Annotated in this window: 61 protein-coding genes, 1 tRNA gene and 1 riboswitch (2 of these 63 only partly in view); of the genes, 17 read left to right on the forward strand and 45 right to left on the reverse strand. The window is 72.2% G+C overall.

The features are described from left to right. The 3 genes from ACFYL6_RS03135 to eis all read left to right on the forward strand — a co-directional run. Nucleotides 1-922, forward strand: the 3' portion of a protein-coding gene (locus tag ACFYL6_RS03135; RefSeq protein WP_387166663.1) for a cytochrome ubiquinol oxidase subunit I. It extends 494 nt beyond the left edge of the window; the window shows 922 of its 1,416 coding nt (coding positions 495-1,416); the start codon falls outside the window, past its left edge; the stop codon is at nt 920-922. Between the two features lie 14 nt (nt 923-936). Next, the gene (gene cydB / locus ACFYL6_RS03140; protein ID WP_387166665.1) at nt 937-1,935 is read left to right on the forward strand and encodes a cytochrome d ubiquinol oxidase subunit II; all 999 of its coding nucleotides are present in this window, start codon (nt 937-939) and stop codon (nt 1,933-1,935) included. A gap of 165 nt (nt 1,936-2,100) precedes the next feature. Continuing rightward, on the forward strand, nt 2,101-3,291 hold the full coding sequence (gene eis, locus ACFYL6_RS03145) for an enhanced intracellular survival protein Eis (RefSeq protein ID WP_387166668.1): 1,191 nt from the start codon (nt 2,101-2,103) through the stop codon (nt 3,289-3,291). Here the strand turns inward: eis and ACFYL6_RS03150 are convergent. Continuing rightward, entirely contained in the window at nt 3,282-3,749 is a 468-nt protein-coding gene (locus ACFYL6_RS03150; protein ID WP_387166671.1) for a MarR family winged helix-turn-helix transcriptional regulator, read from the reverse strand. The two genes, eis and ACFYL6_RS03150, sit on opposite strands and share 10 nt — an antisense overlap. A 96-nt stretch (nt 3,750-3,845) precedes the next feature. Between ACFYL6_RS03150 and ACFYL6_RS03155 the strand changes: the two genes are divergently transcribed. Further along, on the forward strand, nt 3,846-4,298 hold the full coding sequence (locus ACFYL6_RS03155; protein ID WP_387166674.1) for a MarR family winged helix-turn-helix transcriptional regulator: 453 nt from the start codon (nt 3,846-3,848) through the stop codon (nt 4,296-4,298). Nucleotides 4,299-4,304: 6 nt separating this feature from the next. On the opposite strand, the gene ACFYL6_RS03160 is transcribed toward ACFYL6_RS03155, so the two are convergent. From ACFYL6_RS03160 to ACFYL6_RS03170, 3 genes are all read right to left on the reverse strand, one after another. Beyond that, complete coding sequence (locus ACFYL6_RS03160) at nt 4,305-4,988, reverse strand: hypothetical protein (RefSeq protein WP_196923105.1); 684 nt, start codon at nt 4,986-4,988, stop codon at nt 4,305-4,307. Between the two features lie 83 nt (nt 4,989-5,071). Further along, nucleotides 5,072-5,533 carry a peroxiredoxin gene (locus tag ACFYL6_RS03165; protein WP_387166677.1) on the reverse strand — a complete coding sequence of 154 codons (462 nt, stop codon included), beginning with the start codon at nt 5,531-5,533 and terminating at the stop codon, nt 5,072-5,074. A gap of 45 nt (nt 5,534-5,578) precedes the next feature. Then, nucleotides 5,579-6,412: a patatin-like phospholipase family protein gene (locus ACFYL6_RS03170; protein WP_387166680.1), complete on the reverse strand. Its 834-nt coding sequence runs from the start codon at nt 6,410-6,412 to the stop codon at nt 5,579-5,581. Nucleotides 6,413-6,499: 87 nt separating this feature from the next. On the opposite strand from ACFYL6_RS03170, the gene ACFYL6_RS03175 reads away from it, so the two are divergent. Beyond that, on the forward strand, nt 6,500-7,228 hold the full coding sequence (locus tag ACFYL6_RS03175) for an SDR family oxidoreductase (protein ID WP_387166683.1): 729 nt from the start codon (nt 6,500-6,502) through the stop codon (nt 7,226-7,228). 68 nt (nt 7,229-7,296) lie between these two features. On the opposite strand, the gene ACFYL6_RS03180 is transcribed toward ACFYL6_RS03175, so the two are convergent. The 3 genes from ACFYL6_RS03180 to ACFYL6_RS03190 all read right to left on the reverse strand — a co-directional run bounded on the left by ACFYL6_RS03180 (nt 7,297) and on the right by ACFYL6_RS03190 (nt 10,549). After that, nucleotides 7,297-7,422 (reverse strand): hypothetical protein, encoded by a 126-nt coding sequence (locus tag ACFYL6_RS03180; RefSeq protein WP_274527293.1) that lies wholly within the window; start codon nt 7,420-7,422, stop codon nt 7,297-7,299. Next, nucleotides 7,419-8,855, reverse strand: a complete 1,437-nt coding sequence (locus ACFYL6_RS03185) for an OFA family MFS transporter (RefSeq protein ID WP_387166686.1) — start codon at nt 8,853-8,855, stop codon at nt 7,419-7,421. The genes ACFYL6_RS03180 and ACFYL6_RS03185 overlap by 4 nt, the downstream gene beginning before the upstream one ends. 266 nt (nt 8,856-9,121) lie before the next feature. Next, complete coding sequence (locus tag ACFYL6_RS03190; protein ID WP_387166689.1) at nt 9,122-10,549, reverse strand: DHA2 family efflux MFS transporter permease subunit; 1,428 nt, start codon at nt 10,547-10,549, stop codon at nt 9,122-9,124. 104 nt (nt 10,550-10,653) lie between these two features. On the opposite strand from ACFYL6_RS03190, the gene ACFYL6_RS03195 reads away from it, so the two are divergent. Continuing rightward, complete coding sequence (locus tag ACFYL6_RS03195; RefSeq protein WP_387166854.1) at nt 10,654-11,331, forward strand: TetR/AcrR family transcriptional regulator; 678 nt, start codon at nt 10,654-10,656, stop codon at nt 11,329-11,331. Between the two features lie 31 nt (nt 11,332-11,362). On the opposite strand, the gene zwf is transcribed toward ACFYL6_RS03195, so the two are convergent. Beyond that, nucleotides 11,363-12,742 carry a glucose-6-phosphate dehydrogenase gene (gene zwf, locus ACFYL6_RS03200; protein ID WP_387166692.1) on the reverse strand — a complete coding sequence of 460 codons (1,380 nt, stop codon included), beginning with the start codon at nt 12,740-12,742 and terminating at the stop codon, nt 11,363-11,365. 213 nt (nt 12,743-12,955) lie between these two features. On the opposite strand from zwf, the gene ACFYL6_RS03205 reads away from it, so the two are divergent. After that, nucleotides 12,956-14,554 (forward strand): beta-N-acetylhexosaminidase, encoded by a 1,599-nt coding sequence (locus tag ACFYL6_RS03205; protein WP_387166695.1) that lies wholly within the window; start codon nt 12,956-12,958, stop codon nt 14,552-14,554. 61 nt (nt 14,555-14,615) lie between these two features. On the opposite strand, the gene ACFYL6_RS03210 is transcribed toward ACFYL6_RS03205, so the two are convergent. Further along, the gene (locus ACFYL6_RS03210) at nt 14,616-15,464 is read right to left on the reverse strand and encodes a PhzF family phenazine biosynthesis protein (protein ID WP_387166697.1); all 849 of its coding nucleotides are present in this window, start codon (nt 15,462-15,464) and stop codon (nt 14,616-14,618) included. A 230-nt stretch (nt 15,465-15,694) separates the two neighbouring features. Between ACFYL6_RS03210 and ACFYL6_RS03215 the strand changes: the two genes are divergently transcribed. Both ACFYL6_RS03215 and ACFYL6_RS03220 read left to right on the forward strand, forming a co-directional pair. Beyond that, the gene (locus ACFYL6_RS03215; protein ID WP_387166700.1) at nt 15,695-16,489 is read left to right on the forward strand and encodes an alpha/beta fold hydrolase; all 795 of its coding nucleotides are present in this window, start codon (nt 15,695-15,697) and stop codon (nt 16,487-16,489) included. A 145-nt stretch (nt 16,490-16,634) separates the two neighbouring features. After that, the gene (locus tag ACFYL6_RS03220) at nt 16,635-16,775 is read left to right on the forward strand and encodes a hypothetical protein (protein ID WP_387166703.1); all 141 of its coding nucleotides are present in this window, start codon (nt 16,635-16,637) and stop codon (nt 16,773-16,775) included. Nucleotides 16,776-16,907: 132 nt separating this feature from the next. On the opposite strand, the gene ACFYL6_RS03225 is transcribed toward ACFYL6_RS03220, so the two are convergent. Then, on the reverse strand, nt 16,908-17,669 hold the full coding sequence (locus ACFYL6_RS03225) for a hypothetical protein (RefSeq protein ID WP_387166705.1): 762 nt from the start codon (nt 17,667-17,669) through the stop codon (nt 16,908-16,910). Next, nucleotides 17,666-18,217, reverse strand: a complete 552-nt coding sequence (locus tag ACFYL6_RS03230) for an AAA family ATPase (RefSeq protein WP_387166708.1) — start codon at nt 18,215-18,217, stop codon at nt 17,666-17,668. Before ACFYL6_RS03230 ends, ACFYL6_RS03225 begins: the two co-directional genes overlap by 4 nt. A 59-nt stretch (nt 18,218-18,276) precedes the next feature. Between ACFYL6_RS03230 and ACFYL6_RS03235 the strand changes: the two genes are divergently transcribed. After that, nucleotides 18,277-19,272 carry a tyrosine-type recombinase/integrase gene (locus tag ACFYL6_RS03235; RefSeq protein ID WP_387166711.1) on the forward strand — a complete coding sequence of 332 codons (996 nt, stop codon included), beginning with the start codon at nt 18,277-18,279 and terminating at the stop codon, nt 19,270-19,272. Nucleotides 19,273-19,278: 6 nt separating this feature from the next. On the opposite strand, the gene ACFYL6_RS03240 is transcribed toward ACFYL6_RS03235, so the two are convergent. From ACFYL6_RS03240 to ACFYL6_RS03255, 4 genes are all read right to left on the reverse strand, one after another. Beyond that, on the reverse strand, nt 19,279-19,950 hold the full coding sequence (locus ACFYL6_RS03240) for a fasciclin domain-containing protein (protein WP_387166714.1): 672 nt from the start codon (nt 19,948-19,950) through the stop codon (nt 19,279-19,281). 81 nt (nt 19,951-20,031) lie between these two features. Further along, complete coding sequence (locus ACFYL6_RS03245; protein ID WP_387166717.1) at nt 20,032-22,134, reverse strand: M14 family zinc carboxypeptidase; 2,103 nt, start codon at nt 22,132-22,134, stop codon at nt 20,032-20,034. Nucleotides 22,135-22,255: 121 nt separating this feature from the next. Then, nucleotides 22,256-22,405 carry a hypothetical protein gene (locus ACFYL6_RS03250; RefSeq protein WP_387166720.1) on the reverse strand — a complete coding sequence of 50 codons (150 nt, stop codon included), beginning with the start codon at nt 22,403-22,405 and terminating at the stop codon, nt 22,256-22,258. Nucleotides 22,406-22,425: 20 nt separating this feature from the next. Continuing rightward, complete coding sequence (locus tag ACFYL6_RS03255; protein WP_387166723.1) at nt 22,426-23,205, reverse strand: endonuclease/exonuclease/phosphatase family protein; 780 nt, start codon at nt 23,203-23,205, stop codon at nt 22,426-22,428. A 183-nt stretch (nt 23,206-23,388) separates the two neighbouring features. Here ACFYL6_RS03255 and ACFYL6_RS03260 point away from each other — a divergent pair, with 183 nt between their 5' ends. Next, entirely contained in the window at nt 23,389-24,162 is a 774-nt protein-coding gene (locus ACFYL6_RS03260) for a sulfite exporter TauE/SafE family protein (protein ID WP_387166726.1), read from the forward strand. Here ACFYL6_RS03260 and def read toward each other — a convergent pair. Beyond that, nucleotides 24,159-24,668, reverse strand: a complete 510-nt coding sequence (gene def, locus ACFYL6_RS03265; RefSeq protein WP_387166729.1) for a peptide deformylase — start codon at nt 24,666-24,668, stop codon at nt 24,159-24,161. The genes ACFYL6_RS03260 and def overlap by 4 nt on opposite strands. Nucleotides 24,669-24,700: 32 nt before the next feature. Next, nucleotides 24,701-25,921, reverse strand: a complete 1,221-nt coding sequence (locus ACFYL6_RS03270) for a chorismate-binding protein (protein WP_387166732.1) — start codon at nt 25,919-25,921, stop codon at nt 24,701-24,703. A 123-nt stretch (nt 25,922-26,044) separates the two neighbouring features. Between ACFYL6_RS03270 and ACFYL6_RS03275 the strand changes: the two genes are divergently transcribed. After that, entirely contained in the window at nt 26,045-26,245 is a 201-nt protein-coding gene (locus tag ACFYL6_RS03275) for a DUF5999 family protein (protein WP_007460326.1), read from the forward strand. Between the two features lie 150 nt (nt 26,246-26,395). Here the strand turns inward: ACFYL6_RS03275 and gcvP are convergent, their stop codons facing one another. The 3 genes from gcvP to ACFYL6_RS03290 form a co-directional block, all read right to left on the reverse strand. Then, nucleotides 26,396-29,218, reverse strand: a complete 2,823-nt coding sequence (gene gcvP / locus ACFYL6_RS03280) for an aminomethyl-transferring glycine dehydrogenase (protein WP_387166735.1) — start codon at nt 29,216-29,218, stop codon at nt 26,396-26,398. Nucleotides 29,219-29,290: 72 nt separating this feature from the next. After that, nucleotides 29,291-29,389, reverse strand: a riboswitch (glycine riboswitch). Between the two features lie 115 nt (nt 29,390-29,504). Then, complete coding sequence (locus ACFYL6_RS03285; RefSeq protein WP_387166737.1) at nt 29,505-30,347, reverse strand: NAD-dependent protein deacetylase; 843 nt, start codon at nt 30,345-30,347, stop codon at nt 29,505-29,507. 86 nt (nt 30,348-30,433) lie between these two features. Beyond that, nucleotides 30,434-31,501, reverse strand: coding sequence for a MerR family transcriptional regulator (locus ACFYL6_RS03290; protein WP_387166857.1), 1,068 nt, complete (start codon nt 31,499-31,501; stop codon nt 30,434-30,436). A 100-nt stretch (nt 31,502-31,601) separates the two neighbouring features. On the opposite strand from ACFYL6_RS03290, the gene ACFYL6_RS03295 reads away from it, so the two are divergent. Then, a complete protein-coding gene (locus ACFYL6_RS03295; protein WP_387166740.1) occupies nt 31,602-32,258 on the forward strand; it encodes an NAD(P)H-binding protein in 657 nt (218 codons plus the stop codon). A gap of 25 nt (nt 32,259-32,283) precedes the next feature. On the opposite strand, the gene ACFYL6_RS03300 is transcribed toward ACFYL6_RS03295, so the two are convergent. The 16 genes from ACFYL6_RS03300 to ACFYL6_RS03375 all read right to left on the reverse strand — a co-directional run bounded on the left by ACFYL6_RS03300 (nt 32,284) and on the right by ACFYL6_RS03375 (nt 44,997). Continuing rightward, nucleotides 32,284-33,150, reverse strand: coding sequence for an SAM-dependent methyltransferase (locus ACFYL6_RS03300; RefSeq protein WP_387166743.1), 867 nt, complete (start codon nt 33,148-33,150; stop codon nt 32,284-32,286). A 204-nt stretch (nt 33,151-33,354) separates the two neighbouring features. Beyond that, nucleotides 33,355-34,050: a DivIVA domain-containing protein gene (locus tag ACFYL6_RS03305; RefSeq protein ID WP_091397983.1), complete on the reverse strand. Its 696-nt coding sequence runs from the start codon at nt 34,048-34,050 to the stop codon at nt 33,355-33,357. Nucleotides 34,051-34,158: 108 nt separating this feature from the next. Beyond that, nucleotides 34,159-35,340, reverse strand: coding sequence for a globin domain-containing protein (locus ACFYL6_RS03310; RefSeq protein ID WP_387166745.1), 1,182 nt, complete (start codon nt 35,338-35,340; stop codon nt 34,159-34,161). Between the two features lie 2 nt (nt 35,341-35,342). Then, nucleotides 35,343-35,741 carry a group 1 truncated hemoglobin gene (locus ACFYL6_RS03315; protein WP_387166747.1) on the reverse strand — a complete coding sequence of 133 codons (399 nt, stop codon included), beginning with the start codon at nt 35,739-35,741 and terminating at the stop codon, nt 35,343-35,345. Nucleotides 35,742-35,998: 257 nt separating this feature from the next. Next, the gene (locus ACFYL6_RS03320; protein ID WP_387166750.1) at nt 35,999-36,589 is read right to left on the reverse strand and encodes a MerR family transcriptional regulator; all 591 of its coding nucleotides are present in this window, start codon (nt 36,587-36,589) and stop codon (nt 35,999-36,001) included. Between the two features lie 159 nt (nt 36,590-36,748). Next, nucleotides 36,749-37,213 carry a bifunctional nuclease family protein gene (locus ACFYL6_RS03325; RefSeq protein ID WP_030327706.1) on the reverse strand — a complete coding sequence of 155 codons (465 nt, stop codon included), beginning with the start codon at nt 37,211-37,213 and terminating at the stop codon, nt 36,749-36,751. Nucleotides 37,214-37,377: 164 nt separating this feature from the next. Continuing rightward, nucleotides 37,378-38,079, reverse strand: coding sequence for a MerR family transcriptional regulator (locus ACFYL6_RS03330; RefSeq protein WP_387166754.1), 702 nt, complete (start codon nt 38,077-38,079; stop codon nt 37,378-37,380). 50 nt (nt 38,080-38,129) lie between these two features. After that, nucleotides 38,130-38,582: an FHA domain-containing protein gene (locus tag ACFYL6_RS03335; RefSeq protein WP_007071101.1), complete on the reverse strand. Its 453-nt coding sequence runs from the start codon at nt 38,580-38,582 to the stop codon at nt 38,130-38,132. A gap of 214 nt (nt 38,583-38,796) precedes the next feature. After that, nucleotides 38,797-39,177 carry a glycine cleavage system protein GcvH gene (gene gcvH, locus ACFYL6_RS03340; RefSeq protein ID WP_387166757.1) on the reverse strand — a complete coding sequence of 127 codons (381 nt, stop codon included), beginning with the start codon at nt 39,175-39,177 and terminating at the stop codon, nt 38,797-38,799. Between the two features lie 60 nt (nt 39,178-39,237). Continuing rightward, nucleotides 39,238-40,281: a DUF881 domain-containing protein gene (locus tag ACFYL6_RS03345; RefSeq protein ID WP_387166759.1), complete on the reverse strand. Its 1,044-nt coding sequence runs from the start codon at nt 40,279-40,281 to the stop codon at nt 39,238-39,240. An 11-nt stretch (nt 40,282-40,292) separates the two neighbouring features. Then, nucleotides 40,293-40,625 (reverse strand): small basic family protein, encoded by a 333-nt coding sequence (locus ACFYL6_RS03350; protein ID WP_030327710.1) that lies wholly within the window; start codon nt 40,623-40,625, stop codon nt 40,293-40,295. After that, the gene (locus ACFYL6_RS03355; protein ID WP_387166763.1) at nt 40,622-41,566 is read right to left on the reverse strand and encodes a DUF881 domain-containing protein; all 945 of its coding nucleotides are present in this window, start codon (nt 41,564-41,566) and stop codon (nt 40,622-40,624) included. The genes ACFYL6_RS03350 and ACFYL6_RS03355 overlap by 4 nt, the downstream gene beginning before the upstream one ends. Then, nucleotides 41,563-42,195 (reverse strand): CDP-alcohol phosphatidyltransferase family protein, encoded by a 633-nt coding sequence (locus tag ACFYL6_RS03360; RefSeq protein WP_387166765.1) that lies wholly within the window; start codon nt 42,193-42,195, stop codon nt 41,563-41,565. The genes ACFYL6_RS03355 and ACFYL6_RS03360 overlap by 4 nt, the downstream gene beginning before the upstream one ends. 293 nt (nt 42,196-42,488) lie before the next feature. After that, the gene (locus ACFYL6_RS03365; RefSeq protein WP_387166860.1) at nt 42,489-42,950 is read right to left on the reverse strand and encodes a MarR family winged helix-turn-helix transcriptional regulator; all 462 of its coding nucleotides are present in this window, start codon (nt 42,948-42,950) and stop codon (nt 42,489-42,491) included. A 56-nt stretch (nt 42,951-43,006) separates the two neighbouring features. After that, nucleotides 43,007-44,179, reverse strand: a complete 1,173-nt coding sequence (locus ACFYL6_RS03370; RefSeq protein WP_387166768.1) for a PP2C family protein-serine/threonine phosphatase — start codon at nt 44,177-44,179, stop codon at nt 43,007-43,009. A gap of 71 nt (nt 44,180-44,250) precedes the next feature. Continuing rightward, entirely contained in the window at nt 44,251-44,997 is a 747-nt protein-coding gene (locus tag ACFYL6_RS03375) for an SAM-dependent methyltransferase (RefSeq protein WP_387166771.1), read from the reverse strand. A 112-nt stretch (nt 44,998-45,109) separates the two neighbouring features. Here ACFYL6_RS03375 and ACFYL6_RS03380 point away from each other — a divergent pair, with 112 nt between their 5' ends. The 3 genes from ACFYL6_RS03380 (at nt 45,110) to ACFYL6_RS03390 (ending at nt 46,776) form a co-directional block, all read left to right on the forward strand. Then, nucleotides 45,110-45,991, forward strand: a complete 882-nt coding sequence (locus ACFYL6_RS03380) for a universal stress protein (protein ID WP_387166774.1) — start codon at nt 45,110-45,112, stop codon at nt 45,989-45,991. Nucleotides 45,992-46,090: 99 nt separating this feature from the next. Further along, on the forward strand, nt 46,091-46,303 hold the full coding sequence (locus ACFYL6_RS03385; protein ID WP_354888949.1) for a phosphatidylethanolamine-binding protein: 213 nt from the start codon (nt 46,091-46,093) through the stop codon (nt 46,301-46,303). After that, complete coding sequence (locus ACFYL6_RS03390; protein WP_387166777.1) at nt 46,300-46,776, forward strand: hypothetical protein; 477 nt, start codon at nt 46,300-46,302, stop codon at nt 46,774-46,776. The genes ACFYL6_RS03385 and ACFYL6_RS03390 overlap by 4 nt, the downstream gene beginning before the upstream one ends. Here ACFYL6_RS03390 and ACFYL6_RS03395 read toward each other — a convergent pair whose 3' ends face one another. Continuing rightward, a complete protein-coding gene (locus tag ACFYL6_RS03395) occupies nt 46,777-46,980 on the reverse strand; it encodes a hypothetical protein (RefSeq protein WP_091397934.1) in 204 nt (67 codons plus the stop codon). Between the two features lie 133 nt (nt 46,981-47,113). On the opposite strand from ACFYL6_RS03395, the gene ACFYL6_RS03400 reads away from it, so the two are divergent. Then, nucleotides 47,114-47,764 (forward strand): hypothetical protein, encoded by a 651-nt coding sequence (locus tag ACFYL6_RS03400; RefSeq protein ID WP_355007566.1) that lies wholly within the window; start codon nt 47,114-47,116, stop codon nt 47,762-47,764. A 5-nt stretch (nt 47,765-47,769) separates the two neighbouring features. Here ACFYL6_RS03400 and ACFYL6_RS03405 read toward each other — a convergent pair whose 3' ends face one another. The 8 genes from ACFYL6_RS03405 to ACFYL6_RS03440 all read right to left on the reverse strand — a co-directional run. Continuing rightward, complete coding sequence (locus ACFYL6_RS03405) at nt 47,770-47,955, reverse strand: hypothetical protein (RefSeq protein ID WP_036410487.1); 186 nt, start codon at nt 47,953-47,955, stop codon at nt 47,770-47,772. 73 nt (nt 47,956-48,028) lie between these two features. Continuing rightward, nucleotides 48,029-49,306, reverse strand: a complete 1,278-nt coding sequence (locus tag ACFYL6_RS03410) for a hemolysin family protein (protein WP_387166781.1) — start codon at nt 49,304-49,306, stop codon at nt 48,029-48,031. 79 nt (nt 49,307-49,385) lie between these two features. Further along, complete coding sequence (locus tag ACFYL6_RS03415) at nt 49,386-49,583, reverse strand: hypothetical protein (RefSeq protein ID WP_030327722.1); 198 nt, start codon at nt 49,581-49,583, stop codon at nt 49,386-49,388. 81 nt (nt 49,584-49,664) lie between these two features. After that, nucleotides 49,665-51,419, reverse strand: coding sequence for a selenocysteine-specific translation elongation factor (gene selB / locus ACFYL6_RS03420; RefSeq protein WP_387166784.1), 1,755 nt, complete (start codon nt 51,417-51,419; stop codon nt 49,665-49,667). A gap of 2 nt (nt 51,420-51,421) precedes the next feature. After that, nucleotides 51,422-52,726 carry an L-seryl-tRNA(Sec) selenium transferase gene (gene selA, locus ACFYL6_RS03425; RefSeq protein ID WP_387166787.1) on the reverse strand — a complete coding sequence of 435 codons (1,305 nt, stop codon included), beginning with the start codon at nt 52,724-52,726 and terminating at the stop codon, nt 51,422-51,424. A gap of 23 nt (nt 52,727-52,749) precedes the next feature. Beyond that, nucleotides 52,750-52,845: transfer RNA gene (locus tag ACFYL6_RS03430), tRNA-Sec, on the reverse strand. Nucleotides 52,846-52,858: 13 nt separating this feature from the next. Continuing rightward, entirely contained in the window at nt 52,859-54,085 is a 1,227-nt protein-coding gene (nrfD, locus tag ACFYL6_RS03435) for an NrfD/PsrC family molybdoenzyme membrane anchor subunit (protein WP_387166790.1), read from the reverse strand. Then, nucleotides 54,082-54,592, reverse strand: the 3' portion of a protein-coding gene (locus ACFYL6_RS03440; RefSeq protein WP_387166863.1) for a 4Fe-4S dicluster domain-containing protein. Its footprint extends 479 nt past the window's final position; the window shows 511 of its 990 coding nt (coding positions 480-990); its start codon lies beyond the right edge, outside the window; its stop codon occupies nt 54,082-54,084. The genes nrfD and ACFYL6_RS03440 overlap by 4 nt, the downstream gene beginning before the upstream one ends.

Genomic DNA, 54,592 nt, shown 5'->3' on the forward strand with positions numbered 1-54,592 from the left:
CGAGCTGACCGACTTCCCGGCCGTGCTGACCAACAAGGTCGCCCTGATCACCTTCCCGCACACCCTGGCCGGCTCGTTCCTGGTCGCCGGGTCGCTGATCGTCGCGGTCGGCCTGTGGCACGTCATCCGCAACCGCGACTCCGCCGACACCGGCGCGTACCGCTTCGCCACCAAGTTCGGCTCCTGGGTGGTCCTGGTCGCGTCCGCCGCCGTGCTGTTCACCGGCGACATCCAGGGCAAGATCATGACGGACGTGCAGCCGATGAAGATGGCCGCCGCCGAGGGCCTCTACACCACCGAGAGCCCCGCCTCGTTCTCCGTGCTCACCATCGGCAGCCTGGACGGCACCCGCGAGGTGTTCGCCCTCAAGATCCCGTACCTGCTGTCGTACCTGGGCACCGGCGACCCGAACGGCACCGTGCACGGCATCAACGACCTGCAGGCCCAGTACGCCACCCAGTACGGGGCGGGCAGCTACACCCCGATCATCCCGGTCACCTACTGGAGCTTCCGCTTCATGATCGCCTTCGGGATGGCGGCCGGCGCGATCGCCCTGCTGGTGCTCTGGACCCAGCGCAAGGGCCGCACCCCGAGCAGCAAGTGGCTGCTGCGCGCCGGGCTGGCCATGCCGGTGCTGCCGTTGCTGGCCAACTCGTTCGGCTGGATCTTCACCGAGATGGGCCGCCAGCCGTGGATCGTCTTCGGCGAGATGCTCACCCGCAACGGGGTGTCCCGCAGCGTCTCGCTCGCCGAGGTGCTCACCTCCTTCACCGCCTTCACGCTGATCTACGCCACCCTCGCGGTGATCGAGGTCAAGCTGCTGCTGCGGTACGCCAAGGCCGGCGTGCCCGACGTCAGCGAAGAGCCTCCCATCGACGACACCCAAGACGACGCCGAGCGCCCGCTCGCCTTCGCCTACTGACCCCGGAGCCCATCGTGGAACTGACCACCATCTGGTTTCTCCTCGTCGCCGTGCTGTTCACCGGGTACTTCATCCTGGAGGGCTTCGACTTCGGCGTCGGCATGCTGCTGCCCGTGCTCGGCCGCGACGACCGGGAACGCCGCGTCCTGATCAACACGATCGGCCCGGTCTGGGACGGCAACGAGGTGTGGCTGATCACCGCCGGTGGCGCCATGTTCGCCGCGTTCCCCGAGTGGTACGCCACCCTCTTCTCCGGCTTCTACCTGCCGCTGCTGCTGATCCTGCTGGCCCTGATCGCCCGGGGGGTCGCCTTCGAGTACCGCCACAAGCGCCCCGAGGCGTCCTGGAAACGCCGCTGGGACGCCGCCATCTTCGTCGGCTCGCTGCTGCCGGCGATCCTGTGGGGCGTCGCCTTCGCCAACATCCTGCGCGGCGTGCCACTGGACGCCGACCACGAGTACGTCGGCGGCCTGCTGGACCTGCTCAACCCGTACGCCCTGCTGGGCGGCGCGACCACCCTCGCGCTGTTCCTCACCCACGGCGCCGTGTTCCTCGCCCTGAAGACCACCGGCGACATCCGCGAACGCGCGGGCGCCCTCGCGGTGCGCCTGGGCGTCGGCGCCGCCGTGCTCGCGGTCGCGTTCCTGACCTGGACGCTGACCATCCGCTCCAGCGCGGCCGCCGTCGTGCTCGCCGTCGGCGCGGCCCTGGCCCTGCTCGGCGCTCTGGCCGCCGCCCGGGTACGCCGGGAGGGCTGGGCGTTCACCGGCACCGCCGTGGCGATCGGCCTGGCCGTGGCGACCCTGTTCGCGGCGCTGTTCCCGAACGTGCTGCCCTCCACCCTGGACGCGGCCGGCACGCTGACGGCCACCAACGCCGCGTCCACCCCGTACACCCTGAAGATCATGACCTGGGTGGCGGTGATCTTCACTCCGGTGGTGCTGGCCTACCAGGGGTGGACGTACTGGGTGTTCCGCAAGCGCATCGGCGTCGCCAACATCCCGCAGCACTGACCGCCGAGGTGCGGGGTCGGCGCCCCCGCCGATCTTGCAGTTTCGGTCGCCGTGATGCGTGGAATGCCCCCTATGCCGCGACAGAAACTGCAAGATCGGGGGCCGAGTTGATCATGCCGGGGTAAATCGGCTGTCGGTGGGGACACGTCTCGCTACGGTGTGCCGATGCCCGCCACCGTGCACGTACGCGAACTCACCGCCGACGACCTCGACGCCGCCTGGGAGCTGGGCCGGTTCGCGTTCGGCTCCGACCCGCAGCCCCCGGCCACGCCCGCGTCCGCGGCGGCGCCCGGCCGGACCCGCTACGGCGCGTTCGACGACGCCGGTCGGCTCGTCGGCAAGGCCGTCGACCTGCACCACGACCAGTGGTGGTCCGGGCGGGCGGTGCCGGCCGCCGACGTGGCCGGGGTGGCCGTGGCACCCGAGGCCCGTGGTCGGGGTGTGGCGCGCGCCCTGCTCACCGCGCTGCTGCGGGGCGCCCGCGATCGTGGGGCGGCGATCAGCGCGCTCTACCCGACAGTCGCCGCCCCCTACCGGGCCTGTGGGTGGGAGGCCGCCGGGGTGCTGCGCACCGTCGACCTCGCCACCGCCGCGCTGCCTCGGCACCGGCCCGCGTCGCACCTCACCGTCCGGGCCGGTACGCCCGCCGACCTGCCGGCCGTCGCCGACCTGTACGAGCGGGTCGCCCGCCACCGCAACGGCATGCTGACCCGCCGGGGTGAGCTGTTCGACACCGCCGACCGGGGCCTGCCCGGCGACGGGGTCACCCTCGTCGAGGCCGACGGTGAGCTCGTCGGCTACGCCACCTGGCAGCGGGGCCGGGGCTACGGCGCCGACTCGGTGCTCACCGTTGACGAGGCCTTGGCCGTCACCGCCGAGGCCGCCCGGGAGCTCGTCGGGGTGCTCGCCAGTTGGGCCAGCGTCGCGCCGACGCTGCGGCTGTGCCCGCTCAACGGCGACGCCGTCAGCACCGTCCTGCCGTTGGAGGCGGCGCGTGACCACGAGCGGGACCTGTGGATGCACCGACCGGTCGACGTCGCCCGCGCGGTGAGCGCGCGGGGGTGGCCCGCCCACGCCCGGGGCGCCGTCGACTTCCACCTGACCGACCCGCTCGCCGAGTGGAACAGCGGCACCTGGCGGTTGACCGTCGCCGATGGCGCCGCCGAGTTGACCCGCATCGACGGCGAGGCGGACCTGCGGTTGGACGTCCGCGGTTTCGCGCTGCTGTACGCAGGGGCGGCGCGGGCCCGGTCGGTCGCACAGGCCGGCCTGCTGCACCACAGCCCGGGTGCCGACCCGGCCGCTCTCGACCTGCTGGGCGTGGGCGGCCCGGCGCAGCTGCTCGACTACTTCTGACCGACCGGACCCCGCACGCGGGTCGCGGCCAGTTCGGCGTTCGCGCGCTGGGTGACCAGGGTGAGCGCCCGGGCCGCGGCGCTCGCCTCGTCGGTGGGGATGCCCGCGTAGAGGCGGGCGCTGATGTCCGCGACGGCGTCGGCGATGCGGGCCTGCACGGTGTGGCCGGCGTCGGTGAGCCGCAGCCGTGGCGCGTCGGCGTCGTGGTCGACCTGGGCGAGGTTCGCCTCGACGAGGGTGGCGAGCACCCGTTGCACCTCCGGTTCGTCGACCTTGAGCGTGCTGGTGATCCGCTGGGTGAGTGGCGCGGGTTCGACCGGGCCGTTGGCGAGGACGTTGAGGGCGACCACCTGCGTGAAATCGACGCCGAGGGGAGCGGTGGCCTGTTCCAGCAGAGCCCGGGTGGCGTAGTGGGCCTGGCCGATGACCTGGCCGTTGAGGGTGGGGACGGTGGACATGACGCCTCCTTCAATACGTTGGCTCAACCAACGTTGGTCGCACCAACGTAACACCCGATCGTGGGTCGCGCCAACGATTCCTGGTAGGCTGCGCCCATGGACCACGCGGCCCCGCAGTCACCCGCCGGGCTCAGCACCACAGCGAGCTGGCTGCTCAACCAGAGCGCCAGTCACGCCGCCCGTCTGCTCAGCGAGGGCTTCGCCGCGCACGACCTGCGCGGCTACCACTACCGGCTGCTCGCCACCCTGGCCGAGGACGGGCCAGCGAGCCAGGCCGACCTCGGCCGGCGCTGCGGCATCGACCGCAGCGACGTGGTGGCCGCCATCAACGACCTGGCCGGCCGAGGGCTCGTGGTACGTGCCCCCGACCCGGCCGATCGCCGCCGCAACGTCATCAGCGCCACCGACGCCGGCGCCGACGAGGCCCGCCGGATGGGCGCGACCCTCGAACGCGTCCAAGCCGACCTGCTCGCCCCGCTGTCCGCCAGCGAACGCGAGCAGCTGACGCGACTGCTCACCCGACTGGTGCAGCACCACAGCCGGCACTGACCCGCCTCAGCGGGCCTCGCGCAACTCCGCCAACCGGGCCTCGATCTCGGCCAACTCGGCGCGCAGCTTCTCGGCCTGCTGCTCCGCCTCGGCCCGCTCGGTGCCAAGGATCTGCTCCACCGCCTCCTGCACCCCCGGCACGTCGACCAGGGCCACCATCTTCAACGCCTCCGCAGGCTTCACCACGTACGGCTTCGCCAGGGCCTTGCTGCCCTGCTGCGCCGCGACGGTCCACTCACCGTCGGCGTACGCCAGGGTGACGGTGAGACCGGCGGGGCCCTTGGGCTTGACGGCCTTGACCGCCCGCCGCGCCGGCGGCTTCTCCGTCTGCTCCACCTTCGGCTCCTCCTGTCGCTGCGCGGGCACCCGCGGCGTGTCCAACACGAACTCCGGCGCGGCCACCGCGGGCGGCTCGGGCTCGGGCTCCGGCTTCGGCTCCACCACCCGACGAGTGACGCCCTTGGGCGCCACGGCCAGGTCGGCGGGGGAGAACGGCAGCTCGTCGCGGCCGAAGCGCACCACCACGAACTCGTCGGACACCTCGGGGTCGGTCAGCTCGATCACCTGACCGACCTGACCGGCGATCTGCCCCGCCGCCGCGGTGAACACCACCCGCGGCTTGCGCCCGGCCGCCAACGCCTCCCGGATGCTCTGCACCTCGCTAGTGGACAAACCCTGGCCGGCATCCATCACAACCCTCTTCCGTACACCTGTTTGATTGCTGTCTTGATACCAGCCGGCTGCGACACCCGCCGCACGGGGTTCACGCCCGCTCAGCCGCCCAGTGCCCGCAGCGCCCGGTCCGCGTGCTCGTTCATGCTGACCTCGCTGTGGATCACCTCGATGACACGCTGGTCAGTGCCGATCACGAAGGTCATCCGCTTCATGCTCAACGGCCCCAACGGCACCCGCCGCTTGACCCCGAACTGCTGCGCCACCGCGCCGTCGGTGTCCGACAGCAGCGGATAGTCGAAGCCGTGCAGTTTGGAAAACTCGGCCTGCTTCGCCACCGGGTCGCGGCTGATGCCCACCCGCGTCGCGCCCAGCGCCGTGAACTCCGCCGCGAGGTCGCGGAAGTGGCAACTCTCCGCCGTGCACCCCCGGGTCATCGCCGCCGGGTAGAAGAACAGCACCACCGGCCCGGCCGCCAGGAGCTCCGACAGCCGCCGCGGCGTGCCCGTCTCATCCGGCAGCTCGAAATCCTGCACCACGTCACCGACACCCACACCCGCCACCGCGCACCTCCGTCGTCTGATCGACCGCGCGGTGAGCGTAAGCGATCACGCCCAGAGCGCCGCCACCTCGTCGGCCACCACGTCGGCCTGGCTCCGCCCGGCCCGCGCCGCGCCCGCCCGCCGCGCCGGGTCCAGCACGTTACGGCCGATCGCCGTGCGCGCCGCCGCGTCCGGAGTCAGCACCACCACCCGCGACCCGGCCGCCCGCAACGCGTCCACCTGCGCCGCCAGCCGTCGCATCGGCCCGAACGCCGCCGACGTCGGCGCGAGCACCAGCACGCTGCGCGCGTCCGCCGCCAGGTCCGCGTTCACCGTCGAGCGCATCCCACCGTCGACGAAGCGGCGCGCGCCGATCGTCACCGGCGGCCACACCCCGGGCACCGCGCAACTCGCGCCCACCGCGTCCACCAGGGACACCCCGCTGTCGCGGTCGAACACCACGAACTCACCGGACGACGCGTCCACCGCCGTGACCAGCAGCCGCCGCCGCGGCCACTCCCGGTCGGGCAGCCGGGCCTCGATCACCGCACGTCGCGACGCCTCCGACGGGGTACGCGCCGCCACCGCCATCGCCCCGATCCGCGCCCGCGAGCGCACCGCGTCACGGGTCCGGCCACCGGCCCAGATCAGCCGCGCCAGTGTCGCGAAGCCCAACCGTGCCGCCAGCTCACTCGACGGCGGCGCCAACTGCTCGGCGTAGAAACGCTCGACGGGCAACCCGGAGCACACCTGCGCGCCGACCACCGAACCCGCCGACGTGCCCACCACCAGGTCCGCCTCGGTGACCGGCACGCCCCGCTCGACCAGCCCGGCCAGCAGCCCCAACTCCCAGGCCACCCCGGTCACCCCGCCACCGCCGAGCACCAACGCCCGCTGCATGTGACTCTCCTCTCGACGACCGCCCCGCGCCGGTCACGGTAGCGTCGGCACGAGGATCGCGCAGCCGTCAGACCGCCGGGAGGCACCGTGGCACCCGTCACCGTCATCACCGGCGGCGGCCGGGGCATCGGCGCGGCCACCGCCCGCCGGCTCGCCGCCGCCGGTCACCACGTCGCCCTGTGCTACCGCCGCGACGAGGCCGCCGCCACCGCCGTCCTGGCCGACCTGCGGGCCGCCGGCGCCCAGGCCATCGCGGTACGCGCCGACACCACCGACCCCGAGCAGGTGCACGCCCTGTTCGACGCTGCCGCTCAACTCGGCCCGCTCACCGGCCTGGTCAACAACGCCGGCGTCACCAGCCTGATCGGGCCCTTCACCGAGCTGCGCGTCGAGGACCTGCGCCGGGTCGTCGACGTCAACCTCGTCGGCTACGTCCTCTGCGCCCAGCAGGCCGCCCGGCGGCTCACCGACGGCGGGGCGATCGTCAACGTCTCGTCGGCCGCCGCGACCCTCGGCAGCCCGGGGGAGTACGTGCACTACGCCGCCGTAAAGGCCGCCACCGACACCCTCACCGTCGGCCTGGCCAAGGAACTCGCCCCGAAGGGCATCCGGGTCAACGCAGTGGCTCCCGGCATCGTGCGCACCGACATCCACGCCGACTCCGGGGTGCCCGACCGCGCCGAATCCGCCGTCGGTCGGATCCCGCTGGGCCGTGCCGGCGAACCCGACGAGATCGCCGCCGCCATCGCCTGGCTGCTCGGCCCGGACGCCTCGTACGCCACCGGGACCGTGCTGCGGGTCGCCGGCGGCCTCTGACCACGCGTCCACTCACGCGGTCGGAGACCGCCGGGCGTTTCACGCGGTCGGAGACCGCCGGATCCGGCTCAGTGGGTGAACAGCTTCGCCGCGGTCATCACGGTCTGCGCGACCCCGTAGCCGAGCAGCGCCGCCACCACCAACCAGGAGATCCACAACCGGGCCTGCTGCCCGGGTCGGCTGTCCTCGCTCATCGCGTACCACTCCTCTGCGCCGTCGTGTCCTCGTCCACGTCCCGATCCCGGTTCTCGTCCGCGTTCTGTTCCGCCGCTGGTTCGTGGTAGCGCTGCGGCACTGGCCGCACCAGCAGGTTCGCCACGAAGCCCACGGCCAGCACCCCCACCATCGTGAACAGCGCCGGCCGGTACGCCGCGGCCGTCAGTGAGCCCGGCTCGCCCTGCGCGTCGAGGAACCCGTTGACGATCAGCGGACCGGCGATCCCCGCCGCCGACCAGGCGGTCAGCAGCCGACCGTGGATCGCGCCGACCTGGAAGGTGCCGAACAGGTCCCGCAGGTACGCCGGCACGGTCGCGAACCCACCGCCGTAGAACGACAGGATCACGCAGGCCAACAGCACGAACAGGGCCGTCGAGGTCTGCCCGACCAGCGCCAGCAGCGCGTAGAGCACCATGCCGACACCCAGGTACACCAGGTAGATCGGTTTGCGGCCGATGACGTCAGAGGTGGACGACCACGCGAACCGGCCGGCCATGTTGAACAGCGACAGCAGACCCACGAACCCGCCGGCCGCCGCGACGGTCACCGCCGAGGTGCCGTTGTCGCGGAAGAAGTCCTGGATCATCGGGCTGGCCTGCTCCAGGATGCCGATGCCGGCGGTCACGTTGCAGAACAGCACCACCCACAGCAGCCAGAACGAGCGGGTCTTCACCGCGTTCGCCGCCGACACGTTCGCCGTGGTGACCAGCGGCTTCGCCGCCACGCTGGCCGGGTCGAAGCCGGCCGGCCGCCAGCCCTGCGCCGGCACCCGCACGTTCGCCACCCCGAACATCATGATCACGAAGTAGCCCAGGCCGAGCGTCACGAACAGCCACACCAGGGCGCTGCCCGACGCCGTCGACCCCGCGTTGGCCGGGTCGTAGCCGGCGTCGTAGAACGACAGCAGTTGCCGTGACAGGGGAGAGGCGACCATCGCCCCACCACCGAACCCCATGATCGCCAACCCGGTGGCCAGCCCCGGCCGGTCCGGGAACCACTTGATCAGGGTGGAGACGGGGGAGATGTAGCCGATGCCCAGCCCGATGCCGCCGAGCAGCCCGTAGCCCAGGTACAGCAGCCACAGCTGCTTCGTGGCGATGCCCAGCGAGCCCACCAGGAAACCCGCCGCCCAGAAACAGGCGGAGACGAACATGGCCTTACGCGGCCCGTTCGCCTCCACCCACGTCCCGGCGACCGCGGCGGACAACCCGAGCATCACGATCGCGATGCTGAAGATCACCCCGATCGCCGTCTGACTGGTGTCGAAGTGCGCGATCAGGGAGTTCTTGTAGACGCTTGTGGCGTAGACCTGACCGATGCAGAGGTGGATGGCCAACGCCGCCGGGGGGATGAGCCAGCGGCTGTAGCCGGGCGGCGCGACGGTGTGCCGACGATCGAGTGCGGAAAGCATGCGCTGCTTCCTCTCCGATGAGGACGAGAAACGTCGCAGACAACGTGCCCACACCAGTCGTGAACGGCAAACCTCACCGTCGCCGGACGGTCGCTCCGCTGAGCTGAGCGGTCAGTCAGCGCCCGCCCGGTGCGCGCGTGATCGACTCGGCTTCCTGAAACCCGGGGTGTCACGGCGGGCCGTACGCCCCGGCGTGCCGGGAAACCGGGTCGATCATGCCGCCGCCGCAGGCCGGCGCGTGGCGTCCCGGCCTCCGGCGCGCCGGCTCAGGCGGCGACCGCCGCCTCGGCGACCCGCTCGGCGTCGGGGCGCAGTTGCGGGGTGGCCAGCGAGATGACCAGGTTGACGATCGCGAAGACGGCGGCGATCAGCAGCCCACGGTGGAACCCGTCGACAAGCGCCTGCTGCTGACCGGCGCCGCGACTGAGCGCCTCGGTGACGTGGGTGACCGACAACGTGGTGACGATGGCCAACCCCAGGGCACCGCCGACCTGGTACACGGCGGTGACCACACCTGACGCGGCGCCGGCCTCATGGTGTTCGACGTCGGAGATCGCGGAGATCTGGGCGGGTACGCCCAGCGTGGTGATGCCCAGGCCGAACAGCAGCAGGCCGGGCAGCAGCTCGCCGGTGTAGGAGCCGGTGGCGCTCGCCCCGCTGAGCAGCAGCAGGCCGATCACGCTGAGCAGCGCGCCGACGATCTGCAGGGTGCGGGTGCCGAGTCGGTGCACCAGTTGGGTGGCGAGGGCGGCGCCGGCGATGGCCGTCGCGCCCATCGGCAGGAACTGCAGGCCGGCGGTCAGCGGCGAGGCGCCGCGTACCTGCTGCAGGTAGATCGCGGTGAGGAAGAACATCGACAGGAACGCGGCGCCGTTGAGCGCCAGCGCCCCACTGGAGACACTCAGCGCCCGGGAGCGGAACAGTCGCAGCGGCACCAGCGGCGCGGCCGAACGCGCCTCGACGCCGACGAAGACCGCCAGCAGCGCGACCCCGCCGATGAGGGTGGCGAGCACCTGCGCCGAGCCCCAGCCGGCGGACTCGGCCCGGACCACGCCGAACACGACGGCGAGCAGGCCGGTGGTGCCGAGGACCGCGCCGAGCGCGTCGAAGGTCCGGGGGCCGGGCTGGGAGTGCCGCACGGCCGCCACGAAGGTCGGCACGATCGCCACGAGCGCGATGACGATGGGTACGTTGACGAAGAACACCCACCGCCAGCTCAGCGCGTCGACGAGCAGGCCGCCGGCGACCACGCCCAGGGTGCCGCCGAGCCCGGCGAGGGCACCCCAGATGCCCATGGCGATGTTGCGCTCCCGTCCGTGCGCGAAGGTGACGGTGAGGATGGCCAACGCCGCGGGGGAGAGCAACGCGCCGCCCAGGCCCTGCACGGCGCGCGCGGCGATCAGCAGGCCGGGCGAGGTGGCGAGCCCGGCGAGCAGGGACATCGCCCCGAACAGCACCAGGCCGGCGATGAAGACCCGGCGGGCGCCGAGCAGGTCGGCGGCGCGACCGCCGAGCAGCAGGAAACCACCGAAGAGCAGGGTGTACGCGCTGATCACCCATTGCAGGTCGTCAGCGGTGAAGCTCAGGTCGGTCTGGATGTTGGGCAGTGCCACGTTCACGATCGTCACGTCGAGGATGACGATGAACTGCGCCACCGACAGCACCGCCAGAGTTGCCCAGGGACTACGTCGCATGCCTACCCCATCGGGAGAGAAGACGTCACGCACAGCGCGGTATACGCCGTACATCTACAACGTATACGTCGATGTGTACGTAGTACACTGGCCTCGTGGCCAGTATGAGCAAGGACACCCCGCAGCGTCTCGACCCCACCGCGATCGTCACGAGCGCGCTGCGCATCGCCGACGCCGAGGGCCTGGCCGCGATCACCATCCGGCGGCTGGCCCAGGAACACGGCGTCACCCCGATGGCGCTCTACCGGCACTTCCGGGACAAGGGCGACCTGCTCGACGCGCTCGCCGCACGCCTGCTCGCCGACATCCGCTTGCCCGAGCCGAGCACCGCACCCTGGGACGAGCAGGTCCGTGCCATCCTGGCCGCCTGCCTCGCCGTGCTGCGCCCACACCCCACGGTCGCCGGGCTCGTGCCCACCCGCATCCTGCTGTCCGAGCCGGGCCTGATCCTGGTGGAGCGCATCCTCGCCCTGCTCGACGGGGCGGGCTACCCCCCGGAGCAGGCCACCGAGATCGGCAGCCAGGCCCTCTGCTCCCTGGTGACGCTCGTCGCCACCGAACCGGGCGCCATGGGCAGCACCGACCCGGACACCCGCGACGACGCCATCCGCGCCAAGCGGGCGGCGCTGCAGGCGTTGGCGCCGCAGCGTTTCCCGCACGTCCTCGCCGCCGCCGACGCGCTCACCCTCTGCGGGGACCGAGACGGCTACTACGACCTGGGCATCGAGTTCGCGGTCGCCGGCATCCGCGGCATCCGCCCGGCGACCCGTACCACCGGCTGACCCCACCGCCCGCGAGCGGTGCGGCCCGCCGCTACCGCAGGTCCGGCAGGTGCCAGCCGCCGGCCAGCGCGTCGGCGTCCGCCGGACCCCAACTGCCCTTCTCGTACGACTGCACCGCCGCCGCCAGGTCCAGGATCGGCTCGACGATGCGCCACTCCTGCTCGATCGTCTCGGCCCGCGCGAAGCGCAGGTGCTGCCCGTCCATTGCGTCGTCGAGCAGCCGCTCGTACGCCTCCTGCCGACGACCGAGAGCCGAACCGAAGTCGACGGACAGATCCACCGGACGGCTCGCCACCTCAGCACCCGGGCTCTTCGCCTGGATCGACATCGTGATGCCGTCACCACGGCCGAGGCGGAAGCGCAAGAGGTTCGCCGCGGTCGCCGTGCCCCGCTCGGCGGGGATCAGCGAGCGCTGCGGCTGCTTGAACTCGACCACTACCTCCGTCGCCGTGCCCGGCAGCGACTTGCCGGTGCGCAGGTAGAAGGGCACGCCCGCCCAGCGGGGGGAGTCGACAGTCAACCGGGTCGCCACGAACGTCTCCGTGTTCGAGTCCGCCGCCACGCCCGGCTCCTCGCGGTAACCGGCGTACTGCCCACGGACGGTGGACTCCGGCGACAGCGGGGCGATCTGCCGCAGCACCGCGGCCTCCGCCTCCCGAAACGCCGCGGTGTCCTCGCTGGCGGGCGCCTCCATCGCGATGAGCGCGACGACCTGCAGGATGTGGTTCTGCAGCACGTCCCGGGTCGCGCCCACCGTGTCGTAGAAGCCGGCCCGGCCCTGCGTGCCGAAACCCTCGGCGAGGGTCACCTGGATGTTGTCGATGTGCTCGTTGTTCCACAGCGGCTCGAACAGCCGGTTGGCGAACCGGAAGGCGTAGAGGCCCTCGACGGCTTCCTTGCCGAGGTAGTGGTCGATGCGGAACACCCGCTCCGGCGCGAAGGCCGCGCCCAGCGTGCGCTCCAGCTCGCGGGAGGACTCCAGGTCACGCCCGAACGGCTTCTCCACGATCACCCGACCCCGGTCGGCCAGACCCACGGCCGCCAGGCCCTCGACGACGGAGCCGAACACCGCCGGAGGGATCGCCAGGTAGAAGACCGGCCGCTCGGCGTCGCGCAACCGCTCAGCCAACCGTTGGTAGGTCGTCGGGTCGGCGTAGTTGCCGGAGATCATCGAAAGGTTGTCGGCCAGCCGGTCGAACGTCTCGTCGTCGATCTCGTCATCGGCCTCGGTGACCGACTTGCGGGCCATGGTGACCAGCTGCTGATCATCCCAGGCGGAGCGGGCCACGCCGATCACCGGAACGTCGAGGCGGTCGCGCCGGGTCAACTCGTACAGCGCCGGGAACAGCTTCTTCGAGACAAGGTCTCCGGTGACGCCGAACAGCACTACCGCGTCTGAGCGCACGTGCATGGCACTTCCCATTCGATCATCCGAACCTGATCTTCCGAACGGACAACGGCACGACCCACTCCGAGAATTCCCCAGCGTGTGGCGTACGTGAGGTCGGCGACAACACTGTCTCGACGAGCCCTTATGTTAAGGAAGGTTTACAGTACAGGCGGAACGCCGGTAGCCTGCGACTCTAATCGACGAAGGTCGATCACGACGAGGCCTGGAGGTACCGTGCGTCGCCGACACACCACCACACGGCTGCTGGCCCTAGCCGCACTCGCACTCCCACTCATCCTGCCCGCCACCCCCGCCTCCGCAGCGGCACCCACCACACCAGCCCGACAGCTCGACGACGTCATCCCCGCACCTGTCGAAACCCGCCCCGACGCGCACAACACGTTCCGGATCACCCCCCTCACCGTCATCCGCACCACCCCCGGCTCAGCCGCCGCCCGGCGCATCGGCGACCAACTCGCCACGACACTGCGCCCCGCCACCGGCCACCCCCTGCCCGTCCTGCCCGTCCGCTCCACCCCGCTACCCGAGATCGCCCTGCTCATCGGCGGCGCCGACGACCGCATCGGCCAGCAGGGCTACCAACTCGACGTCACCCGCCGCGGCGTGACGATCCGCGCCAACACCCCCGCCGGGCTGTTCGCCGGCACCCAGACACTGCGCCAACTGCTCCCCGCCGAGATCGAGGCACCCGACCGACAGCGGAGCACCTGGACCGTCCCCGGCGGACGAATCGTCGACTACCCACGCTTCGCCTACCGCGGCGCGATGCTCGACCTCGCCCGGCACTTCCACACCGTCGACGACATCACCGCCTACGTGGACCTACTCGCCCAGTACAAAATCAACTACCTGCACCTGCACCTGACCGACGACCAGGGCTGGCGCATCCAGATCGACTCCTGGCCCCGCCTCACCACCGTCGGCGGCGGACCCGGCACCGGAGTCGACGGCGTCGGCCCCGGATACCTCACCAAGGCCGACTACCAGGCCGTCGTCGCCTACGCCGCCGCCCGACACATCACGATCATCCCCGAGATCGACATGCCCGGGCACACCAACGCCGCCCAGTCGACGTACCCCGAACTCAACTGCGACGGCGTCGCACCGCCCCCGCGCACCGACATCGCCGTCGGCTACAGCTCCCTCTGCATCAACGACGAACTCACCTACCGCTTCGTCGAGGACGTCATCCGCGAACTCGCCGCCATCACACCCGGACCATTCCTGCACATCGGCGGCGACGAAGCCCACGCCACCACCGACGAGGACTACCGCACCTTCATGAACCGGGTCCTGCCCCTGGTCGCGAAGTACGGCAAACGCGCCTCCGGATGGAACGAGATCACCCAGGCCGACCTGTCCACCGACGTCGTCGCCCAGTTCTGGGGCACCGGCACCACCAACGCCAGCCTCGCCGCGGCCGCCGCCCGCGGTAACAAAATCATCATGTCCCCGGCGAACAAGTCCTACCTGGACATGAAGTACGACGCCAACACCCGCCTCGGCCTGCGCTGGGCCGGCCTCATCGAGGTGTCCGACGCCTACGGCTGGGACCCCGCCACCCGGGTCACCGGCGTCGGCGAGAACGCCATCCTCGGCGTCGAGGCCCCGCTGTGGTCCGAGACGCTGCGCACCCTCGACGACATCGAGTACATGGCCTTCCCCCGCCTGCCCGCCATCGCCGAACTCGGCTGGTCCACCACCGCCAGCCACGACTGGGAGTCGTTCCGGACCCGGCTGGGGGAGCAGGGACCCCGCTGGCGGCTGCAACAGGTCAACTTCTACCCGTCCCCACAGGTGCCCTGGCTCTGAGCCGTACCCACCTCGCACGCTGTTCGTGGGCACCGGCCGGGTCGGCCGGTGCCCACGACGGTCAGCGACCGCAGATGGTGTCCAACGCCGTCAGCGGCGGGTCTAGGTCCGGCGCCTCGACCTCGGTGGCCTTCGCACCGGCCAGGTACGGCACCGCACGGACAATCATCGCGTCGGCCCCCACCAGGACCCGCACCCCGGTGGAACTCGGACGGGCAGAGGCGATGATGGTCGCCGGTTCACCAAGGACGTCACCCATGTCGACGGTCAACTCCGGGAAGCCACTACCCGCCATCCGGGCGGCCAGGCAAGCGGTGCTGTTCACATTGGCGATGTCCTCAGGAACCCCAATCGACGGCGCGAACATCCGGGCCACCACACCACCCACACGGGTGGGGGGCGAATAGACGTAGCAGCCCAGCAACCCCAACTGGTCGCACGCCGCCCGGAGCCGGTCCAGGCGAGGGCCCAAGGCCACGACCGCACCAGGTGTGGTGACCGGCACCAACATCCGCGCCCGCCCCAACGAGGCCACACACGCCCCGGAAAGAAGGTCGCCCGCAGCGACACCGAGGGCGTCGACGACGAGGCCAACCTCGAACGAGGTCGCGTCCCGTACGGCCACCGGACCCGGATCGAACGAGGCACGAATCTGGTCACCGTCGCGGACCGCGCGACCGACGAACGTACGCCCCGACACACGCAACCTGAACTCGTGCTCGCCACCGCCACGACGCCCGGCGAGGTACGCCACTGCCGCCACCGTCCCATGCCCACACGCGGGCAGTTCCCCCTCGGCGGCGAAGAACCTCAGATCCACAGGCTCGTCGCCCACGACCCGCCCCACGAACACGGCATGCGACGTGCCCATCCGGACCGGCACCCGGCTGCGCTCGGCGTCGCTCAACACATGATTCGCAGCCGGTGTGGGGGAGCGGGACTCATCGAGGACAGACGTTGGACTGCCCCCACGCCCGCCCCGAAGGCAGGCGTTGACGATGGTGACCACAACCGAGTCGTCGGAAGCGGCCACCACCGCACTGCCGTCACCCACGACGCAACCACCCCCTCTGGTGCCGTGCCATCACCGTCCACCTACGCCGTACACGCCAAGCCAACACCCTCAGTAGCATCTCGACCATGAACCTGGCGGTCGATCAATCAGCGGAAACCGGACCACCTGTGGTGTGCCTACCCATGTTCAGCATGAGCCGCGCCGCCACGGCCGCCGCCTTCCGGCCCGCCTTCGCCGGCACCGGCCTGCGAGAGATCTACCTGGACCTGCCCGGCCACGGCGACACCCCCGCCAACTGCCCACCCACCTCCCAGGCCGTGCTGGACACCGTCTGCGCCTGGCTCGACCACCACGTCGACGCACCAGTCCTGCTCGCCGGTGGCTCCTACGGCGCGTACCTGGCCGCCGGCATCGCCCGCCAACGACCCGACCTCGTCCGCGGCCTGCTCCTCGTCTGCCCCGGCGTCACCATCGCCCGCGACAGCCGGAACCTGCCCGACGACCCACCACTCGACGCGCCCACCGGCTGGCTCGACGCCGCTCCCACCGAACTACACGCACACCTCGACGCCGCCCTGGGTCACCGCACCCCAACCGTCGTCGCGACGGTGCTCGCCGCAATGAACTCCGGTGGCCCCGGCGACGCGACCTTCCAACAGCAACTGCAGACCGGCCCCGACTACGCGCTACCCGACGAGAACGCCGAGGTCGTCTTCAACGGCCCGGTCAGCGTGATCACCGGCCGACAGGACCGGATCGTCGGCTACGCCGACCAGTTCCGCGCCATGCGCCACTATCCGCGCGGCACCTACACCGTGGTCGACGCAGCCGGACACTACCTGCCGTACGAACAACCCACCCTGCTGCGCTCACTCACCCAGGACTGGCTGCGCCGTACTCGTGACATCTCACCGGACTGACGACGGGCCGGCAGGGGAGGGCATCGCCCTTGGTCGATCCGGGTTGTAGGGATAGCCAACGGTTCTGCTCACACTCTGCCTCGCGAGGAGCCGGAGCACCCTGTCCACTCATCTGCTGTGGAATCGGTGTCAGTGGGATCGGCGCGTGGAGCACGAGGACAGCGTCGAAGCGATCGACCTCGAATCCGGACATGGTGTGCACCAGGGCAATGAGCTGCTGCATCGCAGTAACGGTCGTCGCTCCCAAGGTGGCGCGGCAGATCGGGGAAACCTGCGCAAAGGTTGACCTCGAACACGCTCGTCAGGACGCGACATGACCCCCTCTCGGCCACCTACGGCTCACTGGAGCGGGATTCGATAATTCACATTATGTAAAGTAAGGCGTTCTGGTGGTCCCCTCGCCGTCATCCGGGCGGGGTCACTCGCGCGTCAGGCCGGGCGGGCACGCGTCCTCGTCCGGACCGACGAGGCGCGCGTTGACCAGCGGGTTGCGTCGCAGGGCCGCCAGTATGGCAACACTGGCGCCGATGTCGGTCCAGGTGTCGTCCCACAGGGCGGAGACGAGCCAGGAGCGATCCGCCGGAAAGAACAGGTCGGGCAGCGCCCCGTCGCCGCGCATGTGACCGGTCCGCCAGGTGATGGCCTGTTCCGACCCGGCCTCGACCAGTACGTACGACCAACCCCAGTAGAGGGACACCCTCGGGGCATCCGGGAAGACGACGTTGTGGGCGCCGGTGTCGAGGAAGCCCAGCCACCACGGCTGATCCGGCGTGCACGACACCAGCTCGTCGATCACCGCGCGTTCGTGGGCGTCGAAACCAACCCCTTCTGGCGGGTAAAAGGTGCCGTACGCGTCGAACACCGGCGGGATCGCGGCGGTGACCGAGAAACCCGGCGTGGTGTGCCCGGCGAGCCAGGCGACGTCGCTGGCCGTGCCGATCCGCCAACTCCGCCCGTCCTTGTCGACCTGGGCGGGGCCGGTCCGGGTTGTGGTGTCACCGGCGTGGTGGGGCGCGGCGACGGCGGTGGGCGATGCCCACGGCGACCACCCGGGCCGGTCGGTCACCCGCCACCGATGCCCCTCGGGACAGACCCAGGCCATGGGATCGTCCGGATCTCGGTACACGGTGGGTGTGCCGGGTTGACCACACTCGGGGCAGGTGGCAACGGGCGACGTCATGTCGCGCACGATACGTGTTTCTCGATCAGGGCCACCCGTGTCCGCACCGATCCGGCTGGCACCTCGACCAGCTGGTGCCCGTGCTCCTCGTACACCTCCTGGTACAGGCGGGCGAAGGCCAGCGCGTCGGCGTAGCTGATCTGGCGCGCTGCGGTGTGTCGGATGAAGCCCAGCGGGCTGATCAGGAACACCGGGTGTTGGTAGGTGCGCTTCCGCATGATCCGGTCCACCTCGGCGGTCAGCGCCGGGCCGATCGGTCTGCCCAGGTGGCGGGCCAGTGCCAGGGTGCACAGCGGCGACCGGTCGTAGAACTGGACCGGCTGCCGCGCGTCGGCTTCGACCTGCCGGTGGTGTTGCAGCGCGGCGACGGCGTCGACGAAGTCGGTGTCGTGCCACGGCTCGGCGTACCCCTGTGCCTGCCTTTCGGCGATGAGGTCGGTGGCGGCCTCTCGGACGGTGACGTGTCCCCTGTGGTGGAGCGCCTCGATCAGGGTTGTCTTGCCGGCGCCGGGGGCTCCGGTGAGGACGTACCGCCGGGGTTCTGGCATCTTCTCCCCCTCTCTCGGTCCCCTACCCGGAAACCCGAAAATGCTGCATAATATCCCTTATGCATGACAAACAGGACGAATCGCTCGCGGTGCTGATCGAGGAGTTCCTGACCGCGCGGGCCACCCGCAAGCCCTCCCCGCACACCCTGGCCGCGTACCGCAGGGATCTACACACGGTCGCCGCTCTGGTCGCGGAAGATGCCACCCCTCCACTCCCCCTGGACGCGTTGTCGATCACCGACCTCTCCCCCCGGGTGATGCGCGCGGCCTTCGCACGGTTCGCCGCCCCCCGGGCACCCGCGTCGGTGCATCGGGCCTGGTCCACCTGGAACAGCTTCTTCACGTTCCTGGTCGCTGACGGGTTCGTGGCGGGCAACCCGATGCCGGCGGTCGGGCGTCCTCGGGCGCTACTCCCCCAGCCCAAGCCGCTGCGCGGCGCGGACACCCCCGAGGTGCTGCTCGCGTCCGCCGCGCGCGACGACGGTCGGCAACGCGACCCGTGGCCGGAGCGGGACGTGGCGGTGTTGGCGGTGGCGCTCTGCGCCGGGCTGCGCCTGTCGGAGCTGCTGGCGTTGCGGGTCGACTCGCTCGGTGGTCGGCCCGGTGAGCGGCGGGTCGAGGTGGCGGGCAAGGGCGGGCGGCCTCGGGTGGTGCCGATCGAGGCGGATCTGGACCGGGTGCTGCGCGACTACCTGGACAGTCGGGTGCGGCGCTTCGGTTCGCGGTCGGTACGCCCCGACTCGCCGTTGCTGGTGGATCGGCGTGGTGAGCCGTTGCGCCGTGGTGGCCTGCAGTATCTCGTCGAGTCGTGTTACCGGCGGGCCGGTATCGGTGACCGGGTGCCGCGTGGTGCGCGGCTGCACGCGCTGCGGCACACCTTCGCAACCCGGCTGGCGGAGGACGGTGCGAGCGCGGCGGAGATCATGCGGTTGTTGGGGCACGCGTCGTTGGCGTCGTCGCAGACGTACATCGAGGTGACGGCCGGGCAGCAGCGCGACGCGGTGCGCGCCAACCGGACCAACCGGGCGCTGGCGGGTCTGGTGCCGCCGGGGTGAGCGTGGTCAGTGTGCGCGGTCGCCGGTGCCGTCGGCGGTGACGGGCAGGGGGCCGAGGACGGCGTTGATGATGTGGATGCGGGCGTTGGTGGCCTGGTAGTCGGCGCAGACCGTGTCGGCGCGGTCGCCGAGGCGGGCGGTGGCCCCGGTGCGGGTGACGGTGACGGTGACGCCGTCGAGGGTGGTGGCGGTGCCGGCGGTGGTGAGGTCGGCGATCGGGTGGGTTCCGGTGATGAGGTGGGCTTTCAGCAGGGTGCGGAGCTGGTCGGTGTGGCGGGTCATGAGGTCGTCCCAGTTGTCCTCGGAGAACGTGGCGGCGAAGGCGTCGTCGGAGGGCGCCAGGACGGTGACGCCGGTGCCTGCGGGCAGGTCGGTGAGGACGCCGCTGGTGCGCAGGGCCGCTTCGAACGTGGTGAGGGTGGGGATCCAACGCAGCGCCTGGTCGACGGGTTGACCGGCGAGGAAGCTCGGGTTGCCGGGTTCGGTGCCGGTGGGCAGGGCGGCGCAGAGTTCCCCGGTGACCTGGGGTGCGGCGGCCGTGCGGGGAGCTGCGGGGCTGCCGGTGCAGGCGGCGAGCAGTAGTAGTGCTGGCAGGAGCGGGCCGAGCGCCCGCCGGGCGCCGTGCGGTCGTCGGGGGTGTCGCGGTGGGGTGGCGGGGTGCGACACGGCGGCCTCCACGGGTGCGGGGTAACTGGTGAGGTGCCGGCGGCGGGGGCGTCGGCCCGCCGCCGCCGGCGTGACGGTTTCGCTAGTTGTCGGTCACAGTGCCGCGCACTGGGTGGTGCGGGGGCCGTGGACGGTGTTGGCGATGCCGAGGTTGTTCGGGGTGGGGTTGTTGCCGGTGCAGCTGAGGGGGCCGCGGATGGTGGTGCCGGCCAGCACCGGTGCGTCGGTACCGGTGTTGCCGGTCAGGTCGACGGGGCCGGCGATGGTGGCGTCGATGATGGAGATCGTGTCGCTGGTGGCGATGCGGACCGGGCCGTTGATGGTGCTGTCGGCGAGGAGGATGCCGGCGGCGCCGGTGGCGGTGAGCGGGCCGCTGATGGTCGTCGCGGTCGTGACGAGTGCCGCGCCGGCGCGGACGGTGACCGGGCCGTTGATGGTGGCGTCGTCGGCGCAGGTGAAGCCGGTGACAACCAGGGGTCCGTTACGGCGGCCGGTGAGGGTGGGATAGACGCGTTCGCCGTCGGTCAGCTTCTCCACGCCCTTGGCGTCGAGGAGCAGGGGGATGAGGCCGCGTTCGGGTTGGTTGAGCGGAACGTAGTGGTCGTCACCGATCGTGATGACTTTCCAACCGTGGGCGGCGATGCGCTGGGCGACCGTGGTGCCGACGCCGCCGGGTCCGTCGGTGCGGGCGCCGTTGTACTGCGCGTCGGTGAGTTTGTAGGCGCAGGGCGGGGTGTCGAGGATCAGGTCGGCGGGGGGCGCGTCGAGTGGTGGTGGGCTGTCGCCGGGGTGCGGTGCCGGGTGGGCGGGGATGGGGCGGGAGCCGCGGAAGACCAGCCGGCCGGTGTTGGCGGCCTGGGATTCGATGGCTTCGGTGCGGGCCTTGAGGATGTCGGCGCGGTCGGCGCGGTGGTAGTCGAGGAACTGGTGGAACGTCCAGAGGGCCGAGTAGGTCTTGCGGCGCCGGTTGTTGGCGGTGTTGCCCTCGTCGGGGCGGGTCTGGCCGCCCGAGCTGCGCAGTTCCAGTAGGGAGTTGGTGACGTTCTTGAGCCCGAGGGTGTTGCGCAGGATGGTTTCCTCGCTGAGGCCGACGTTGCCGCCGCCTTCGCAGCCGTAGGGGCAGGCCCACCAGCCGGCTTCGGCGCCCTTGGCGTACATGTGGCCTTCGATCATGTCCTGGGACTGGTCGAAGATGGGTTGGGCGACGTTCTGGTGCCGTGGGGGCAGCATCGGCAGGTCACCGGCGCGGGAGTTGCCGAACTCGTGGCCGTCGTAGCCGGCGACGGGTCGGTAGTCGCGGACCATCCTGATGTACGCGGCGGTCTCCGGCTGGCGGATCAGGGAGTAGTCGCGGTTGAGGTCCTGGCCGGTGGAGTTGCCGCGGGTGTTGTTGGCGCGGCCGTCTCCGTTGATGGTGGGGACGATCAGGACGGTGGTGTGGCTGAGCAGGTCGGTGATGCGGGAGTCGGTGCTGAAGGCGAGTTGGCGGGCCATGATGAGGCAGGCTTCGCGGTCGCCGGGTTCGTTGCCGTGCACGTTGCAGTTGATGGCCACCGGTGCGGTGGCGGCGACGGCTTCCGGAGTGGCCGCAGGGGTGGGGTGGCCGATGACCATCATGTTGATGGGTCGGTTCTGCACGGTGCGGCCGAGTTCGACGACGCGGACGCGGTCGCTGAGGGCGTCGATGGCGGCGGTGTAGGCGTACTCGTCGGTGTCGCTGGTGTACTGCGCGGCGTGGGTGGTTTCCCATTGGGTGCGCAGGTTTTCGCCGGGGGTGTCGGGGTTGCCCCAGGGTGCGGTGGTGGTGGCGGTGACCGGGTCGGAGTAGGGCTGTTCGGTGGTGCCGGTGCGGGCGCGTACGCGCCATTGGAAGGTGTCGCCGGGGTTGTAGCCGGAGTCGGCGAAGGTGGGCGCCTGTTGGTTGATCTGGCGGTTGGGTCGCCAGATGCCGACGATGGTGGGTGCGCCGGTGGGGGTGTTGTCGGCGTCGACGGGGGTGCGTTCGATCTGGTAGTCGGTGGCGCCATCGACGGGTTGCCAGGCGAGGGTGGTGTATCCGTCGGCCTGGTGGGCGGTGAGGGCGGTTACCTGGTCGGGTGGTGCGGCGCGGTGGGCGTTGGCGGGGGTGGGCGCGGTGGTGAGGGTGACGGCGATCAGGGTGGACACGGCGATGAGGGTGGGTCGCTGGCGTCTCATGTGGCCTCCGACGAGTTGATCGTGGCGCGTATCGACCAGCATGATCGTCGGAGGTCGCCGATGCAAAGATCTTGAGGGAATCTTGCGGTCCGCTCCCCCGCCGGCCGGCGGGGCGTGGTGCTCAGCGGGCGTGGCGCAGGGCCCGGTCGAGGGCGACGTCGGCGATGCGCTGCCAGCCCTGCTGCGCGGGCAGCAGGTGCGCGTACCCGTCGAAGAGCTCGACCTCGGTGATGGTGTCGCCCTTGTAGAGCGCGGCGTTCGGGCGTTGCACGCTGGGCGGCATGAACGGTGTCAGCCGAGGTCGACCAGCAGGGGGCGGTGGTCGGAGATGGTGGACGGTGGCGCGGTGACGGCGCGTACCGGTGGGAGGTCGGCGAGGGCGTGCCGGTCGGCGAGGATGTGGTCGAGTTGGACGCGGGGCTGCCCGGAGGGGTAGGTGGGGAGGCGGCCCAGGGGGTGCCAGCCGGAGATGAGCCGGGCCGCGCCGGCGGGCAGGTTGAGGTCGCCGAGCAGGACGCGGGGGCCCGGGAGGGCGCGCAGGGCGCGGACGGTCTGGCGTAGTTGGCGGGCGTTCCAGCCGGGCACGAAGGACAGGTGGGTCGCGGCGACGGTGAGGGGGCCGTGGGGGGTGTCCAGGACGGCGGCGAGGACCACGCGGGGTTCGTCGTGCAGCAGGACGAGGCCGCCGCGGGGGCCGGGCACGTAGACCGGTGAGCGCACGGGCGCGGGTTTGAGTCGGGTGACCTGCCAGCTGCGGACGGGGTGTCGGCTGATCAGGCCGATGCCGTAGCAGGGTTCGCCGTGGCCGTCGTCGTCGTGGCGCAGGGGGCGGAACTGTTCGCCGGGGGTGCCGACGACGGCGGCGGCGAAGCGGTGGTGGGGTGCGTTGAGGGCGCGGGCGGCGATGGCGGTGAGGTCGAGGTTGCCGCTGCGGTGTTGGTCGCGGTCGACCTCCTGCAGGGCGAGCACGTCGGCGTCGAGGGCGGCGATGGCGGCGGCGAGTCGGGCGGGGTCGACGAGCCCGTCGGTGAGGGACCGTCCGTGCAGCAGGTTGAACGTGGCCAGGCGCACTCCTGCACCTTACGTGCCCGTGGCATGGTTGCCGGGTGGCGAAGGTGTTGCTGTGCTCGGTGCTGGTGTTCGTGGCGGTCGGGGCGTTGGGGGTGTGGTTGCGGCGTACGCGGGGCCGGTGACCGGGTGAGGCTTGCCACTTGAGGGCCGGTGAGGCGCGTCGGGTGGGGAGAATTGCCGCCCGTGGACGCCGTGACGCTGAGTACCCTGCTGGCCGCCGCGGCGATGGCCGGGTGGGTCGATGCCGTGGTCGGTGGTGGCGGGTTGTTGCTGCTGCCGGCGTTGCTGGTGGCCGCCCCGGGGTTGCCGGTGGCCACCGCGTTGGGCACGAACAAGTTGGCCGCGATCTTCGGTACGGCCACGGCGGCGGCGACGTACGCCCGCAGGACGACTGTCGACTGGCGGGTCGCGGGGCCTGCGGCGGGGTTGGCGGTGTTCAGCGCGGGTGTGGGCGCGGCTCTCGCCGGGGCGGTGCCGGCGTCGGCGTACCGGCCGGTCGTGCTGGTGGTGCTGGTGGCGGTGGCGGTGTTCGTGCTGCTGCGTCCCCGCATGGGGGTGGTGGCGGCGCCGGCGAAGCGCACCCCGGTGCGGGTGGCGGCGGTGATCGCGGTGGCCGGGGTGGGGATCGCCCTGTACGACGGGTTGATCGGCCCGGGCACCGGCACGTTCCTGGTGTTGGCGTTCACCGCCCTCGTCGGCGCGGACTTCGTGCACGGCTCGGCGATGGCGAAGGTCGTCAACGCGGGGACGAACCTGGGCGCGCTGGTGGTGTTCGGGGTGACCGGGCACGTGTGGTGGCTGCTGGGCGCGGGCATGGCGGTGTGCAACATCGCCGGCGCGGTGTTGGGGGCGCGGATGGCGTTGCGTCGCGGCTCCGGGTTCGTGCGGGTGGTGCTGCTCGTGGTGGTGGTGGCGTTGGTCGTGAAGCTCGGCCACGACCAGTGGGTGGCCCGCTAGCTGCGGCGGCTGGGTGAGTCGAAGCGTCCGGCGCGGATCTCGCGCAGGGCCCGGCGGCGGGTGTCGCCGCGCAGGGTGTCGACGTAGAGCTTCCCGCCCAGGTGGTCGGTCTCGTGTTGCAGGGCGCGGGCCAGGAACCCGCTGCCGGCGATGGTCAGCGGCTCGCCGTGCTGGTCGACGCCGTGGGCGGTGGCGTGCAGGGCCCGCACGGTCGGGAAGTACAGCCCGGGGATGGACAGGCAGCCCTCCTCGTCGTCCTGCAGCTCCTCGGACAGCTCGAGGGTGGGGTTGATGAGGTGGCCGCGGTGCCCGTCGGCGTCGTAGACGAACACCTGGGCGCTGACGCCGATCTGCGGTGCGGCGACACCGGCGCGGCCGGGGGCGCCGAGCAGGGTGTCCATCAGGTCGGTGACGAGGGCGCGCAGCTCGGCGTCGAAGGTGGTGACCGGTTCGCATCCGGTGCGCAGGACAGGGTCGCCGATGATCCGGATGGGCCGCATGGTCATGGGGTTCAGCGTATCGCCGTCCGGTGCGGCGCTCAGCGCCCGGCCAGGGTGGCGCGGATCGGCGTGGTCTTCGCGGCGGCCTCGGCGACCTCGGCGTAGGCGTCGCTGTCCCAGGTGATGCCGCCGCCGGCCCAGGTGTGCAGCCGCTGGCCGTCGGCGGCGGCGGTGCGGATGGTCAGGCCGAGGTCGACGTGGCCCGGGGCGACCCAGCCCAGGGCGCCCATGCTGGCGCCCCGCCCGACGGGTTCGAGGGCGCTGATCTGGGTCAGGGCGGCGAGTTTCGGGGCGCCGGTGACGGAGCCGCCGGGGCAGGTGGCGCGCAGCAGGTCGGCGAGGCCGAGGCCGTCGGCGGCGGCGGCGCGGACGGTCGACTCGGCCTGCCACAGGTCGCACCAGCGGCGGACGGCGAACAGGTCGTCGACGGTGACGGTGCCGGTGCGGGCGATGCGGGCGAGGTCGTTGCGTTCCAGGTCGACGATCATGATGTGTTCGGCGCGTTCCTTCGCGCTGGCGAGCAGTTCGGCGCGGCCGGTGGCGGTGGCCGGGCGGGTGCCTTTGATCGGTCGGGTGATCACCTGCCCGTCGGTGACCTCGACGAGGGTTTCCGGGGAGGCGCAGCCGATGGCCCAGCCGTCGCCGGTGAGGACACCGCCGTAGCGGGCGCCGGGGAGCGCGCCGAGGCGGCTCAGGGCGGGCAGCGGGTCGCCGGTGTAGGGGGCGGCGGCGTGGCCGACGAGGTTGCTCTGGTAGACGTCGCCGCGGCCGATGGCGGCGCGGACCGCGTCGACGGCGGCGGCGTGCTGCCCGGGGGTCCAGCTCTCGGTCCACTCGCCGAGCCACCACGGCGTCGGTGGGCCGGGCCGGGTGCCCCGGGTGGGGCCGTGCGCGTAGACGACGACGGCGAGGTCGGGCAGGTTCGGCGCGGGTTCGGGTGCCCCGGTGGGGGCGCCGGCCAGCAGCGCCCCGGCCGCGGCGGACAGGTACAGGGCCGCGCCGCAGACCCCGGTGCCGTGCTGGGCGGCGGCGGGTCGGGTCAGGTCGTGCAGGGGCAGGCCGTGCGCGGCGAGGAACTCCTCGGCGAGGGCCGCGGGGTCGCCGCCGTCGCCGCGGGACCAGTGCAGGCGGGCGCGTTCGGTGAGCGCGCCCCGGCACGCGGCCGGCGCGGCGGGTACATCGACCAGAGCAACCGAGCCGCTGCTCGTGGGGCACACCTGTGGGAGCGTTTCCACGCCGTACGGTCCAACCTTCCTCATCCGTTCAGTGGATTTCCCGGGTGCCAGGCGGGCACCTGCTCGATGTTGGACACTTTCGCTTGGTACTGTGCGTCACTGGTCATGTGAACCATGACACAGTGCCCCCACAGTCCGGAGAACCCGATGTGCCAGCACCAACCGACCTGCCCCTCCGCTGAAGCCACCGACCGGGAAGCCGCGCGGGTCCTCGCCTGCTTCCGTGAGCAGGGCTGGAGCCTGCTCTGCAACGGTGTCATCGTCTTCGAGGACACCGGCGAGCTGCTTCCCGACGGCAGCAGCATCGCACCGCACCGCGGCCCCGCCCGCCACGCCCTCGTGGCCTGACCGACCACTCAGCGTCACCGTTTAGCCGCCGTCGACCCAGGCTAGTCCCCCGGTAAGGGACGTCCCCGCCCAGGTCGCAGCGGCTGCCGGGGCAGGCCGTACCGCCCGCCCCGGCGCGCCGTCGTCGGTCCCCGACCGGCTGCGGCGTTGTCAGTCCTCGAACGCCTCCGGCGACGGGCACGAGCAGACCAGGTTCCGGTCGCCGTACGCGCCGTCGATGCGCCGCACCGGCGGCCAGTACTTCCCGGCCCGGTCCACCCCGGCCGGGTACGCGCCCACCGACCGCGGGTACGCGTGCGACCACTCGTCACCGCTGACCATCGCCGCGGTGTGCGGCGCGTTGGCCAGGGGGTTGTCCCCCGCCGGCCACGCCCCGGACCCCACCTGCTCGATCTCCGCGCGAATCGCGATCATCGCGTCGCAGAACCTGTCCAGTTCGGCCAGGTCCTCGCTCTCGGTCGGCTCCACCATCAGCGTCCCCGCCACCGGGAACGACATCGTCGGCGCGTGGAAGCCGTAGTCGATCAGCCGCTTCGCCACGTCGTCGACGCTCACCCCGGTCGCCTTCGTCAACGGCCGCAGGTCGAGGATGCACTCGTGCGCCACCAGGCCCTTGTTGCCGGCGTACAGCACCGGGAAGTGCCCCCGCAGCCGCGCCGCCACGTAGTTCGCCGCGAGCACCGCCACACCGGTGGCCCGGGTCAGCCCCTCGGCGCCCATCATCCGCAGGTACGCCCACGGGATCGGCAGGATGCCCGCCGACCCGTACTTCGCCGCCGAGATCGCCGGCGTCGCGTCGGCGTGCGCGCCCAGCGGGTCACCGGGCAGGAACGGCGCCAGGTGCGCGCGCACCGCCACCGGGCCCACCCCGGGGCCGCCGCCGCCGTGCGGGATGCAGAACGTCTTGTGCAGGTTCAGGTGCGACACGTCCGCACCGAACTTGCCGGGCTTGGCGAACCCGACCAGGGCGTTGAGGTTCGCCCCGTCGACGTACACCTGCCCGCCGGCGTCGTGGACCTTCGCGCACAGCGACGCGATGCCCGTCTCGTACACGCCGTGCGTCGACGGGTACGTCACCATGATCGCGGCGAGCGCGTCGCGGTGCTTGTCGATCTTCGCGTCCAGGTCGACGAGGTCGACGTTGCCGTCGTCGTCGCAGGCCACCACCACGACCCGCATGCCGGCCATCACCGCCGACGCCGCGTTCGTGCCGTGCGCCGACGACGGGATCAGGCACACGTCGCGGTGCGTCTCACCGCGCGACGCGTGGTACGAGCGGATCGCCAGCAACCCGGCCAGCTCACCCTGCGAACCCGCGTTGGGTTGCACGCTCACCGCGTCGTAGCCGGTCACCTCGGCCAGCCACGACTCCAGCTGACCGATCAGCTCCCGGTACCCGGCGGTCTGGGTGTCCGGCGCGAACGGGTGGATGTTCGCGAACTCCGCCCAGCTGACCGGCTCCATCTCGGTGGTCGCGTTCAGCTTCATCGTGCACGACCCGAGCGGGATCATGCCCCGGTCCAGGGCGTAGTCGAAGTCCGACAGCCGCCGCAGGTAGCGCAGCATCGCCGTCTCCGAGTGGTGGCTGCGGAACACCGGGTGGGTGAGGAAGTCGCTGCCGCGTGTCAGGTCGACCGGCAGGGCCACGTCCCCGTCACCGTCGAACGCGGGCACTCCGAACGCCTCCCACACCTGCGCCAGATGCGCGTCGGTAGTGGTCTCGTCGCAGGACACCCCCACCCGGTCGGCGTCGACCAGCCGCAGGTTCACCCCCCGCTGCGCGGCGGCCGCGACGACCTGCGCCGCCGCGCCGGGCACGGTCGCGGTGACGGTGTCGAAGAACGCGACGTCCGCGACGTCCACCCCACCGGCGCGCAACCCGGCCGCGAGCCGCGCCGCCATCCGGTGGGTACGCGTCGCGATGTCCCGCAGCCCGTCCGGGCCGTGGTAGACGGCGTACATGCCGGCCATCACGGCGAGCAGCACCTGCGCGGTGCAGATGTTGCTGGTCGCCTTCTCCCGCCGGATGTGCTGCTCGCGGGTCTGCAACGCCAACCGGTAGGCCGGGTTGCCGTCCGCGTCGCGCGACACCCCGACCAGGCGCCCGGGCAGCATCCGCTCAAGGCCCGAGCGCACCGCCAGGTAACCGGCGTGCGGCCCACCGAAGCCCATCGGTACGCCGAAACGCTGCGTGGTGCCGGCGGCGATGTCCGCGCCGATCTCTCCCGGAGCGCGCAGCAGCGTCAACGCCAACAGGTCCGCCGCGACGGTCACCAGGGCCCCGACGGCGTGCGCCGCCTCGACCAGGCGCGCGTGGTCACGGACCGCCCCGGACGCCCCCGGGTACTGCAGGTGCAGGCCGAAGAACTCCGCCGGCAACTCGTCACGCTCGACGTCGAGGACCCGCACGTCGATGCCGAGCGGTTCGGCCCGGCTGGTGATCACCGCGATGGTCTGCGGCAGGGCGTCGGCGTCGACGACGTACACCCGGCTCTTGCTCTTGGAGGCCCGCCGCGCGAGGGTCATCGCCTCCGCCGCCGCGGTGCCCTCGTCGAGCATCGAGGCGTTCGCGGTGGCCAGGCCGGTCAGGTCGGTGACCATGGTCTGGAAGTTCAGCAGCGCCTCCAGCCGGCCCTGGCTGATCTCCGGCTGGTACGGCGTGTACGCCGTGTACCAGGCCGGGTCCTCCAGCACGTTGCGGCGGATCACCGCCGGGGTGTGCGTGCCGTGGTACCCCAACCCGATCATGGAGACGGCGACGGTGTTCCGGGCCGCGAGGGCCCGCAGCTCGGCGATCGTCTCGGCCTCGGTGGCCGGATCGGGCAGGTCGAGGGTGCCGTGCCAGCGGATCACCTCGGGGATCGCGGCGTCCATCAGCTCGTCGATCGAGTCGTGCCCGACGACCTCCAGCATCCGACGCTCATCGTCGGGGCCGGGACCGATGTGACGGGTGGCGAACTGCTCTACGGTCATGGGGGCACTCCCGGGGCGAGGTCGACGTGTCGGCCTCCCCCTCTGTCGCACCCACAGGGGCACTCCACAGTGCCTGCCCACGAGGTCCTTTTGCCTGAGAGGTTCCGGGGAGGATTTGCCCCTTCGGCGCCGCCCTGCGTGCTGTCGGGCGGTCTCTCCCACGTGGGTGTTACCGGCGTGCTCAACGCTACCAGCGTCGGTGTTTCCGGCGGATGTCCTACCCCCGGGGGGCCGGGCACCCCACCCGGGGTGTCCTAGCCGCGGGCCGGGCACCTCACCCGCGCCGTCACACCCTGGCCGGCGCCCCGGCGCCGACCCGCGCGGCCAGCTGCGGCAACACCGCACCCAACGGGGCGTCGACGCACACGGTGGCGTGGCCGTCACCACGCGTCGGCCCCTGGTTGACGATGGCGACCGGGATGCCCCGTTTCGCGGCCCGGATCACGAACCGGCGCCCCGACATCACCGTCAACGACGACCCGAGCACCAGCAACGACCGGGCCCGCTCGACGGCCGCGAAACACCGCGCCACCCGCTGCGGTGGCACCGTCTCACCGAAGAACACCACGTCCGGTTTCAGCATCCCGGTGCCGCAGATCCCGCAGTCCACCGGCCGGAACGCCGCCACCTGCTCATCGGGGAGATCAACATCACCGTCCGGGTTGACCGCGGCGACGCGGGCCACGAAGTCCGGGTTGGCCTCGCGCAGCCGCCGGTGCAGCTCCTCCCGGGAGGTCAGATTGCCGCAGTCCAGGCAGGTCACCTCGTCGAGGCGACCGTGCAACTCGATCACCGAGGTGCTGCCGGCCACACCGTGCAGCCCGTCGACGTTCTGGGTGATCACCGTGTCGACCAGGCCGGCGTGTTGCAGCCCGGCCACCGCCCGGTGCCCGGCGTTCGGCGCCGCGCCCGCGATCAACCGCCACCCCAGGTGACTCCGCGCCCAGTAGCGCCGCCGGGCCAGGGGATCCCGGGTGAACGCCTGGAAGGTCATCGGCGTGTGCCGCCGCGCCACCCCGCTGGGCCCCCGGTAGTCCGGAATCCCCGACTCGGTGGACAGGCCGGCGCCGCTGAGCACCACCACCCCACCACCAGACACCAGCGAGGTCAACACGTCGAGGCTCTCCATCACCTCTCCATGCTGCCTCAACCCGTCCGCTAACGCCGAGCCCCGCGCCGGGTGGGCAATGCCACCACCCGACGCGGGGCGGCGGGCTACGCCGCGACGACGTCGGCGACGACGCAGGCGATGTTGTCCGGCGCCCCCTCGGCCCGCGCCAAACCGATCAGCTCCCCCACCGTGGCCTCGGGTTCGGCGGCCGCAGCCAGCGCCGAACGCAGGTCGACCCGGTCGACGACCGCGGACAACCCGTCGGAGCACAGCAGGTACCGGTCACCGGGCTGGGCGGTGCGCAACCCCAGGTCCGCCTCGACCTGCCGACCGCCACCGAGGGCGCGCACCAGCACCGCCCGCTGCGGGTGCGTCGCCGCCTGGTCCCGGTCCAGCCGGCCCTGGTCCACCTGCGTCTGCACCCAGGTGTGATCCTGCGTGAGCAGGGACAACTCACCGTCGCGCAGCAGGTAGACCCGGGTGTCACCGACGTGCACCAGCCCCAGCCGGGAACCGCTGAGCAGCAGCGCGGTCAGCGTCGTGACCGGCTGGTCGGCGTCGGTGGCCAACCCGCGCACGGCGCGGTCGGCGTCGCTCACCGCACCGGCCAGCATCGTCAGCAGGTCGGCGGCCGGCACGTCGGTGAGCGCCAACGGCTTCAGGGCGTCGACGGCAGCGGCGCTGGCGGCCGCACCCCCGGGTCCCCGCATACCGTCGGCCACGGCCAGCAACCGCCCGCTGGCGTACGCGGTGTCCTCGTTGCTGTCACGCACCAGCCCGGTGTCACAACCGGCGGCGCAGCGCACGGCAACGGTGGGATTCGGGTCAGACATGGTGGCGCCCCCTTCAGACAGGTGGTCCACGAGGAGGGTGGCGAGTCGGGCGCGGGCCGCGGTGTCGGCGCTGACCTGCCGCCAGTACGCGGTGATCGCCTCAGCCGCCGCGGCGGGCTCCAGGCCACACACGACCCGGATCGTCGCCAGCGGCATACCGATCCGACGCAACTGGGCGACCAGCCGGGCCACCGGCAACTGAGCCGGGTCGTACAGCCGGTACCCGGACTCCGGATCGACAGCGGCCGGCACCAGCAGCCCACACTGGTCGTACAGGCGCAACGCCTTCGGCGTCAGCCTGGCCGCCCGGGCGAACGCCCCGATGGTCATCAGCCCCACGTCGACATCCTCCTCGTGCCGGTCACGGCGACCGGCGCCCACCAGGCTCAGGGTTGCCCGAAGGTCAAGGTCAAGCCGGTGCCGCCGGTAGGTTGGGCGCATGCGCGTCGTCATCGCCGGAGGCCACGGCAAGATCGCCCTACTGCTGCAACGCCACCTCACCGGGCGCGGCGACACCGCCGTCGGCCTCATCCGCAACCCCGAGCAGACCGCGACGCTGCGCGCCGCCGGCGCCACCCCCGTCGTCTGCGACCTGGAACACACCGAGGTTCCGCAGCTGGCCGAGCACCTTCACGGCGCCGACGCGGTGGTCTTCGCCGCGGGCGCCGGCCCCGGCAGCGGCGCCGCCCGCAAGGACACCGTCGACCGGGCCGCCGCCGCGCTGCTCGCCGACGCCGCCACCCGCGCCGGCGTCCACCGCTACCTGCTCGTCTCCTCCATGGGCGTGGACACACCACCCGCCCCCGGCAGCGACGACGTGTGGGCGGCGTACCTGCGCGCCAAACGCGCCGCCGAGGACGACCTGCGCGGCCGCGACCTGGCCTGGACGGTGCTGCGACCCGGCCGGCTCACCGACGACCCACCCACCGGGCGGGTCACCCTCACCCCGCACGCCGGCCGCGGCGCGATCAGCCGCACCGACGTCGCCCACGTCCTCGCCGCCCTGCTCGACGAACCGCGCACGACCGGCGCGACCCTGGAACTCGTCGACGGGCCCACCCCGATCGCCGACGCCGTCCGCGCCGCCACCACCTGACCACCCGCCCCGCCGACGGCGGGCCTCAGCCGCCTGGACGGTGCGCGGCGACCAGCACCGGCCCACCGGGAACGGTCGGGAAACGGCGGACATCACCCAACCCGGCCCCCGCCAACACCTGCGCCATCCGGTCCGCGTCGAAGGCGTTGCCGCCGTTGCGGACGGCGTTCCACCTGTCGACGGCCGCCCGCAACGGATCCTCGGCCGGAGGGTTGGTGCCCGCCACCAGCCAGCCACCGGGTCGCAGCGCCCGCACCAGCCGGGGCAACGCGAGCGCCAACGTCTGCTGGGGAAGAAACGGCGCCGGCAACCAGACCAGGTCGTACCCGCCCGGCTCGTCCACCTCGGCGACGTCCTGCCGGCGCAACGTGATCCGATCCGCGACATCACCCGCCTCGGTCAGCTCCCCGCGGGCCAGGTCCAACGCCCGTTGCAGCACGTCGATGCCGACCACCGACGCCCGGGGCAACGCGCGGGCCACGGCGACAGCCAACGCCCCCACACCGGTGCCCACGTCCAGCACCCGGGCGTCGGCGGAATCCAAGCGCTCCGCCATCCCCGGCAACTCGGGCACCACCCGCGACGCCAACGCCCGGCCGGTCGCCGCGGACGCCCGACCCTGATGCAGCAACACCTCGTCGTCCAACTGCGCCCAACCGGCCCCGCCCGGCCCGGAAGGCTCCTGCGCCGCCGCGGCGACCGCCTGCCGCAACGAACTCAACCGCGCCTGCACGGCGCTGCGCCCGGTCGGCCCATCGGCAGCCACCAGCGACGGGTGCGCCACCGGCGCCCCACCGTCCCAGGAGAGCAGACCAGCGGCCTCCAGCACCGCGCTGCGGTGCGGCGACCCGGCGAGGACCTCGGCGAGCGGGGCCGACAGGGCGTCACTCATGGTGCCCACCGCGGCCGCCAGAGCCCACGCCGACGCCTCCAACGCGGCCAACGGGTCCGCAGACCCGCCGGGTGGGGACGGAGATACCGACACGACGGCGCCTCTCCCAGGGGCGGGCCGCCGGTCAGCCCACCTGGCCCCTCCGACTATGCCACCGCCGCCAACGGGTGGGGTCCACGTCCGCGGACCCCACCCGGCGACGACTCAGCGCTGCTGGTGCCGCGGCAACGCCGACTGCCCCACCACACCACCGACGAACGGCGCCCCCGGCGTCTCCGCCGCGATCCGATCCATCGTGCGCGCCAACTGCTCACTGCCGTCATCGAGATGCCGCGCCGCCGCCTGCATGTGCGACACCATCATCTCCCCGAAGATCCGCAACGCCTCCCGGGTCGCCACCGTGTCGTCGAAGCTCGGCCCGGCCGCGCTGCGGTACTCCGCCACCGCCCGCTCCGCCTCCTGCTTCGCCTCCGCCTCCGCCGCGTGCAGGTAACTCTCGTACTGCACCCGGGCGTACTCGGCGACCCGACGCGCGTAGTCGTGCGCCTGCGCGATGATCTGCTCGGCCTCCCGTTGCGCCGCCGACAGCAGATTCACCTCCCGCGCCGCCGGAACCTTCGCCGCCGCCCCCGTACTCGGAATCACCCCGTGCCGGTGCAGCTCCACCCGGTCGGTCAGCCGCTCGTTCTCCGCCCGCAACGTCGCGATCTGCGTCGCCAACAGGTCCAACTCGTCGGCGACCTGCACCCGGAACCGGTCCACGTCAGCGTTGTCGTAACCACGCCGGGCGAACGACGCGGCACCGAACTCCCACCGCCGAACCCGGTCGGCGGTCATCCGCACCTGCACACCGCCGGAAACCTGCACCCCGTCATACCGACTGATCGGCGTCGCGCTCACCTGTGCAGACCTCCGTTCGCGACCGCCGGGCCCGCAAGCTCACTCTTCGCGCTCACCTGACCCGCCTTCCGTTCGCGACCGCGGGGCTCGCCAGCTCACTCCTCGCGCTCACCTGTGCCCACCTCCCGAAGTGTCACCCGCAGCCGACTGCTGCACCGCCGTCCGCCACGCCGGGCCGTACCACTGCGCACCCAGGCCCTCGTGGTGCACCTGACCCGCGTGGTAACCCGCCTGCACCAACGTCCGCACCGCGTGCGACACCATCTCGTCCGAACCACACACGAACACGTGCCGGGACCGCCAGTCACCGTCGGCCAACGCCCGGTCCACCGGCTGCACGAACTCCCCCGGCCGGTGCACGTCGGCACCCACCACGTACGTCACCGTCAACCACGGGTACGACGACGCCAACTTGTCGATCGCGTCGCTGTCGTAGAACTCGCTACGGGAACGGGCCCCCACGTACAGGTCCACCCGCCGGCGGGAACCCTCCGCGGCCACCTGCTCCACCAACGCCTTCACCGGCGCCCAGCCGGTACCCGCGACCAACAGCAACAGGTCACTGGAGCCCGCCGACCACAACCCCAGCCGGTCCCCCACCGGCGCCGCCAGGTGGACCCGATCGCCCACCGCCGACCCGTACACCAGCCGCGACGACACCGCGCCGCCCGGCGCGGCCCGCACGTGCAACTCCAACGTGCCGTCCGCCCGCGGCGCGTTCGCCGGCGAGTAGTACCGCCACGACCGCACCGACGGGTGCGACACCCCGATCGACTGACCCGGCGTGAACGGCAACAGGTACTGCGGACGCACCGTCAACACCGCCACGTCGAACGCCCGCCGCTCGTGCGCCACGATCTCCGCCACCCACCACGGCGGGTTGACCGCCTCAGCGGCCTGCGCGGCCTCCATCATCACCTGGGCGACCAACCCGTACGCGGCCGTCCAGTCCGCCGCCAACTCGTCGGTCCACTGCTCGGCGAGGAAATGCTGCAACGTCGCCACCAGCGCCTCACCGACCGCCGGGTAGTGCTCCGCGCGGACCGCGAACTTGCGGTGATCCGCGCCGAGATCCTGCAGGAAACCCACCAGCCGATCCACCTGGTCCACGTTGGACACGATGTGACCCAACGCGGTCACGAGGCGGTCCCGCTGACCGGCCATGTTCGTGGGGAACATCTGCCGCGTCTCGGGATGAGCGAGGAACAACGTCGAGTAGAAGTAGAGCGGCACCTGGTCACCGTGCCCGGCGACCACCGACCAGCTCTGCTTGAGGCGAGCCGCGTCCACGCTCAGACGCCCGACCTGTTCCCGGCAGCCACCACCTGGCCCTGCACCTGCCCCAGCACTGTCTGCACGTGAGCGAGGATGTCCGCCGGCACCCCCAACTCGGTCAGCGTCACCGTCAGGTGCTCGCCCACCTTCGCGTAGTGCTCCACGGTGATGTTCAGCGGCTGGTGCGCCTCGGCCAACTCGCGACCCGTGTACTCGTTCGGGCCACCCAGCACGACGGTCAACATCAACGCCAGATGGCGCCGCTGACCCGCCATGTCCACGTCAGCGAAGTAACCCGCCAACTCCGGGTCCGCGAGCACCTTGTCGTAGAACAGCTCAACCGCCGCCTTGACCGAACTGGCACCGCCAATGCGGTCGTAGTGCGAGGCGGGAGCAGTCTCTTCCGTAACCGTCACGGTCGTTCCTTCCGGGAATGAAGGGTCCAGAACCGTGAGGGACCATAGCGTGTCAACCGCTTCCGGTCAGCGCCCCCTTATCGGATTCCCGACAACACGCCACCACGCTAGGTCACCACTACCGATGGGTACTTCCACAACCGGCCACCGAAACGACACCCACCGTATTCACAGTGGACCATCAAGGCCGACAGAACCCCGCCACCGTCACCGACGGTCGCGAGAGAACCACACAAAAAAAACCGAAAGCCGAACGGTCAGCCGGCGCGCCGCCGCGCTCTCCGCGCCGCCAACTCGTCACCCACCGGATCCGCCGCCACCGCCGGCTCCACCGGGCCACTCGTCGCCGGCTCCGCCGGCAGATGCGACAACGACCCCTGGATCTCCTTGAACGCCCCACCAATCGCGATGCCGAAGACCCCCTGGCCACCCTGCAACAGGTCGACCACCTCCTCCGGAGACCGGCACTCGTACACCGTCGTCCCATCAGAGATCAGCGTGATACCCGCCAGATCCTCCACACCACGCGACCGCAACGCCTCGATCGCCTTACGGATGTTCTGCAGGGACACCCCCGCATCCAACAACCGCTTCACGACCTTCAACACCACCAGGTCCCGGAACGAATACAACCGCTGCGTCCCCGAACCCGAGGCATCACGAACGCTCGGCACCACAAGCGTCGTCCGCGCCCAGTAATCCAACTGCCGGTAACTGATGCCCACCGCATGGCAGGCCGTCACACCCCGGTAGCCAACCGAACCGTCACCCTCAGCCGCCACACCTGGCGACGAGGCACCCGGCTCGTCGAACCCTGCACCCGGATCGGAATCCCGCGGCTCGTGCATCCGGACAACCTCCCCGTCAGTGTGGCGACGCATCGTTTCCGGGACGCGCACCCCTCGACATGGAAACCCTATCGCCACCGTCAGGGGTTACCACGGAGGAACCGACGCGACACGCCGCGCAGCCACCGAGAAAGATCACCAACCGAGCCCGGGCACACCTCAGCCCGCGAAGTCCTCCGGACGCACCTGCTCCAGGAACTCGCGGAACTTCTCCACCTCGTCCTCCTGCTCATCAGGGATAACGATCCCCGCCTCGCTGAGGACCTGCTCGGCACAACGAATCGGCGCACCGACCCGCAACGCCAACGCGATCGAGTCGCTCGGCCGCGCCGACACCCGCACCCCATCGCCGATCAACAGATCCGCGTAGAAGACGTTCTCCTTCAGCTCGGTGATCTCCACCGCCTGCAAGGGCGCCTTCAACGCCGCCAACACATCCCGCAGAAGATCATGCGTCAACGGCCGGGCCGGCTTGACCCCCTGCTGCTCATAAGCGATAGCCGTCGCCTCGACCGCGCCGATCCAGATCGGCAGATAGCGGTCCCCCTCGACCTCCCTGAGCAGGACGATCGGCTGGTTGCTGGGCAGCTCCACCCGAACTCCGACCACGCTCAGCTCGCGCACCGCCGCCTCCGTGTCGTTGTCACCTACGCCGCACCGCGCCCTTCCCTGCACGGTACACGGACCGCACAGCACCACGCCCGCGCCGAAAAGGGGTTACCCCGGCAAGCCTACGGCACGCTTCCCGGAAGAGATCTTTCCGCTCAGCCACCACCCACCGGGCACCCTCACCGACCCAACGTCGACCGCAGCCCCACCCGCACCAACGCCGCGTGCAACTGCTCCGACAACGCCACCAACTCACGCGCCGTCTCCGCCGCCCGCGCCCGCGCCGCCGGATCACTCTGCCGCGCCAACGGCGCCACCAACTGCGCGAACAAACCGACCTCCCGGTCCGCCGCCGTCCGATAACCCCGCAGGTGCCGCGGCTCCAACCCGTACGACGCCAACCCCGCCACCGCCGACGCGATGATCAGCGCATCCGCGTCATACCACCCCGGCGGATCCGACACCAGCACACCGAGCCGCTCCAACTCCACCAACGTCGACTCGTCGATCCCACTGCGCGCCACCAGATCCGCCCGGCCGAGCCGCACCTGCGACGACTCGGCCGGCTCCGCCAACTCACGACCCGGCACCGCACCATCGGGACCAACCGCCACCAACGCCGGCCGCGACCGCCCCGGCTGCTCACCAGACGAATCCCACTGGGCCAACTGCTCCCGGATCACCCGCAACGGCAGGTACTTGTCCCGCTGCGCGGTCAACACGAACCGCAACCGCGCCACATCGTCCCAGCTGTACTTCCGGTAACCCGCCGCCGTCCGCTGCGGCTCGACCAAACCCTCGGCCTCAAGAAACCGCAGCTTCGAAATCGTGGTGTCCGGAAAATCCACCCGCAACTGCCCAAGCACCTCACCGATGCTCATCAGCGGCTCAGACCGAGCCGCCCCGGGTGACATGGAGGCCGCAGGCTCGTTCACCCCCGGCCGGCCTCCTCCTCCGGGCGCGGACCGGCGATGAACACCACCCGGAACTTACCGATCTGGACCTCGTCACCATTGCTCAACGTGGCCGCCTCAACCCGCTCACGATTGACGTACGTGCCATTCAGGCTGCCCACGTCGCGCACCGTGAACGTCCCACCATCCCGGTGGAACTCCGCATGCCGACGCGACACCGTCACGTCGTCCAGGAAGATGTCACTGTCCGGGTGCCGGCCACTGGTCGTCACATCGTGGTCCAACAAGAACCGGGCACCCGCATTCGGGCCTCGACGAACCACCAGCAGCGCCATACCCGGCGGCAACGAACCGGACATCCGGCTCGGCACCACATCGGTATCCGGCCCCTCCAGCACTTCGTCGAGCGAACCGAGATTGAGCGTCGAAGTGACGTCGAGTGGGGGGAACTCGTCGTCTGGCCGCGTCATGGGACCACCTCACGGATCTGTTCGGTCGGCGTCGGGTAATGGCGGGTCTGGCCGCCGGGCATGTGAACACCCGGCGGCTGGCTCCCCGTGCCCGGGAAGGCAATTCCGCAACGCTCAACTATTGGGTTCTCGGTCGACTGGGCGAGCCTAGCCAGCGCCGAAATGCAGGGCAACCGGACGCGCGCAGACATCCCACGCACCGGATCAAGCACACTCAGCCTTCGGTGATCTTCTGATACGCGGCCGCCGTCAGCAACCCATCCGTGGCAGTCGGATCATTCGGCGTGATCTCCACCAACCAACCCTCACCGTACGGATCAGTGTTGATCAGCTCAGGCGTGTCACCCAACGCGTCGTTACGCGCCGCCACCGTACCGGCCACCGGCGCGTAGATCTCCGACACACTCTTGGTCGACTCGATCTCACCCAACGAGTCACCGGCCGCGACCACCGCGCCCTCCTCGGGCAACTGCACGTACACGATGTCACCGAGCGCGTCCTGCGCGAAGTGGGTGATGCCGACCCGGACCGAAGCCGTGCCGTCACCCGCCACCCACTCATGCTCGGCGGTGTATCGCAGATCCTCGGGAATCACCAGACGCGTCCTTCATCCATCGGTGCCCCGGACCACCCGGGTCCGGCGCGGCCGCGCCGGTCAGGAGACCGGACGGGCGTGTTCCAACTTGATCGGCACGTGCAGCGCCGAAACCTCGGCAACCTCACGCTCCCCAAACGTCACGTTACCGCCGCCACCCCGGACCGACGCCACCACCCCACCAGGAATGTTCAACGCCGTACGCATCGTCGCCGGATCACCGATCACCGTGATCGTGAACGGCCCCGTCAACCGACGCCCCTCCACCACCAACGACCCGTTGTCCCCATCCAGGAAGTACGTCGACGCGATGATCCGCACGGTCGCCCGATCCCCACCGGAGATCTGCATCGCCTCCGCGCCCGCACCACGCAACTCCTGCACCGCGTCCAACACCCGGTTCGCCGAGATCGGCTTCACCCCGGCGTCGAACTGCACCGTCAACCCCGGCCCCACCGCCGGCAACGTCCCCGCCAGGATGCCCAACTCGTCCGCCCGCCGCGTCGCCTCATCCAACGCCGCCTGACGACCCTGCTCACCCGAGCGCAACTGCCGCTGACTGTCCTCCAGAGCGCGAATGTCCTGCTGCAGACGATTCTCCCGCGCATCCAGATCCGACAGGATCCGAACCAGGTCCTCCTGCCGCGTCGCCCCCAACGTCGGGTCCGTCGACGTCGTCTTCAACTGCACGACCAACGTGAACCCCAGCAACGCCAACAACGCCACGATCATCACACCGGCCGTACTCCACCGGGACCGAGGAGCCACCGGCCCGGTCGACTCCCCCACCGGCTCCGCCAACCCGTCGGAACGCGCCACCGGCTCCCCCGACCGCGCCGCGCTCAGGTCCACCGTCGCACCGTCATCGACCGACTCGACACCCACCCGGACAGTGGCCTCGTCGTCCGAACCCTCCGGCTCCGACGCCGGCACCGGCTCCACCGGCGGCTGCGGCTCCACCGATGGCTGCGGCGCCAACGGGCTCAATTCGTCCGGATCCGGCGCGTCCGGCCGCGGATCCGGCTCACCCGCCGGCCCACCCGGCCGCACCGGACCCGCCGGCTGCGGCCACCCGGTCCCCGTGTCGGTCTGCTCGTCACTCATCGCAACCCAACCTATGCCCGGAACAGGTGCCGACGGATCGCCGCCACGTTGCCGAAGATACGCACACCCAACACAACGACCACACCGGTGGACAACTGCCCACCCACCCCCAACTGGTCACCCAGATACACGATCAGACCAGCGACCAGCACGTTCGAAATGAACGACACAACGAACTGCTTGTCGTCGAAGATGCGGTCCAACCGGGCCCGCACCCCACCGAACACCGCATCCAACGCGGCCACCACCGCGATCGGCAGGTACGGCTGCAACGCCGCCGGCACCGTGGGATCAAGCCACACGCCCAGCACCACACCGGCGAGCAACGCCAGCACCGCGATCATCGGCCACCTCCGGAGGGGCTAACAGTCGTCGCCGGACCGGACGACCCGGGACTGCCGGACCGGACACCCGACGCGGAAGGGCTCGGACTGACCGACGGCTTGGCGTAGCGTAGCTGCGGCTCCGGCGCCGCCGGCAACGTGAGGTCATCCGACTCCCGCACACCGAACGACAACCCGGTCTTCTGCGCGACCTCCCGCATCAGCGCCGCGTTGCGGCTGTCCTCGAACTTGCGCCGCATCGAACCCGGCCCGATCGCCGACACCTCGTACGGCCCGGTCACCGGCCGGAAATCCACGAGCATCGCCTCACCCGCCGACCGGATCGTCGACGTCGACGTCAACCGCTGCCCGTTGATCGCGATCGCCTCCGCGCCCGCACTCCACAACGCGTTCGCCACCCCTTGCAGGTCGCTGTAGAGCACCCGCGGCGGCCCAGCGCCGGCACCGGTCACCGCGTCCGCGTTGTCCGGCGCGTCCGCCAACCGCACCACCACACCGTCACCCCGCACCCGACCCAGCCCGGTACTCGCCTCCAGGTTGCGCAACCGGGCGGCGGCCGACCCGCTCAACGCCGCGTCCCGCTGCCGACTGACCTCTTCGCGCAGTTGGTCGGCCCGGGTGGACAACCGGTCGGTCTGGCTCTCCCGCTCCTTGATCTGCGCCACCAGGCCCGAGCGGGCCTGGCTCCGGCCCGGCTCGTCCGCCATCGTCTGCCGGTACGCGACCGCGAACAGGAAACCGAGCATCACCACCACGACCAGGCTCACCGACCGCGCCGGCAAGGCCCGCCACCCGCGCGCCGGAGCGGACTGCGCCGAACGCCGACGGGCCGCAGCCGCGTCCGCGTACCCCGGATCCAGCGGGTTGCGGAACAGCTCGGTGAGGAAGTCCGGCGCGTACACCCGGTCCTGGCCGGGTTTTCCCAGCCGCGGCGCGCTCACGCCGCCGCCCCCGGGCCGCGCGCGGCGCGCACCAGCCGGGCCGCCTGCACGACGTACATCCCGCCGGCCACCCAGTAGAGCACCAGGCCCCACCACGCCAACGCCCAACCGATGGCGCTCGCCGCCGTCGCCACGTCGGTCGCCGCGGTGGCCAACAACAGCACCGGGAACGCCGCGAGCAGCAGGAACGTGGCGGTCTTGCCCACGTAGTGCACCGGCGGCGGCCCGTACCCGTAGCGGCGCAGCACCGCCAGCGAGGCGAGCAGGAGCACCTCACGGGCCAACAGCGCCGCGGTGAACTGCCACGGCACCACCTCCCGCGCGGTGAAGGCGACCAGGGTGGCGAGGATATAGAGCCGGTCGGCCAGCGGGTCGAGCAGCTCGCCCAGGCGGCTCACCTGACGCAGGCGGCGGGCGATCCAACCGTCGACCCAGTCGGTGGTGCCGCCGATGGCCAGCACGACGACCGCCGCCACGTCGGCCCGCGCCACCAGGAACAGGTAGAGGAAGAGCGGCACGCCCAGCAGTCGCCCGAAGCTGATCAGGTTGGGCAGGGTGAGCACCTGGTTGCCGGGAGTGTCGTCACCGGTGTCCGGCGGTTGCTCTGCCCGAGCCGGCCGACGCGACACCGATCCTCCTCCACGGCACGCGGGCCCCCGGCCGACGCCGGGCGCGGCTGAGGGTCGTACGCGCTGTCGGGCCGACCAGCGCCGGCTCTCCCCTGCGGCCCCGGGCGGGGCCCCTTCCCCTGATGCGGCCCGCGATCTCGATGATCGCGGGCCGGGTAGGTGCGCTGCCACTATATCGGGCTTCCTCTCGCGGGCCGGGTCCCGCCGCGGGCTGTCGGTGCGGCTGTGCCGCACTGTGGCGTGGATCACCACGCGTAGAGCGTCCTAGGATACTGGGGTAAGGGGGCGACCGGTCAGGCCGTCTGGGCGGCGGGGTCGGTCTGCTGCTCGGGCACCGAGGTCGCCGCCCGCGCGAACCCGACCAGCGCCAGCAGCAACTCGTGCTGCATCCGCGCCGGCATCCGGTCCAGCACCGCCTGCACCGCGCGCTGACGCCGCTCGGCCAACTCCGCCAACAGGGTCAGCGCCGCGGCGGTCGGCACCAACCGCACCTCCCGCCGGTCGCGCGGATCGGCCACCCGGCGCAACAGCCCGGTCGCCTCCAGCCGGTCACACAGGCGGCTCGCCGACGACGGCACCACGTCCAGCAGTTCCGCCAACCCGTTGACGTTGGTCTCCGGTCGACCGCTGATCAGCGTGAGCACCCTCAGCTGGGTGGGCGGCACCTGGTGCCGCGACGCGGCCGAGTCGAGCACAGCGATCAACGTCCCGGCGGCCGCGTCGATCGCCGCGGCGAGATCCGCAGGTCGCTCCACCTGATGTCCCCTGCCGTCGTCGCGCTGGTGCCCGCCCGGCAACGCGGCGGCGAATCTCACCCCGTGCCCCGTTCGCGCGGACCGTGCCAGTCCAGACAGACCACCACGGCGTCGTCGCGCAAATCGGAATCCGCGTGATAGGCGTGCAGTTCGCGCATCACCGTACCAACCGCCTCGGCCGGCGGCTGCAGCCGCGTGGCGCGCAGGGAACGCGCCATCATCCGCTGCCCGTACGGCTCCTGGCCCGGCGGCTCGGCGGCCCACACCCCGTCGCTGACCACGAAGAGGCGGTCACCGGGGGCCAGTTGCACCTCCTGAAGCTCGTAGCGGGTCTCGGCGAACATGCCCAGCGGCAGCTGCTGATCCAGCTTCATCGGCTCGACCGTGGACCCGCGCATCCGCAACAGGTGCGGGGAGCCCGCGTCGACCGCCCGCACCCGGCCGAGGCGAGTGTCCACCTCGAGCAGCAGGGTGGCCACGTACCGGGCGCCCCGGTGTTGGTAGAAGACCGTGTCCGAGGCCAGCTCGGCCTGTTCCACCAGGCCGCCACCGGAGCGACGCGCGTTGCGCATCGCGTTGACCGTGACGGCGGTCAACAGGGACGCGGACAGCCCACTGCCCTCGCCGTTGAGCACCGTCACGGTGAGACGGTCGCCGTCCAACGACCAGTCGAAGTGGTCGCCACCGACCGTGTACGCCGGTTCCAGCTGACCGGCCAGATCGAACGCGTGGTGCGACACACCGCGACCGGGAAGCAGGTCCCACTGCATCTCGGCGGCCATCGTCAGTCGCTCCCGCCGACGGGCCCGCCGGTAACGGTCGGTCTCCCGGTCCGCCGCGCGCATCGCCACCGCCAGGGTGCCGGCGATGTCCGTCGCACGACCGGTGACCGCCGGGTTCGGTACGGTCGGAAGCTCGATCAGCAGAACGCCCAACCGCTCCCCCCACACCGTCAACGGCAGGTAGAGCCGGCAGGGGCCCTCGCCGTCGCGTACGGGTTGCTGGCTGCTGAAGCAGCGCTGGGCCATGGTGTGGCAGGCCAGGAACCCGGCGGCCGGCAGGTCCGGGTCCAGCACCGGCCAGAGGCCGCTGATCCGGTAGTCGGCGACGAAGACGTCGGTGCGCAGCGCGCCCATCGCCGACCGGATCGCCCGGTCAGCGGCCTCCGCCAACTGGTCGGGCGGAGCCTCGCGCAGCGCGCGCGACACCACGTCCGGCGCGTCTACCATCGTCGCCCTCCCCAGAAGCTTGCTATAGGGCAAGCATCATACGGACGCCCCCGGACGACTGATCGGCGCGGTCAGTCCGCCGGGCGGGTCGCGAGCACACCGTGGAACGCGTCGGGCACCCGCGCCGGCGGGCCGTCCGGCCGCCACTCGACGACCGGGACGATCCCGTCCGCCGTCGGCGCCCACCGACCCAGCAGGGGCGCGAACGCCGCCGGTGGACGCATTCGGAACTGCGGCCCCATCATGGCCAGCGCCTGCGGATGACCGGCCAACTCCTCGGTGTCGAAGTCCACCGCGAGCAGGCTGCCCGGCGCCGCGGCAGCGTACAGCTCGTCGAGGGTACGGGTCAGGGTGGCGTCGTCGAGGAACGCGGCCAGGCCGAGGAAGACCACCCCGACCGGCCGACGACCCCACCCCGGCACGAAACGGTGCAGCTGCGCCGGGTCGATGGTGCCGATGTCGGTCGCGTCGCCGAAGCCGTAGCCGGCCCGGTCGCTGCCGGCGAGGATGCTCTGTCCCAGTCGGATGGTGACCGGGTCGACGTCGGTGTAGAGCACCGTCGCGTCGGTGGCGACCTCGTGCACGTTGCCCATCGTCGGCACCCCGGCGCCGAACACCAGGAACCCGTCCACGCCCTGGGCGGCCATGGCCCGCACCGCCCGGCCCAGAAACGCCCGCAGCTCCCGGAACACCGGCGCGCACGGCCCGTACGCCTGCTCGAACGCGTGCGCGGCGGCCACGTCCACGGGGAAGTGGTGCTGCCCGCCGAGCCAAAAGTCGATCATGCGAGCGGTGCTCGGCTGGTCCGGTTCACCCATCGGCGGCGCTCCCTCCCCGGTCGTCGCCAGCGTACCGACCGGGACGCGCTCAGCGGTATCGCGGCGCGAGGGCGTCCGGGCCCGCGATACTGGCCGCGAGCGGAGGTGGGCGGTGAACTCGGCGAACAACGCGGCGGTGGTGGTCGGCGTCGACGGTTCGGAGTCGGCGCTGCGCGCCGTACGCCTCGCCGCCACCGAGGCGGCGCGCCGGCACCGACCACTGCGGGTCGTGCACGGCTTCATCTGGCCGCTGCTGCACGTACCGGTCTCCCCCGCCCCGGACGCGCCGCCCGGCGGTGGGCTGCGCCACCGGGCCGAGGAACTGGTCGAGGCCGCGGTGCGCGAGGCCGAGGCGACCGTGCCCGGGTTGTCGATCTCCGGCGAGATCATCGACGGTGAGGCGGCCGCGGTGCTGGTGGGCGAGTCCCCCACCGCCGCGCTCATCGTGCTCGGCGACCGCGGGCTGGGTGGGTTCTCCGCGCTGGTGGTCGGCTCGGTCGCGGTGCAGGTCGCCGCGTACGCCGACTGCCCGGTGCTGGTCGCCCGCGGCACGCAACGACCCGACCAGCCGGTGCTGGTCGCGGTGGACGGCTCGGACGCCTCCCGGCGGGCGGCGGACGTCGCCGCCGAGACCGCCGTGTCGCTCGGCGTGCCGCTGGTGGCGGTGCACGCCTACCGACACCCGGACAGCAGCGGCCCGGGCGACATGCAACCCCTCGTGTACGACGAGGCGAAACTGCGCGGCGAGCAGGAGCGGATGCTCGCCGGGTGGCTGACCGGGCTCACCGAGGACCACCCGGGTCTGCGGCTGACCTGCCGGGCGGTCCACGGACGACCCGGCAGTGTGCTCGCCGAGGCGTCCCGCTCCGCCCAACTCGCGGTGGTCGGTGGGCGCGGGCGCGGCGAGGTGACCGGGTTGCTGCTGGGGTCGGTGAGCCAGTCGATGCTGCACCACGCGCAGTGCCCGGTCGTCGTGGTCCGCGCCCCCCGGTAACCCGCCGGGGTTGGTCCGCCCCCAGACGGGTAGACGGCCGCGGTACGCCCAGCGGACGGTGGGCAGCACCAGGTGCCCAGACCGACGAAGGAGGCACACATGCCAGGACCACGGCCGGGCAGTAACGCGTACGACAAGCAGCGGGCGCGGATGCGCAACGCGATCGACGACTCCGGACGTCGGGTACCCGACGGCAAGGCCAACCAGGTCGCGAACCGGATCCTCCAGGAGGATCGCGGCCAGCGAGGCGTGGTGCGCGGTGACCGGACGTACGGCCCGAAGAGCGAGCGCGAACCGGGCGACCCGAAGTGAGGACTGTCGACGTGGCCGACGGCGCCATCGCGGGCGCCGTCGGCAGCACCGCGCTGAACGTGGTCAGTTACCTCGACATGGCCCTACGGGGACGGCCGGAGAGCGACGTCCCCCAGGAGACCGTCGACCGGCTGGCCGGGATCGCGCACGTGGACCTGGGGAACGGGGCCCGGGCGGCCAACCGCCGCTCGGGCCTCGGCCCGCTGATCGGTTACGCGCTCGGCGTCGCCGCGGGCGTCGGGTTCGCCCTGTACGCCGGTGGTCGGCGTCAGCCGTTGCCGATGGCCACCGGCCTGCTCGGCGCGGGCGTCATGACCATGACCGACGGGTCGGTCACCGTGCTCGGCATCAGCGACCCGCGTACCTGGCGGCGCTCCGACTGGATCTCCGACATCATCCCGCACCTCGCGTACGGGTTGGCGGCCGCCGCAACCTGGAACAGGTTGCGGCGGCCGCCGGGCCACGGTCGCTGATCAGCGGGTGTCGCTGTCGTCCTCGGCCACCGGCTCACCGGCCGGGCCGTACGGCGACACCTGCCCCTTGGGCACCGGTCTTCCCTCGTCGCCCCGCGACGATCCACGGTTGAGCGGGTGTCCGGTCGGCTTGGGTCCCTTGCTGTCCTGGCTGGTGGCGCCCTTGGCGTTGCGCCGGAACTCTTCCTGCTGCGGGTTGACCACGGGTGTCTCCCTTCCCGGTACGGGGGCGGCATCGACCGCCTCCACCGTCGGCATACCCGCCCGCCCCGGTGGCATTCCGGCCCCGGCCACCGGTGCGACGGCTAGCGGGTCCCCAAGTGGGTAACCCGGCCATGTGGGTAATGATCGAAGTGTGGTGCGGGTCCTGCTCGACCGGCGTGGCCGCACGTACGCCGAGGAGGCCGGCATCCGGCTCGCCGACCGGCCCGGGCCGCTGTACCAGCTGCTCGTGCTGACCACGCTGCTGAGCACCCGGATCCGGGCGTGCGTGGCGGTGGACGCCGCGCGGGAGCTGTTCGCGGCCGGCTACCGCACCCCACAGGCCATGGAGGCGGCCAGTTGGCAGGAGCGCGTCGACGCGTTGGGCCGGGGCCACTACCGCCGCTACGACGAAAGGACCGCCACCATGCTCGGCACCGGCGCCCGCCTGTGCCTGGACCGCTGGCACGGTGACCTGCGACGCCTGCACCGGGAGGCCCAGGGCGACCCCGCCGGGCTACGGCGACGGCTCACCGAGTTCCCCGGCATCGGCCCCACCGGCGCGGACATCTACCTGCGCGAGGCGCAGACGGTCTGGTCGGACGTGCGCCCGTACGCCGACCGTCGGGCCCTGGCCGGGGCGAAGCGGCTGGGTCTGCCGGGCTCTCCGGACCGGCTCGCCGGTCTCGTCGACGAACCGGACTTCGGTCGGCTCGCCTCAGCGCTGGTACGGGTGGCGCTGGGTGAGGAGTCCGCCGGCGAGGTCACCCGCGTCGCCGCCCGCTGAGGCGCTCACTTGACCGTCTTGTCTCCCGGGCGGGTCAGGTGCCACACCAGCAGTGCGGCGAGCAGCGCCAGGACCACCACCCCGCCGGAGATGCCACGGCCCTCCTCGGGGCTGCGGCCGGCGCTGCCGAAGTAGATCACCGCGAGGCCGGCCAGCACCGTGACGAACGTACGCAACCCTCGGTCCTTCACGTCTGGCACCGTAGGCAGGCCGCGTTCCCCGTCTTGTCGATTTGGCCCTTTTGTCAGCCTTCTGGGTGAACCCTCAGCGCTCGGTGACGAAGCCGCAGAGCCGCACCCGGCGCACCGCCCGGTCGGCGACCTCCACCACCTGCAGGGTCAGCCCCGGCAGACGCACCGTCTCACCCGGGGAGTCCGGCAGGTGCCGCAACCGGGCCAGCACCAGACCAGCCACCGTGGTGTAGTCCCGGGACAACGGGAAGCTCAGCCGCACCCCCAGGTCGGGCAGGTCGTGCAGCGGGAAGTCACCGGGCACCAGCAGGGACCCGTCCGGCTCCCGCACCACCCCGCGCACGTCCCGGTCGGTCTCGTCGTACAACTCGCCGACCACCTCGGCCAGCAGATCCTCCATGGTGACCATGCCGTCTATGCCCCCGTGCTCGTCGACGACCAGGGCCAGTTGCTGGTGCTCCTGCCGCAGCTGACGCATCGCGTCGGCGACCGGCAGGGTCACCGGCAGCAGCAGCGGCGCCCGGACCCGCTCGCCTACCGAGGCGGTGCCGGCCCGCACCAGGTCGCGGATGTGCACCACACCGAGCACCTCGTCCAGGCCGCCGGGACCGGTGACCGGAGCGCGGGACCGCCCGGCGGCGGCCAACTGTCGGACCGCCTCGTCGGCGGCCAGGCCGGCCGGCAGCGTGGTCACCTCTCGTCGGGCCACCAGGATCTCCCGCAGCGTCCGGCCGGCGATGTCGAACGCGCCGGTCAGGATCTCCCGCTGCTGGGCCGACAGGCCGCGCTGGCTGGTCAGCATCTCCCGCAGCTCCTCCTCGGTCATCTCCTCCCGGTTGGCCCGCGGGTCACCACCGGCGAGCCGCACGACCGCGTCGGTGGCCCGGCTGAGCAGCCACACCGCCGGCCGGGACACCCGGGCCAGCAGGTCCAGCGGGCCGGCGCTCAGCAACGCCCAACGCTCGGCACGCTGCATGGCCAGCCGTTTCGGGGCCAACTCCCCCAGCACCAGCGTGACGAACGTCAGCAGCACCGTCACCAGCACCACCGCGGCGGGACGCGCCGCCCCGCCGAGGAAACCCAACGGACCGACCAGCGGACCGGCCAACGACACCGCCGCCGCCGCCGAGGCGAGGAACCCCGCCAGGGTGATGCCGAGCTGGATCGTGGCCAGGTAGCGGTTCGGGTCGCGGGACAGCTGCACCAACCGGTCGCCGGCACGGCTGCGCCGGCCCAGCCGCCGCAACTGCCCCTCGCGCAGGGTCACCAGCGCCATCTCGCTGCCGGAGAGCGCGGCGTTGACCAGCACCAGTACGGCCACCAACGCCAACTGCCCGAGCTGACCGCCCATCGCGTACCCCCGTCCGCCGCCTGAGGTCACTCAACCGCAGCGAGGCCTGCTCCGGGCCCGGTTTGCGACCGCGCCCCGCTCAGTCGACCTCCAGGTCGTCCAGCGAGATGGCGTGGGTCATCAACCACCGGGCCAGCGCCGACATCCCGAACAGCCACAGCGGCACCGACTCGGTGGGTCCGTTCGTGGCGTAGATGGCGAAGCGCAGGTCCGGCGCGCGGTACGCCTCGATCCGCCACCGGTGCTGCCGGTCCCGCCAGACCGCCGAAGGGTCCATGGCGTCACCGTAGGTGACCGCCGCCGACCCGGGGGCCGGTTGGCCCGGCACCACCGTCGTTCCCCGCAACGGCAGTGGCGCTCAGGTGACGACGATCCGGGCGTCGTCGGGCAGCCGGCGGGTCGCGCCCCGCCGGTCCAGCAGCTCCAGCAGGGGCACCGCCACCCGGCGGGTGGTGTCCAACGCCTGCCGGGCAGCGGAGAGGGTGAACGGCTGCGGCAGCCCGGCCAACACCCGGACCGCGTCGTCGAGCGCGTCCGGCAGCAGCACCACGTTGTCGGCCAGCCGCAGCAGCGCGCCGGCGCGCACCGCGGCGCCGATCTCCCGGGGACCCAGACCGAGGTCGACGAGGCGGTCCGCCTCGGGGGCCCGGAACGGCCGGTCGCCGTACTCCGCGCGGACCCGCTGCACGGCCCGGGCCACCGGTTCGGGCAGCGCGTCGGCGCTCGCCGCCCCGACCCGACCGGCGTGGATCCGCAGCGGTGGCCGGACCAGCGCCTCGACCAGCGCCCGGTCGGGCAGGGCGAGGCGCTGACGCAGGGCGTCCACCGGCATCCCGGGCTCCAACGGGTGCTCCCGCGCGTGCCGGGCGACCTCATCGGTCAGCCGCTCGCCGAGCCACCGCCAGTGCGCGGGGTCGGCCAGCCAGTCACCGGCCACCGGCTCGGCGTGCACCGGCACACCCATCCGGACCAACGCGCCCGCCCGGACCAGCCGGCGACGACGCAGCTCCCCCGCCAGGTCGGGTCGACCGTCCAGCTCGGCGAGAACCTGCGCGCGGGCGGCGGCCGCACCCCGTCGGGCCAGCGGTGGCGGCGCCACGTCCAGCACCCGCACCCCGCCGCTGACGTGGTGGCGGCCCGGGTCGCGCAGCAGCGCCCGGTCACCCACCAGCAACGGCAGCGGGCGGGCCAACCGCAGCCGGACCGTGTCCGGGCCGAGCGGGCGCACCCGTACCGGCACCGCCGCCGACCCGACGTGCAGGGTGAGGGTGGCCGGCAGGTCGCCGGCCGGGTCGCCGGCGAGCCGGACGTCGACGAGGTCGGTGTGGTGGAACCGGCCCGGGGTCAACAACGCGTCGCCCCGGCCGAGCCGGTCGCGGGGCGTACCGCGCAGGTTGACCGCCACCCGGGCGACCGCCGCCGCCTCCGGACGGGCCTCGCCCAGGGAGTGCAGGCCACGGACCTTGACCGGTTCGTCGGCGCCGGCCAGCTCCAACTCGTCGCCCACCCGCAGCCGGCCGGCGCCGAGGGTGCCGGTGACGACCGTGCCGCTGCCCCGCACGGTGAAGCTGCGGTCCACCCACAGCCGGACCGGGTCGTCCACCACCGGCGCGGGCAGGTGGGCGGCGAGCCGGTCCAGGGCGGCACGCAACTCCGGCAGGCCGGCGCCGGTCAGGCCACTGACCGCCACCGCCGGCACCGCACCGAGGCTGGTCGCGGCGATCTCGGCGCGGGCCTGGGCCGTCGCCGGTCCCGGGTCGGCCAGGTCCGAGCGGGTCACCGCCAGCAGGCCGTACGCGACACCGAGCGCGTCGAGCGCGGCCAGGTGCTCGGCGGACTGCGGCATCCAGCCCTCGTCGGCGGCCACCACGATCAGCGCCGCCGGGACCGGACCGACCCCGGCGAGCATGTTCGGCACGAACCGCTCGTGCCCGGGTACGTCGACGAACGCGACGGTGCCACCGGACGGCAGCGTCGTCCAGGCGAAACCCAGGTCGATGGTCATCCCCCGGCGGCGTTCCTCGGCCCACCGGTCGGGTTCCATCCCGGTCAACGCCCGGACCAGTGTCGACTTGCCGTGGTCGACGTGCCCGGCGGTCGCGACGACGAACACGCTCAGTCGTCCCCGGGTACGCGCAGCACGGCCGCGCGGACGGCCTCGTCGGCGTCGGCGGGCACACAGCGCAGGTCGAGCAGGAGCCGACCGCGCACCACCCGACCGAGAACCGGCGGGTCTCCGACGCGCAGCGGCGCCGCGTACCGCTCGGGCAGGCTCAACGCCCACGAGTCCAACTCCACCCCGGGGGCGCCGCCCCCGCCGACCACCGCGACGGCCGGCACCACCTCCGCCTTGCGGCCGTCCGCGCCGAGCCGGTCCCGTAGCCGCTCCACCCGTTCCCGCAGGGCACCCGGGTCGGCGTGCAGCGCCACCCGGGTCGGGGTGTCCGGTTGGCGCAGCGTCGCGGCCAGCGCGGCCAGGGTGAGCTTGTCCACCCGCAGCGCCCGGGCCAACGGGTGACGGCGCAACCGGTCGATCATGTCGACGTCGCCCAGCAGCAGCCCGGCCTGCGGCCCACCGAGCAGCTTGTCGCCGCTGGCCGTGACGAGGGTGGCACCGGCGCGCAGGGTGCTGGCCGCGTCCGGTTCGTCGGGCAGCAGCGGGTCCGCGCCGAGCAGCCCGGAGCCGATGTCCGCGACCACCGGCACCCCGAGCGTGGCCAGTTGCCGTACCCCGACGGCGGAGGTGAAGCCGGTGACCCGGAAGTTCGACGGGTGGACCTTGAGCACGAAGCCGGTCTGCGGGCCGAGCGCGGCGGCGTAGTCCGCGAGGGTGGTGCGGTTGGTGGTGCCCACCTCGCGCAACCGCGCGCCGGTGCTCTCCAGCAGGTCGGGTAGGCGGAAACCGTCGCCGATCTCGACCAGCTCGCCCCGGCTGACCACGATCTCCCGACCGGCGGCCAACGCGGTGGCGGCCAGCACCAACGCGGCAGCGCCGTTGTTGACCACGTGCACCGCGCCCGCGTCGGGCACGGCGGCAGCCAGCGCGTCGAGCGCGCCCCGGCCGCGGCGGGCCCGCCGGCCGGTGGCCAGGTCCAACTCGACGTCGGTGTGCCCGGCGGCGGCCACCACCGCGGCGACCGCCGCGGACGACAACGGCGCCCGCCCCAGGTTGGTGTGCAGCACGACACCGGTGGCGTTGAGTACCACCCGGGGGCCCGGGGTGGGCAGCGCGGCGACAGCCGCGTCGCGTACCTCGTCGGGGTCGAGCTCACCGCGGCGGGCGCGGTCCTGCGCGTGGGAGACGACCGCCTTGACCTGCTCCCGGCCGAGGGTCGCGGCGGCGGCGACCAGCACCGGGTCGGCGAGCAGCGTGTCCGTACGGGGCACCCGGCGTCGCGGGTCCACCGGGCCGTCGCCCATCACGTCATCTCCTGCAAGCGGTGTGGCGGAGACGGACGGGAATCGAACCCGCCTGGCCCGGGTCCCGGACCACTCCGGTTTTGAAGACCGGGAGGGGCACCAGCCGCCTGAACGCCTCCACCGGACATTCGATCACACCGCGGGCGGGGCCGCCCGATCAGCTGGAAGATCCATGCCTGTTCGCCGGGCTTCGACCCGTTCGCGCTGGGGCACCACCGTGTACCGGGGGTCGCGGGCCGAGGCGACGCCGCCGTAGAAGATGCCGAACCGGGTCAGCACCGACGAGGCCAGCAGCGCGGTCCCGGAGAGCACCCCGACCACCCGGCTGCGCCGGCCCAACAGAGCGCCCGCGACCCCGCCGACGGTCAGCAGCCGCGCGGCGCGCAGCAACCGACCCGGCCGGCCCAACCGGTAGGGCTCGCCGAGCAGGCCGAGTCGGGTCTCCACCCGGTGCGTGCCGTACAGCTCCAGGGCCGCGCCGGCCACCGCCATCCGGCGGGCCGGCCCGGCCTGGGCCGGCGGCGCGGCGAGCAGACCCACGCCGGCGCCGCTGGCCAGCGCGCTGCCCGCGAAGATCACCGGCAACTCGGGGTACGCCTCATGCCACGACGGCACGGCCGTGTCCGCCAGCAACACCCCGGTGTACGTGGCCAGCGCCGGCGCGGTGCCGGCCGCGAGCAGCCCGGCGGCGTGCCCGATCGGCGGCAACGCCCGGCCGGCCAGCCCGAGCAGACCGTGCCGGGGCAACACACCGGCCACCTCGGCGATCGCGGCGACGCCCGCCGCCGGCCCGTACGCGGTGAGGATCCAGGTGCCCATCGACATCGGCGAGGTCGGCTTGGCCACCCGGAGCATGTGGTGGAACCGCGCCGGCCGGCCCAGGTCCTTCACCAGGAAGACGGCGCTGGCGCTGATGGCGGCCAACGCGGTGACCCGACCGGCGCGCCGCAGCGCCGGCCGCCCGGTGAGCTGCCCGCCCGCGGCGAGCAGCGACGAGCCGGCGGCCAGCCCGCCGGTGAACAGGTACGCGGCGATGTCCCACTTCCAGACCGGCCCCTTCAGGACCGGCCGACCGTAGTAGGACGTGAACTCGGCCTCCGGCACCCGCAGTTCCTCGCCACCGCCGCCGCGCCGCCTGCGCCGGCGGCCGGAGGTTTCGGCGCTCCGCCGCGTCGTCAGGTCGCCCCGGCGACCGCTGGCGGCCTCGTCGCCGCCGGCGGCCTCTGTATCGCTCGCGGCCGCTGCACCGCTCGCGGCGCTCGGTCGCTCTTCGCTCACCTGTGGTCGGTGGCTGCCCTCGGCGGCGAGCCGGTCCCGAAAGCGGCGGAACCGGTCGCCCACGGGGCCCGGTGGGGTCATGAGGAACCTCCGACGAACGCGGCGACGGTCGCCGCCGCCATGGCGAGCGCGGCGAGGCCGGCACGCTTCCACATCTTCGGCAGGTCCCGGGTGGTCACCACCGGGTCGGGTGGCAGCCCGTACACCTCGGGCTCGTCCAGGAGCAGGAAGAACGCCCCGTCACCGCCGACGCCGTCGTTCGGGTCGTGCCCGTACAGGCGCGCCTCGGGAACACCCCGGTCGTGCAGCGTCGCCACCCGGGCGGCCGCGCGTTCGCGCAACTCCTCCAGGGGCCCGTACTGGATCGACTCCGTCGGACACGCCTGCGCACACGCCGGCGTCATGCCCGCACCCAAACGGTCGTAGCAGAGCGTGCACTTCCACGCCCGCCCGTCGTCCTTACGTTGGTCGATCACCCCGTACGGACACGCCGAGATGCAGTACCCACACCCGTTGCAGATGTCCTCCTGCACCACCACCGTGCCGAACTCCGTGCGGAACAACGAACCCGTCGGACACACGTCCAGA

The organism is Micromonospora sp. NPDC007208 (genome assembly GCF_042869175.1).
In the GTDB taxonomy this organism is placed as follows: Bacteria; Actinomycetota; Actinomycetes; order Mycobacteriales; family Micromonosporaceae; genus Micromonospora; species Micromonospora foliorum.

What these genes read in the sequence shown, in the direction of transcription:
- eis (WP_387166668.1), top strand. Translation starts at nt 2,101, where the DNA reads ATGCCCGCCACCGTGCACGTACGCGAACTCACCGCCGACGACCTCGAC.
- ACFYL6_RS03150 (WP_387166671.1), bottom strand. Translation starts at nt 3,749, where the DNA reads ATGTCCACCGTCCCCACCCTCAACGGCCAGGTCATCGGCCAGGCCCAC.
- ACFYL6_RS03155 (WP_387166674.1), top strand. Translation starts at nt 3,846, where the DNA reads ATGGACCACGCGGCCCCGCAGTCACCCGCCGGGCTCAGCACCACAGCG.
- ACFYL6_RS03160 (WP_196923105.1), bottom strand. Translation starts at nt 4,988, where the DNA reads ATGGATGCCGGCCAGGGTTTGTCCACTAGCGAGGTGCAGAGCATCCGG.
- ACFYL6_RS03170 (WP_387166680.1), bottom strand. Translation starts at nt 6,412, where the DNA reads ATGCAGCGGGCGTTGGTGCTCGGCGGTGGCGGGGTGACCGGGGTGGCC.
- ACFYL6_RS03180 (WP_274527293.1), bottom strand. Translation starts at nt 7,422, where the DNA reads ATGAGCGAGGACAGCCGACCCGGGCAGCAGGCCCGGTTGTGGATCTCC.
- ACFYL6_RS03185 (WP_387166686.1), bottom strand. Translation starts at nt 8,855, where the DNA reads ATGCTTTCCGCACTCGATCGTCGGCACACCGTCGCGCCGCCCGGCTAC.
- ACFYL6_RS03190 (WP_387166689.1), bottom strand. Translation starts at nt 10,549, where the DNA reads ATGCGACGTAGTCCCTGGGCAACTCTGGCGGTGCTGTCGGTGGCGCAG.
- ACFYL6_RS03195 (WP_387166854.1), top strand. Translation starts at nt 10,654, where the DNA reads ATGAGCAAGGACACCCCGCAGCGTCTCGACCCCACCGCGATCGTCACG.
- zwf (WP_387166692.1), bottom strand. Translation starts at nt 12,742, where the DNA reads ATGCACGTGCGCTCAGACGCGGTAGTGCTGTTCGGCGTCACCGGAGAC.
- ACFYL6_RS03215 (WP_387166700.1), top strand. Translation starts at nt 15,695, where the DNA reads ATGAACCTGGCGGTCGATCAATCAGCGGAAACCGGACCACCTGTGGTG.
- ACFYL6_RS03225 (WP_387166705.1), bottom strand. Translation starts at nt 17,669, where the DNA reads ATGACGTCGCCCGTTGCCACCTGCCCCGAGTGTGGTCAACCCGGCACA.
- ACFYL6_RS03230 (WP_387166708.1), bottom strand. Translation starts at nt 18,217, where the DNA reads ATGCCAGAACCCCGGCGGTACGTCCTCACCGGAGCCCCCGGCGCCGGC.
- ACFYL6_RS03235 (WP_387166711.1), top strand. Translation starts at nt 18,277, where the DNA reads ATGCATGACAAACAGGACGAATCGCTCGCGGTGCTGATCGAGGAGTTC.
- ACFYL6_RS03245 (WP_387166717.1), bottom strand. Translation starts at nt 22,134, where the DNA reads ATGAGACGCCAGCGACCCACCCTCATCGCCGTGTCCACCCTGATCGCC.
- def (WP_387166729.1), bottom strand. Translation starts at nt 24,668, where the DNA reads ATGACCATGCGGCCCATCCGGATCATCGGCGACCCTGTCCTGCGCACC.
- ACFYL6_RS03270 (WP_387166732.1), bottom strand. Translation starts at nt 25,921, where the DNA reads ATGAGGAAGGTTGGACCGTACGGCGTGGAAACGCTCCCACAGGTGTGC.
- ACFYL6_RS03275 (WP_007460326.1), top strand. Translation starts at nt 26,045, where the DNA reads ATGTGCCAGCACCAACCGACCTGCCCCTCCGCTGAAGCCACCGACCGG.
- gcvP (WP_387166735.1), bottom strand. Translation starts at nt 29,218, where the DNA reads ATGACCGTAGAGCAGTTCGCCACCCGTCACATCGGTCCCGGCCCCGAC.
- ACFYL6_RS03285 (WP_387166737.1), bottom strand. Translation starts at nt 30,347, where the DNA reads ATGGAGAGCCTCGACGTGTTGACCTCGCTGGTGTCTGGTGGTGGGGTG.
- ACFYL6_RS03295 (WP_387166740.1), top strand. Translation starts at nt 31,602, where the DNA reads ATGCGCGTCGTCATCGCCGGAGGCCACGGCAAGATCGCCCTACTGCTG.
- ACFYL6_RS03300 (WP_387166743.1), bottom strand. Translation starts at nt 33,150, where the DNA reads ATGAGTGACGCCCTGTCGGCCCCGCTCGCCGAGGTCCTCGCCGGGTCG.
- ACFYL6_RS03320 (WP_387166750.1), bottom strand. Translation starts at nt 36,589, where the DNA reads ATGCACGAGCCGCGGGATTCCGATCCGGGTGCAGGGTTCGACGAGCCG.
- ACFYL6_RS03330 (WP_387166754.1), bottom strand. Translation starts at nt 38,079, where the DNA reads ATGAGCATCGGTGAGGTGCTTGGGCAGTTGCGGGTGGATTTTCCGGAC.
- ACFYL6_RS03335 (WP_007071101.1), bottom strand. Translation starts at nt 38,582, where the DNA reads ATGACGCGGCCAGACGACGAGTTCCCCCCACTCGACGTCACTTCGACG.
- ACFYL6_RS03345 (WP_387166759.1), bottom strand. Translation starts at nt 40,281, where the DNA reads ATGAGTGACGAGCAGACCGACACGGGGACCGGGTGGCCGCAGCCGGCG.
- ACFYL6_RS03350 (WP_030327710.1), bottom strand. Translation starts at nt 40,625, where the DNA reads ATGATCGCGGTGCTGGCGTTGCTCGCCGGTGTGGTGCTGGGCGTGTGG.
- ACFYL6_RS03370 (WP_387166768.1), bottom strand. Translation starts at nt 44,179, where the DNA reads ATGGTAGACGCGCCGGACGTGGTGTCGCGCGCGCTGCGCGAGGCTCCG.
- ACFYL6_RS03375 (WP_387166771.1), bottom strand. Translation starts at nt 44,997, where the DNA reads ATGGGTGAACCGGACCAGCCGAGCACCGCTCGCATGATCGACTTTTGG.
- ACFYL6_RS03385 (WP_354888949.1), top strand. Translation starts at nt 46,091, where the DNA reads ATGCCAGGACCACGGCCGGGCAGTAACGCGTACGACAAGCAGCGGGCG.
- ACFYL6_RS03410 (WP_387166781.1), bottom strand. Translation starts at nt 49,306, where the DNA reads ATGGGCGGTCAGCTCGGGCAGTTGGCGTTGGTGGCCGTACTGGTGCTG.
- ACFYL6_RS03415 (WP_030327722.1), bottom strand. Translation starts at nt 49,583, where the DNA reads ATGGACCCTTCGGCGGTCTGGCGGGACCGGCAGCACCGGTGGCGGATC.
- selA (WP_387166787.1), bottom strand. Translation starts at nt 52,726, where the DNA reads ATGGGCGACGGCCCGGTGGACCCGCGACGCCGGGTGCCCCGTACGGAC.
- nrfD (WP_387166790.1), bottom strand. Translation starts at nt 54,085, where the DNA reads ATGACCCCACCGGGCCCCGTGGGCGACCGGTTCCGCCGCTTTCGGGAC.